Origin of the sequence: Actinoallomurus sp. NPDC052308, assembly GCF_040679195.1 — a bacterium.
GTDB classification, from domain to species: domain Bacteria; phylum Actinomycetota; class Actinomycetes; order Streptosporangiales; family Streptosporangiaceae; genus Actinoallomurus; species Actinoallomurus liliacearum.
Genome location: NZ_JBFAUM010000022.1, coordinates 55,181 through 112,602 on the forward strand (window position 1 = coordinate 55,181; position 57,422 = coordinate 112,602).

At 72.0% G+C, this 57,422-nt stretch carries 48 protein-coding genes and 1 riboswitch (2 of these 49 running past the window's edge); of the genes, 21 read left to right on the forward strand and 27 right to left on the reverse strand.

Annotated features, from left to right (window positions below; translation table 11 throughout):
* The 4 genes from AB0L00_RS34770 to AB0L00_RS34785 all read right to left on the reverse strand — a co-directional run.
* Positions 1-74: the 5' portion of a helix-turn-helix domain-containing protein gene (locus AB0L00_RS34770; RefSeq protein WP_364441476.1), read on the reverse strand. It extends 562 nt beyond the left edge of the window; 74 of the gene's 636 nt are visible here — the first part of the coding sequence; its start codon is at positions 72-74; its stop codon lies beyond the left edge, outside the window.
* A gap of 64 nt (positions 75-138) precedes the next feature.
* Complete coding sequence (locus tag AB0L00_RS34775; RefSeq protein WP_364441477.1) at positions 139-588, reverse strand: hypothetical protein; 450 nt, start codon at positions 586-588, stop codon at positions 139-141.
* A gap of 98 nt (positions 589-686) precedes the next feature.
* On the reverse strand, positions 687-1,907 hold the full coding sequence (locus AB0L00_RS34780; protein ID WP_364441479.1) for a divalent metal cation transporter: 1,221 nt from the start codon (positions 1,905-1,907) through the stop codon (positions 687-689).
* Between the two features lie 110 nt (positions 1,908-2,017).
* The gene (locus AB0L00_RS34785) at positions 2,018-3,385 is read right to left on the reverse strand and encodes a CBS domain-containing protein (protein ID WP_364441480.1); all 1,368 of its coding nucleotides are present in this window, start codon (positions 3,383-3,385) and stop codon (positions 2,018-2,020) included.
* Positions 3,386-3,704: 319 nt separating this feature from the next.
* A riboswitch (M-box (ykoK) riboswitch) is annotated at positions 3,705-3,875 on the reverse strand.
* Between the two features lie 110 nt (positions 3,876-3,985).
* Here AB0L00_RS34785 and AB0L00_RS34790 point away from each other — a divergent pair.
* Positions 3,986-4,141, forward strand: a complete 156-nt coding sequence (locus tag AB0L00_RS34790; protein ID WP_364441482.1) for a hypothetical protein — start codon at positions 3,986-3,988, stop codon at positions 4,139-4,141.
* Positions 4,142-4,162: 21 nt separating this feature from the next.
* Here the strand turns inward: AB0L00_RS34790 and AB0L00_RS34795 are convergent, their stop codons facing one another.
* Positions 4,163-4,918 carry an MgtC/SapB family protein gene (locus AB0L00_RS34795; protein WP_364441483.1) on the reverse strand — a complete coding sequence of 252 codons (756 nt, stop codon included), beginning with the start codon at positions 4,916-4,918 and terminating at the stop codon, positions 4,163-4,165.
* Between the two features lie 174 nt (positions 4,919-5,092).
* On the opposite strand from AB0L00_RS34795, the gene AB0L00_RS34800 reads away from it, so the two are divergent.
* From AB0L00_RS34800 to AB0L00_RS34815, 4 genes are read left to right on the forward strand one after another with little or no spacing between them, the layout of a single operon-like run.
* The gene (locus AB0L00_RS34800) at positions 5,093-5,671 is read left to right on the forward strand and encodes a hypothetical protein (RefSeq protein ID WP_364441484.1); all 579 of its coding nucleotides are present in this window, start codon (positions 5,093-5,095) and stop codon (positions 5,669-5,671) included.
* Between the two features lie 24 nt (positions 5,672-5,695).
* Positions 5,696-7,771, forward strand: coding sequence for a flotillin family protein (locus tag AB0L00_RS34805; protein WP_364441485.1), 2,076 nt, complete (start codon positions 5,696-5,698; stop codon positions 7,769-7,771).
* Positions 7,772-7,802: 31 nt separating this feature from the next.
* A complete protein-coding gene (locus AB0L00_RS34810; RefSeq protein WP_364441486.1) occupies positions 7,803-12,752 on the forward strand; it encodes a DNA repair ATPase in 4,950 nt (1,649 codons plus the stop codon).
* Between the two features lie 18 nt (positions 12,753-12,770).
* The gene (locus AB0L00_RS34815; protein ID WP_364441487.1) at positions 12,771-13,472 is read left to right on the forward strand and encodes a class I SAM-dependent methyltransferase; all 702 of its coding nucleotides are present in this window, start codon (positions 12,771-12,773) and stop codon (positions 13,470-13,472) included.
* A gap of 21 nt (positions 13,473-13,493) precedes the next feature.
* Here the strand turns inward: AB0L00_RS34815 and AB0L00_RS34820 are convergent, their stop codons facing one another.
* From AB0L00_RS34820 to AB0L00_RS34850, 7 genes are all read right to left on the reverse strand, one after another.
* Complete coding sequence (locus tag AB0L00_RS34820) at positions 13,494-13,856, reverse strand: hypothetical protein (RefSeq protein WP_364441488.1); 363 nt, start codon at positions 13,854-13,856, stop codon at positions 13,494-13,496.
* Positions 13,857-13,859: 3 nt separating this feature from the next.
* The gene (locus AB0L00_RS34825; protein ID WP_364441489.1) at positions 13,860-14,348 is read right to left on the reverse strand and encodes an SPW repeat protein; all 489 of its coding nucleotides are present in this window, start codon (positions 14,346-14,348) and stop codon (positions 13,860-13,862) included.
* Between the two features lie 321 nt (positions 14,349-14,669).
* The gene (locus AB0L00_RS34830; RefSeq protein ID WP_364441491.1) at positions 14,670-18,875 is read right to left on the reverse strand and encodes a glycoside hydrolase family 38 C-terminal domain-containing protein; all 4,206 of its coding nucleotides are present in this window, start codon (positions 18,873-18,875) and stop codon (positions 14,670-14,672) included.
* A gap of 17 nt (positions 18,876-18,892) precedes the next feature.
* Complete coding sequence (locus AB0L00_RS34835) at positions 18,893-19,735, reverse strand: carbohydrate ABC transporter permease (protein WP_364441493.1); 843 nt, start codon at positions 19,733-19,735, stop codon at positions 18,893-18,895.
* A 1-nt stretch (position 19,736) separates the two neighbouring features.
* Positions 19,737-20,657 (reverse strand): sugar ABC transporter permease, encoded by a 921-nt coding sequence (locus AB0L00_RS34840; protein ID WP_345349843.1) that lies wholly within the window; start codon positions 20,655-20,657, stop codon positions 19,737-19,739.
* A gap of 40 nt (positions 20,658-20,697) precedes the next feature.
* Entirely contained in the window at positions 20,698-22,044 is a 1,347-nt protein-coding gene (locus tag AB0L00_RS34845) for an extracellular solute-binding protein (protein ID WP_364441494.1), read from the reverse strand.
* A gap of 188 nt (positions 22,045-22,232) precedes the next feature.
* A complete protein-coding gene (locus AB0L00_RS34850; protein ID WP_364441496.1) occupies positions 22,233-23,672 on the reverse strand; it encodes an extracellular solute-binding protein in 1,440 nt (479 codons plus the stop codon).
* A gap of 142 nt (positions 23,673-23,814) precedes the next feature.
* Between AB0L00_RS34850 and AB0L00_RS34855 the strand changes: the two genes are divergently transcribed.
* From AB0L00_RS34855 to AB0L00_RS34885, 7 genes are all read left to right on the forward strand, one after another.
* Positions 23,815-25,011 (forward strand): aminotransferase class I/II-fold pyridoxal phosphate-dependent enzyme, encoded by a 1,197-nt coding sequence (locus tag AB0L00_RS34855; RefSeq protein ID WP_364441497.1) that lies wholly within the window; start codon positions 23,815-23,817, stop codon positions 25,009-25,011.
* Between the two features lie 138 nt (positions 25,012-25,149).
* Positions 25,150-26,694, forward strand: coding sequence for a phytoene desaturase family protein (crtI, locus tag AB0L00_RS34860; protein WP_364441498.1), 1,545 nt, complete (start codon positions 25,150-25,152; stop codon positions 26,692-26,694).
* Positions 26,691-27,686 carry a phytoene/squalene synthase family protein gene (locus tag AB0L00_RS34865; RefSeq protein WP_364441500.1) on the forward strand — a complete coding sequence of 332 codons (996 nt, stop codon included), beginning with the start codon at positions 26,691-26,693 and terminating at the stop codon, positions 27,684-27,686. Before crtI ends, AB0L00_RS34865 begins: the two co-directional genes overlap by 4 nt.
* Position 27,687: 1 nt before the next feature.
* The gene (locus AB0L00_RS34870) at positions 27,688-28,029 is read left to right on the forward strand and encodes a lycopene cyclase domain-containing protein (RefSeq protein WP_364441502.1); all 342 of its coding nucleotides are present in this window, start codon (positions 27,688-27,690) and stop codon (positions 28,027-28,029) included.
* 64 nt (positions 28,030-28,093) lie between these two features.
* Positions 28,094-28,417, forward strand: a complete 324-nt coding sequence (locus AB0L00_RS34875; RefSeq protein ID WP_364441505.1) for a lycopene cyclase domain-containing protein — start codon at positions 28,094-28,096, stop codon at positions 28,415-28,417.
* A complete protein-coding gene (locus AB0L00_RS34880; RefSeq protein WP_364441506.1) occupies positions 28,414-29,130 on the forward strand; it encodes a class I SAM-dependent methyltransferase in 717 nt (238 codons plus the stop codon). Before AB0L00_RS34875 ends, AB0L00_RS34880 begins: the two co-directional genes overlap by 4 nt.
* A complete protein-coding gene (locus AB0L00_RS34885; RefSeq protein WP_364441507.1) occupies positions 29,127-30,680 on the forward strand; it encodes an FAD-dependent oxidoreductase in 1,554 nt (517 codons plus the stop codon). The genes AB0L00_RS34880 and AB0L00_RS34885 overlap by 4 nt, the downstream gene beginning before the upstream one ends.
* On the opposite strand, the gene AB0L00_RS34890 is transcribed toward AB0L00_RS34885, so the two are convergent.
* Entirely contained in the window at positions 30,660-31,667 is a 1,008-nt protein-coding gene (locus AB0L00_RS34890) for a DUF5914 domain-containing protein (RefSeq protein WP_364441508.1), read from the reverse strand. The two genes, AB0L00_RS34885 and AB0L00_RS34890, sit on opposite strands and share 21 nt — an antisense overlap.
* Before the next feature lie 217 nt (positions 31,668-31,884).
* Between AB0L00_RS34890 and AB0L00_RS34895 the strand changes: the two genes are divergently transcribed.
* Entirely contained in the window at positions 31,885-32,178 is a 294-nt protein-coding gene (locus AB0L00_RS34895) for a WhiB family transcriptional regulator (protein WP_364441510.1), read from the forward strand.
* Between the two features lie 39 nt (positions 32,179-32,217).
* Here AB0L00_RS34895 and AB0L00_RS34900 read toward each other — a convergent pair whose 3' ends face one another.
* Entirely contained in the window at positions 32,218-32,655 is a 438-nt protein-coding gene (locus tag AB0L00_RS34900; protein ID WP_364441512.1) for a DoxX family protein, read from the reverse strand.
* Positions 32,656-32,876: 221 nt separating this feature from the next.
* Here AB0L00_RS34900 and AB0L00_RS34905 point away from each other — a divergent pair, with 221 nt between their 5' ends.
* Complete coding sequence (locus tag AB0L00_RS34905; RefSeq protein WP_364441513.1) at positions 32,877-33,212, forward strand: YciI family protein; 336 nt, start codon at positions 32,877-32,879, stop codon at positions 33,210-33,212.
* A 136-nt stretch (positions 33,213-33,348) separates the two neighbouring features.
* Entirely contained in the window at positions 33,349-34,629 is a 1,281-nt protein-coding gene (locus AB0L00_RS34910; RefSeq protein WP_364441514.1) for an RNA polymerase sigma factor, read from the forward strand.
* Positions 34,630-34,655: 26 nt separating this feature from the next.
* Here the strand turns inward: AB0L00_RS34910 and AB0L00_RS34915 are convergent, their stop codons facing one another.
* From AB0L00_RS34915 to AB0L00_RS34945, 7 genes are all read right to left on the reverse strand, one after another.
* A complete protein-coding gene (locus tag AB0L00_RS34915) occupies positions 34,656-37,196 on the reverse strand; it encodes an ATP-dependent Clp protease ATP-binding subunit (protein ID WP_364441515.1) in 2,541 nt (846 codons plus the stop codon).
* A gap of 100 nt (positions 37,197-37,296) precedes the next feature.
* Positions 37,297-37,560 (reverse strand): hypothetical protein, encoded by a 264-nt coding sequence (locus tag AB0L00_RS34920; protein WP_364441516.1) that lies wholly within the window; start codon positions 37,558-37,560, stop codon positions 37,297-37,299.
* Positions 37,547-39,586: a xanthine dehydrogenase family protein molybdopterin-binding subunit gene (locus tag AB0L00_RS34925; protein WP_364441518.1), complete on the reverse strand. Its 2,040-nt coding sequence runs from the start codon at positions 39,584-39,586 to the stop codon at positions 37,547-37,549. The genes AB0L00_RS34920 and AB0L00_RS34925 overlap by 14 nt, the downstream gene beginning before the upstream one ends.
* Positions 39,583-40,554, reverse strand: coding sequence for a xanthine dehydrogenase family protein subunit M (locus AB0L00_RS34930; protein WP_364441520.1), 972 nt, complete (start codon positions 40,552-40,554; stop codon positions 39,583-39,585). The genes AB0L00_RS34925 and AB0L00_RS34930 overlap by 4 nt, the downstream gene beginning before the upstream one ends.
* Positions 40,551-41,042: a 2Fe-2S iron-sulfur cluster-binding protein gene (locus AB0L00_RS34935; RefSeq protein WP_364441521.1), complete on the reverse strand. Its 492-nt coding sequence runs from the start codon at positions 41,040-41,042 to the stop codon at positions 40,551-40,553. The genes AB0L00_RS34930 and AB0L00_RS34935 overlap by 4 nt, the downstream gene beginning before the upstream one ends.
* A gap of 29 nt (positions 41,043-41,071) precedes the next feature.
* Positions 41,072-42,583 (reverse strand): MFS transporter, encoded by a 1,512-nt coding sequence (locus tag AB0L00_RS34940; RefSeq protein ID WP_364441522.1) that lies wholly within the window; start codon positions 42,581-42,583, stop codon positions 41,072-41,074.
* Positions 42,584-42,678: 95 nt separating this feature from the next.
* A complete protein-coding gene (locus AB0L00_RS34945; protein ID WP_364441523.1) occupies positions 42,679-43,368 on the reverse strand; it encodes a hypothetical protein in 690 nt (229 codons plus the stop codon).
* A gap of 511 nt (positions 43,369-43,879) precedes the next feature.
* Between AB0L00_RS34945 and AB0L00_RS34950 the strand changes: the two genes are divergently transcribed.
* Complete coding sequence (locus AB0L00_RS34950; protein ID WP_364441524.1) at positions 43,880-44,572, forward strand: TetR/AcrR family transcriptional regulator; 693 nt, start codon at positions 43,880-43,882, stop codon at positions 44,570-44,572.
* Here the strand turns inward: AB0L00_RS34950 and AB0L00_RS34955 are convergent.
* Complete coding sequence (locus tag AB0L00_RS34955) at positions 44,521-45,183, reverse strand: TetR/AcrR family transcriptional regulator (RefSeq protein ID WP_364441525.1); 663 nt, start codon at positions 45,181-45,183, stop codon at positions 44,521-44,523. The genes AB0L00_RS34950 and AB0L00_RS34955 overlap by 52 nt on opposite strands.
* A gap of 232 nt (positions 45,184-45,415) precedes the next feature.
* On the opposite strand from AB0L00_RS34955, the gene AB0L00_RS34960 reads away from it, so the two are divergent.
* The 3 genes from AB0L00_RS34960 (at position 45,416) to AB0L00_RS34970 (ending at position 49,952) form a co-directional block, all read left to right on the forward strand.
* Positions 45,416-47,164, forward strand: coding sequence for a hypothetical protein (locus AB0L00_RS34960; RefSeq protein ID WP_364441526.1), 1,749 nt, complete (start codon positions 45,416-45,418; stop codon positions 47,162-47,164).
* Positions 47,165-47,297: 133 nt separating this feature from the next.
* Positions 47,298-47,891 (forward strand): hypothetical protein, encoded by a 594-nt coding sequence (locus AB0L00_RS34965; RefSeq protein WP_345349915.1) that lies wholly within the window; start codon positions 47,298-47,300, stop codon positions 47,889-47,891.
* Between the two features lie 165 nt (positions 47,892-48,056).
* Positions 48,057-49,952: a hypothetical protein gene (locus tag AB0L00_RS34970; protein ID WP_364441527.1), complete on the forward strand. Its 1,896-nt coding sequence runs from the start codon at positions 48,057-48,059 to the stop codon at positions 49,950-49,952.
* A gap of 159 nt (positions 49,953-50,111) precedes the next feature.
* Here AB0L00_RS34970 and AB0L00_RS34975 read toward each other — a convergent pair whose 3' ends face one another.
* Together AB0L00_RS34975 and AB0L00_RS34980 are read right to left on the reverse strand one after the other, a co-directional pair.
* Entirely contained in the window at positions 50,112-51,149 is a 1,038-nt protein-coding gene (locus AB0L00_RS34975; RefSeq protein WP_364441528.1) for a zinc-binding dehydrogenase, read from the reverse strand.
* A gap of 134 nt (positions 51,150-51,283) precedes the next feature.
* Complete coding sequence (locus AB0L00_RS34980) at positions 51,284-54,493, reverse strand: cytochrome P450 (protein WP_364441529.1); 3,210 nt, start codon at positions 54,491-54,493, stop codon at positions 51,284-51,286.
* A 246-nt stretch (positions 54,494-54,739) separates the two neighbouring features.
* Here AB0L00_RS34980 and AB0L00_RS34985 point away from each other — a divergent pair, with 246 nt between their 5' ends.
* Together AB0L00_RS34985 and AB0L00_RS34990 are read left to right on the forward strand one after the other, a co-directional pair.
* Positions 54,740-55,357: a TetR family transcriptional regulator gene (locus AB0L00_RS34985; protein WP_364441530.1), complete on the forward strand. Its 618-nt coding sequence runs from the start codon at positions 54,740-54,742 to the stop codon at positions 55,355-55,357.
* A gap of 67 nt (positions 55,358-55,424) precedes the next feature.
* Positions 55,425-55,901, forward strand: a complete 477-nt coding sequence (locus AB0L00_RS34990; RefSeq protein WP_364441532.1) for a hypothetical protein — start codon at positions 55,425-55,427, stop codon at positions 55,899-55,901.
* Positions 55,902-56,110: 209 nt separating this feature from the next.
* Here the strand turns inward: AB0L00_RS34990 and AB0L00_RS34995 are convergent, their stop codons facing one another.
* From AB0L00_RS34995 to AB0L00_RS35005, 3 genes are all read right to left on the reverse strand, one after another.
* The gene (locus AB0L00_RS34995; RefSeq protein ID WP_364441558.1) at positions 56,111-56,653 is read right to left on the reverse strand and encodes an OmpA family protein; all 543 of its coding nucleotides are present in this window, start codon (positions 56,651-56,653) and stop codon (positions 56,111-56,113) included.
* Positions 56,654-56,658: 5 nt separating this feature from the next.
* On the reverse strand, positions 56,659-57,240 hold the full coding sequence (locus tag AB0L00_RS35000; protein ID WP_364441534.1) for a hypothetical protein: 582 nt from the start codon (positions 57,238-57,240) through the stop codon (positions 56,659-56,661).
* Positions 57,241-57,372: 132 nt separating this feature from the next.
* Positions 57,373-57,422, reverse strand: the final stretch of a protein-coding gene (locus AB0L00_RS35005; protein WP_345349936.1) for a MarR family transcriptional regulator. It continues 451 nt past the right edge of the window; the window shows 50 of its 501 coding nt (coding positions 452-501); the start codon falls outside the window, past its right edge; the stop codon is at positions 57,373-57,375.

Sequence of the window (57,422 nt, forward strand, 5' to 3'; positions counted from 1 at the left end):
AGGGCCGCCTCCAGGATCCGGCGGCGGGACTGCTCGCGCAGCTCCTGGTTGGCGTGGGCCGAACGTGGCGACAAGCGGACCCCCGGACATCGATGACGGACACACCATTGTCCCGCCCGTCGCCGCACGGTGCGCCGGTCAGTGCCGTACCCGTCCGTTGATCGCGCCGACCAGGTTGGTGACGCCGCCCTTGTCCGCCGACTCGAGTGCGAGATCCGTGCCGTCGGCGAAGGTGATCACGAAGTTGTGGACCTTGACCGTCACCTGGGCCCGGCCGGACTCGGTGACCCGGGCGCCGGCGAGCTGCGCGATGGGGATCTCGGCGACCAGGTCCTTCGCCCGGCCGAGCATCGACTGCTCGAACAGCAGGAGCCTCCGGTCGGTCACCGCGACGTTCATCTTCGGGGGCAGCCCGCCGTCGGCGGCGACATCGACGAAACGGATGCCGACGACGTTCTGCAGGGCGGCGTAGTACCCCTCGCGCTTCAGGGTGCCCGGCAGGTTCGCCATGCAGCTGGCGACGAGCCTCTCGTCGGGACCAAGGATCTTCGACGCGGCCTTCTTGACGGCCCAGTCACGCGCGGCCATGCGCGGCTCCTCTCCTAGCCAGAGTGTTGACTGTACAGCCAACCAGTCATAACCATCGATCGAGTGGGTCCTGTGTGTCCTACGTCACGCGCCCGGGATCATCCGATGCCGAACCAGCCGAGCACGGTGATGACCAGCGCTGCCGCCGCCATGAGCGCCACAACGGCGACGCAGACGGTGGCGACGAGGCGGTAGACGGGTCCGTTGGCGGCGGCTCCGAGCAGCCGCTTGCGGCCGGCGAGGATCAGGACGTAGGTGAGCAGGATCGGGGTGATGATGCCGTTCAGGAGTTGGGCGTTGATGAGCAGGTGGATGAGGTTTCCGGGGATGAGGGCGATGGCGGCGCCGATGAATATCTGCGCGGTGAACAGGCCGAGGAACAGGGGGGCCTCGCGGAAGCGGCGGCCGACGCTGCGTTCGACCCCGGCGGCCTCGCTGATGGCGTAGGCGGTGGACAGCGGGACGACGGCGGCGGCCAGTGCGGAGGCGCCGAGCAGGCCGAGGGCGAAGAGCTGTTCGGCGAAGCGGCCGGCGACCGGCGTCAGTGCGTGTGCGGCCTGGGCGGCGGTGTCCAGCGGGGCGCGGGTGTGGACGGCGGCGGCGGTCGCGATGATGATGAACATGCTGATCAGGTCGGCGAAGATCGCGCCACCGACGGTGTCGATGCGTTCGGCCCGGTAGTCGGCGGGGCCGATGCCTTTGTCGGCGACGGCTCCGGCGACGTAGAACTGCATGTACGGGGTGATGGTGGTGCCGATCAGGGCGACCGTCAGCAGCAGGAAGGCCTTGGTACCGAGCAGGTGCGGCCAGATCGTCTGGCTCGCGGCCTTCCCGATCTCGGGATGGGCCAGGGCGGCGGCGATCGGGTAGGACAGGAACGCCAGCGACAGGATCAGGAACAACCGTTCGGCGTAGCGGTAGGAGCCGAAGACCACCAGGGCCCAGATCACGACGGCGGCGATCGGGACCGAGACGTACCGGCTGACCCCGACCAGGTCCAGGGCGGCGGCGATGCCGGCGAACTCGGAGACGACCAGGCCCAGGTTGGCGGCCAGGAACGCCAGGAGCGCGAACGCGGTGACCCGGATGGAGAACTGCTCGCGGATCAGTGAGCCCAGTCCTTCGCCGGTGTGGGCGCCGAGCCGGGCGCACATCTCCTGCACGACCACGAGGCCGACCGTGACGAGCACCATGACGAACAAAGTGCGGTAGCCGAACTGGGCGCCGGCCGAGGCGTAGGTGGCGATTCCGCCGGCGTCGTTGCCGGCGTTGGCGGCGATCAGTCCGGGCCCGGCGAATGCCAGCGCCGTGATCAGCATCCGCCGCGGGCTCCTGCGGCGCGGGTCCCCCCGCGCCGGGATGGCCCGGCCGGTACCGGAAGGCGGCTGAAGGCCGGGGCCGGCCGCGGGGGGTGAGGTGTGCCGGGCGGTCATGACAGCACTCGCGGGAAGTGGAACCGGCTCCGGTCGGGGAGCAGCATGTCGACCACGTCATCGGCCAGAATCCGCCCGAGGGGGCGTTCCTCGTCATCGACGACCAGCACCGACAGGCGGCGCGATTCGGCAAGCCGGGTCGCGACCTCGGCCGGGCTCGCCTCGGGCCGGACGGTGATCGGCCAGGGCGGGCCGACCAGCTCGCCCAGCGTGCGGCCCGGCTCGGCGAGCAGCAGCTCGCCGAGCGTGACATCGTCCAGCAGGCGCCCGTTCTCGTCGACCACCGCGACGGCGTCGATGTCGGCGATGTGCACGCCTTCGGCCGCCAGCATGTCCCGGACCTGTGCGACGGTCCGCTCGGGCCGCACCCGGATCATGGTGGTGGTCATCAACCCGCCCGCGCAGTCCTCCTGCCGGGCGAGCAACGCGCGCACCGTCGACCTGGTCTGCTCAGGGAGCCGGTCGAGCAGGTGCGAGCGCCGCTCGGCGTCCAGGTCGCGGAGGGCTTCGGCGGCCTCGTCGGGTTCCATCCGCGCCACCAGCCCGGCGGCCTGGCCGGGGTCGGCCTCGGTCAGCAGTTCTTCGAGCTGGTCGGGGCGCATCTCCTCCAGGGCGTCGGCGGCGTTGTCCGGGCCGACCAGATCGAGCAGTTCGCGGCGCTCGGTGCGGCCCAGGTCCTCCAGGAGGTCGGCCAGTTCGGCGGGGTGCAGGCGGCGCAGTTCCGCGCGGGGGGCGGCCAGCCGGGCTCCGCCCCGGCCCGCCGCGCTGCCGAACGCCTGCACGTCCGACCAGTCGATCACCTGCTCGGGGACGGCGCGGCTGAGCCAGCGGGCGCGGCCGCGCCAGCGGGCGGGGCCCAGGCGGCGTGCCAGGGCGCCGAGCCCGGTGTCCATGCCCACCAGCCGCAAGCGGCCCTCGACCGGTGTCAGGTACAGGTCGGACGGGCGCACCACCCGTACGCCCTCGATATCGACGAGCTGGTGGTCCAGTACGTGGGTCGCCAGGGCGACCTCGCCGGGACGTTCCTCGAACTCCCGCAGGTCGAGACGTGCGCTGCGCAACGTGACGGCCTGCGGCTTCACCCGGTCCACGGCCTCGTACGGCACCCAGGACCGGCGTCGGCCGACCTGGACGACCAGGCCGGTCACCGCCGGATACGTCTCACGGCCGTTCCAGCGGGCGACCAGATCGACCAGCCGGCCGATCTGCTGGCCGGCCTGGTTGACCACCGGCCGGCCCACCAGCCCGGCCAGCGAGATCAGCGCCTGGCGCACCGAACACGTCCGGGTCAGGCGGCCGTTGCGCTGCCCGTAGCGCTGCCGTACCGCCCGCGGCACCGCGGCGAGAAGGCCCTGGCGCCCCATCACCGGCCCCCGAACCCGGCGAGCCGGCGACCGGCGACGGCCGATTCCTGCTTGATCATGACGGACGACCCCCCCTCCATGGCCCCGTCGCGGGGCCATCAAGGGCGCGCGGCAACCACTCTTCTCACCCAGCGGCGATGACCGGTCGGCTGGAAGTGCTACCGCGCACCGGAACGAATGCGGGACACGCCACGATGGGGCTGATTTCGCCCCGGACTACTGCCGGACATGTCCTCACCTCCGCCCGGTCCAGGCCGCGCCCATCCACGCGCCGCCGCATCCATGACGGGGTGCCGCCCGTAAGGCCGCCTTGCGCACCCCTTCGCGTCTCGTAAGAGCTTTGGCACTGCCCGGCGTATCCCCACATCGAGGGAAGCCACTTGGCCTGTCCCCTTAAGCCGGGGAGAGGTGTCCTGACCCTGGGCGTCTCTCGACGTCGTGGGGTCAGCGGCCTGTATCCGGACAGACGCCTCACCTAACGAGGTGCCTGCTTGAACACCCCAAAGCGTAAGTCGCCGCCTGCAAGCGCGACAACCTGTCCCATACATCGTTAGCCCAGCGATAACCCTGTCTATACGCAGGCGGCGTGACGATGAGGTCATGACCATCCCGACGGCGGCGATCGCGCCGGCCGCCGTCACGGTTCACTTCCCGCACTACGGCCACCAGGCCGCCACCATCGGGGTCAGCATCCTGGCCATCGTGCTCATCGTGGCCGTGATCGCCGCCATCCGCACCAACCGGCGACGCCGCTGACCGCGGCCTCGTTCGGTGCCCCTACGCCAACCCGGCCGCCGGATCGTCGACGGTGTGCCAGTGCACCGCCTGGATGCCCGGCTCCAGCGACAGCCGGGCGATGAGTTGTTCGAGCCGGGCCGGCGCATCCCCGGGGGCGCGTACGTCGGCCGACAGTTGCACCGTCGCGGTCGCGGCCTCGTCCGCGGGGGGCCGGTCGGGCGCCGCCTCGGGGCGCCTGGTGTGCAGGCCGCACAAGATGACCTGGTCGCCGGTGGTGTGCTGGACCAGCAACGCCCGGATATGGGCTTCGGTGGTGGCGTCGCAGGTCACGTGCAGCTGATAGGGGCGCAGGTCCTCCTCCTCGCCCGGCACGTCATGGTCGATCAACCGGCCGAGCGGCCGCCCGAGGGTGTGGACGGCCAGGATCGTGACGGTGGCGATCGCGGCGAACCCGAGGTGCCCGGCGGCGGCCAGCACCCCCACGGCGGCCGAGCACCACAACGTCGCCGCCGTGTTCAGGCCGCGGACGTTGAACCCGTCCCGCAAGATCACGCCACCACCGAGGAAACCGATACCGGAGACGACGTAGGAGGCGACCCGGGTCGGGCCGCCGGCATCACCGGCGGCGACCGAGTACAGCACGAACAAGGTCGATCCCACGGCGACCAGCGCGTTGGTCCGCAATCCGGCCATCCGCGCCCGCCACTGCCGCTCCGCGCCGATCAGGGCCCCACACCCCAGTCCCACGGCCAGACGCGCACCGAACTCCGCGCCCGACAAGGCGTGCACCACCATCCGCCCACCCCCGATTCCTGTGTGCCGTATGTCACGTGGCTTCGGCGCGGAAATGCGGTACGGTTCTCTCCGCGACGAACGTATTTCGCCGCATAAGCGGAGATTTCCGTTTATAGGTGCGCCGGGAAGCCTGGTCGGCAATGCTGATAGGGCTATGCCCACGGGGAGGCGCCGGTGACCGAATTCATCCACGCGGCGCTCGCCTTTCCGGCCGTCGTTCTCGGTGTCCTCTTGGCCGTGGTCCTCGCCTACTGGCTGCTGGTCGTCCTCGGAGTGCTGGACGCGGCCGCGACCATGGTCACGGCGGTGGCGCTGTCGCTTTTCACGGCGCTCGCGTGGTTCGCCGGGGTGGCCGGCACCGTGCTGCTGCGCCGCGACCACCTGACCGGGACGGTCCCGGCGATCGGGCTGCTCGCCGCCGCGCTCATCGCGTCGTTCCTGGTCACCCGGCTGCTGATGCGGCCCCTGCGGTACATGATCCCTGAGGAGGCCCTCCCCTCGCGGCGGGACTTCGTGGGCCGGATGTGCGTCATTCGCACCAGCCGGGTCGACCTGACGTTCGGCCAGGCGGAGGTGCGCGCCGCCGATGGCTCGGCCGCCGTAATCCAGGTTCGCCAGCAAGGGAACCAGTCGGGCGAGGAGATCCTCAAAGCAGGCAGTACCGCACTGATCTTCGACTACGACGCCGACGGCGAGTTCTTCTGGGTGATGCCGTATGACGCCGAGCTCGATCCGCACCGTCGAATCAACTGAATTCCCCCGCGAGAAGGACCACTGATGGACTCCATCGGCATCGCGATCGCCGTGCTCGTCGGCGCGATTCTGATCGTCGCTCTGGGCACCTGGTACCTGTTCAGCCGCCTCTTCCGGAAGGTCGAACAGGGCCGGGTCCTCATCATCTCCAAGATCAAGAAGGTGGACGTCACGTTCACCGGGGCGATCGTGCTGCCCGTGCTGCACAAGGCCGAGGTGATGGACATCTCGGTGAAGACGATCGAGATCGAGCGCAGCGGCCGCGACGGCCTGATCTGCCGTGACAACATCCGCGCCGACATCAAGATCACATTCTTCGTCCGGGTCAACAAGACCGTCGAGGACGTCATCCAGGTGGCGCAGGCGATCGGCACGCAGCGGGCCAGCCACGAGGAGACGCTGCAGACGCTGTTCAACGCGAAGTTCTCCGAGGCGCTGAAGACGGTCGGCAAGCAGCTCGACTTCGTGGACCTGTACACGCACCGGCACGAGTTCCGCGACCAGATCGTGGCGCTCATCGGCACCGACCTGAACGGCTACCACCTCGAGGACGCGGCCATCGACCACCTCGAGCAGACGTCGCTGGAGAGCCTCAACCCGACCAACATCCTCGACGCCCAGGGCATCCGGAAGATCACCGAGCTGACCGCCCTCGAGCACGTGCGCACCAACGAGTACCAGCGCAACGAGGAGAAGGAGATCACCCGCCAGAACGTCGACGCGCGGGAGGCCATCCTCGAGCTCGAACGTCGCCAGGCCGAGGCGGAGGTCAAGAAGAAGCGGGAGATCGAGACCGTACGGGCGCGCGAGGAGGCCGAGATCGCCAGGGTCCAGGCCGAGGAGCGGCTGACCTCGCAGACGGCGCACATCCGCACCGACGAGCAACTGGGCATCCAGCAGGAGAACCGCAACCGCGAGATCGCCGTCGCGGAGAAGAACAAGGAACGCGTCATCGCCGTCGAGAACGAGCGGATCGAGAAGGACCGCATGCTCGAGGTGATCGCCCGCGAACGGGAGACCGAGCTGTCCCGCATCGCCAAGGACAAGGAGGTCGAGGCGGAGAAGCGGGAGATCGCCGAGGTCGTCCGCGAGCGGATCGCGGTGGAGAAGACCGTCGCCGAGCAGGAAGAGATCATCAAGAGGCTGCGGGTCGTCGAGGAGGCCGAGCGCACGCGCCAGGCCCTGGTCATCCAGGCCGAGGCCGAGGCCCAGGAGAACCTGGTCAAGGGCATCAAGGCCGCGGAGGCCGCCGAGGAGGCCGCCAAGTTCAAGGCCCGCGAGGAACTGCTGCTCGCCGAGGCCCGGCAGAAGACCTCCGAGCTCGACGCGCAGGCCAAGATCCGGCTCGCCGAGGGCGTCCAGGCGGAGGCCGCCGCCGAGGGCCTGGCCGAGGTCCAGGTCCGCGAGCGCGACGCGGAGGCGATCGAGAAGGTCGGCCGCGCCGAGGCCGCCGTCAACCGGGAGAAGGCCCTGGCCGAGGCGGAGGCGATCGAGAAGGCCGGTCGCGCGACGGCCGTCGCGAACCGCGAGCAGGCCCTCGCCGACGCGGACGGGATCCGCGAGAAGCTCAAGGCCGAGGCCGAGGGCCTGACCGACAAGGCCGCCGGCATGGCCGCGATGGACGACGCGACCCGCGGGCACGAGGAGTACCGCCTGCGGCTGGCGGCCGAGAAGGAGGTCCGGCTCGCCGGCCTCAACGTGCAGCGCGAGGTCGTCGAGGCCCAGGCGTCCGTGCTGGCCGCCGGTCTGGAGAAGGCCGACATCGACATCGTCGGCGGCGACAGCGACTTCTTCGACCGGGTCGTGGGCGCGATCAGCGTCGGCAAGGGCGTCGACGGGTTCGTCGAGCACTCCGACGTGGCTCAGCGGCTCGCCGGCCCGTGGCTGAACGGCTCGCGCAGCCTGCCCGAGGACCTGGCCCGGATCGTCGGCTCGATCAAGACCGACGACGTGAAGAACCTGACCCTGTCCGCCCTGCTCATGCAGCGGATCAAGGCCGGGGGCGCCGACGGCGACAAGGCGCGTGAGCTGCTCGACCAGGCCGAGCGCCTCGGTGTCGCGGACGCGGCGATCTCCAACATGGCAGTGGTCGAGAGCTGAGCCGGATCACCACGAGGACCAGAGGAATCGCGTGACCGAGGGCGGGGAGACGCCTGCCGGGCCGAGCCTGGACGCGGGCACCTACGAGGTGCTCCGCGCCCGGCTCGGCGAGCAGGCCAAGGAGCTGGTCCGGCGGGCCGAGGCGCTGAACGCCCGGCGGCTGGAGGTGTTCGGCGGCACAGAGCTGCGGCTGGTCGGCACCGAGCGGATCCGCACGGAGCACAACTGCGTGCCGCGCGACATCGTCGCGGTCGGCGGGCTGATGCTGTTCGGCTTCAACGTGTTCATCGGGTTGCGGCCGGAGACGACCGTCGGCGACGTGTTCGCCCTCTACCGGTTCGTCCGGGACGGGGACGAGTTCCGGTTCGAGGCCACCGACGGCGCCGAGGGCGCGCCGGGACTGCTGCGCGACCCGCGCTTCGAGCGCGACTTCGCGGAGCTGTACCGCTACTACCGCGACACGCGGCTGCTGCAGCTCCGGCGGGTCGACGCCAAGCTGCTCGCGGTCTTCCAGACCGGCCTGACCGTCGAGCACGACAACCGCGTGCTGCGCTGGACGGTCGGCACCGACGGGACGGCCACGTACCAGGACAACCTGGGCGAGCCGGACCACGTCTTCCCGCCCCCGTACGACTTCGAGTGGGTCGAGACCACCCGCGACGACCACGTCCTCGGCCGCCACCCGCACATCTCCATCGAGGACGAGGTCTTCGTCGAGACGGTCGGCGGCGACCTCACCGTCAAGGTCGAGAACAACACCGAGACCGGCGAGGGCATCTACCGCGAGCCGGTCGCCGAGCCGCTGCAGAGCCTGGCCGACGCGGAGGTCCAGTACGCCCGGGTCGGCGCGCTGATCCTCCTGCGGATCCGCCCGTACAAGGAGGAGGACTGGCGCTACCTCGTCTTCAACACCCACGCGAAGACGGTCGCGCGCCTCGACGGCATCGGGCAGGCCTGCCGGCGGCTGCCCGAGGAGCACGGCGTCATCTTCCCCGGCGGCTACTACCTGGTGACCGGGGCGGCGAAGACGTTCGACACGGACGTCGACCGGCTGGAGTACGAGCGGATGATCCGCTCCACCAACGGCGAGGACGTCCTGTACGTCTTCCACGCCCGCGAGGCCGGCCGGTACCTCCTGCTGCCGTACAACGTGATCCGCAAGGAGGTCGCCACCCCGATCTCCTGCCACGGCTACTCGCTGTTCGACGACGGCACGCTCGTCGTCTTCCGCGCCGACACCGACGAGCCGACCCGCGTGCACGCGATGCAGGTGTGGCAGACGCCGTACCTGTCGGACGCGTACGCCGCGGCGCAGCCCGCCGGCACCGGGCCGCTGGAGCGGGTCGGCAACGCCGACCTGGTCCGGGGCATCTCCGACTGCCTGTCGGTGGCCCGCATGGTCGAGGAGACGACCCCGTCGGCCGGAGTGTTCGAGGCGCTGATCGCCGGGTGCGAGCGCGCCTTCGACAAGTACCACTGGCTCCCCGACCCCGAGCTCGGCGACCTGCGCGTCCCGCTCGCCGACGTACGGGCGACGGCGGGGCAGGTCCTGGAGGAGTTCGAGACGGTCCAGCGGCTCACCGCCCAGGCCGCCGCCGCGCTCGCCGAGACCGACGAGAAGATCACCACGCTGATCCGGCTCACCCGGGGGGACTCCCCGGACAGCGCGGACGGCTGGGTCACCCGGCTGACGGAGCTGCGCCGCGCGCAAGGCCGCCTCGTCACGCTCCGCGACATACGGTACGCCGACCTCGCCCGGATCGACGACCTGGCCGACCGGCTGAGCGACGAACTGGGCTCGACCGGCCGGCGCGCCGTCGAGTTCCTGCGCGAGTCCCAGGCGTTCACCGCCTACCACGAGGAGATCGACCGGCTGCTCGCCGCCATCGAGGGGATCGGCGCCACCGCCGAGGCCGTCCCGCTCCGCGAGCGGCTCGCCGAGGTCTACGAGGGCCTGGAGGTCGTCACCGACGTCGTCGGCACCCTCGACATCGGCGACGCGACCGTGCGCACCTCGATCCTGGAGCGGGTCGGCGAGGTGCTGGCCGGGATCAACCGGGCGCAGGCGACCCTCGACGCCCGCCGCCGGGAGCTTCTCGACGCCGAGGGCCGGGCGGCGTTCGCCGCCGAGTTCGCGCTGCTCGGCCAGGCCGTCACCGGCGCGCTGGCGATGGCCGACACGCCCGACGCCTGCGACGACCAGCTCGGCCGCGTCATGCTCCAGCTGGAGAACCTGGAGTCGCGGTTCGCCGAGTTCGACGACTTCGTCACCGAACTCGCCGCCAGGCGCGAAGAGGTCTACGAGGCGTTCTCCGCGCGCAAGCAGACCCTGCTGGACGAGCGCGCCCGCCGCGCCGACCGCCTCGCCGAGTCCGCGACCCGGATCCTCACCGGCGTACGCCGCCGGGCCGCCGCCCTCGGCTCGCTCGACGAGATCAACGCCTACTTCGCCGCCGACCCGATGGTGGAGAAGGTCCGCGCCGTCGTCGGGCAACTGCGCGCCGCCGGGGACGCCGTACGCGCCGAGGAGCTCGACGGCTCGCTCAAGACCGCCCGTCAGGAGGCGGGCCGGGCGCTGCGCGACCGCGCGGACCTGTACGAGGACGGCGGCGAGAGCATCCGGCTCGGCACGCACCGGTTCGCGGTCAACACCCAGCCGGTCGACCTGACCCTCGTCCCGCATCAGGGCGGCATGGCGTACGCCGTGACCGCGACCGACTACCGGTCGCCGGTCCGCGACCCGGCGTTCGCGGCGACCCGGCCGTACTGGGAGCAGACCCTCGTCTCCGAGACCCCCGAGATCTACCGCGGGGAGTACCTAGCGGCGGAGGTGCTGGCGGAGACGCCCATGGACGTGCTGCGCCGCGCGGCCGAGGACGGCGGGCTGCCCGCCCTGGTCCGCACCGCCGCCGAGGCCCGCTACGACGAGGGGTACGAGCGCGGCGTGCACGACCACGACGCCGCGCTCATCCTGGCGGCCCTGCTGCGGCTGCACGCGGACGCCGGACTGCTGCGCTACCCGCCGGCCGCCCGCGCCGCCGCCCAGCTCTTCTGGGCGCACGGCGCCGACGAGGCGGCGCGCCGGTCGTGGCGGACCCGCGCCGCGTCGCTGGCCCGCGCCCGCGCGGCGTTCGGCGAGTCGCCGGCGGCCGGGGCGCTGCGCGCCGAGCTGACCGCCGCCGCCCTCGCCTTCCTCACCGGGAACGGCCTGCACGGACCCGGCGCGGCCGTCCGGATCCTCCCGCCCGAGGACACGGGCGACCTCATCGGGGAGTACCTCTTCGAGGAGCTCGCCGCCGAGTCGGCGGGCTTCGTCACCGGCGCCGGGGCCCGCTCGCTGCTCGACGGGTTCCGTACCGCGCTCGGCGGGTCTCCGGGGTACCGCGACGACCTGGCCGCCCTGGAGGAGGGCGATCTGGCCGCCCGGCACCAGCTCATCGAGGCGTGGCTCGGCTCGTACCTCGCCACCACCGGCGGCGCGGCCGACGACCTCGCCGAGGCGGTCGCGATCGAGCTGTGCGGCCCGCTCGACCGCTACGACACGTCCGCGCCGCTGACCGCGACCGTCGAGGGACTGCTCGGCGCGCATCCCCGGATCGGCGGCCGCCGCCTGGAGCTGCGCCTGGACGAGAGCGTCGCCCGGACCCGCCGGTTCCGCGCCGAACGCGTGCCCGCCTACCGTGCGTACCAGCGGCTCCGCGGCGAGCTGGTCGCCGCCGAACGCGAGCGGCTGCGGCTGGAGGAGTACCGGCCGCGCGTGCTCAGCTCCTTCGTGCGCAACCGGCTGCTGGACGAGGTGTACCTGCCGCTCATCGGCGACAACCTCGCCAAGCAGCTCGGGGCCGCCGGCGACGCCAAGCGCACCGACCAGATGGGCCTGCTGCTGCTCATCTCCCCGCCCGGCTACGGCAAGACGACGCTCATGGAGTACGTCGCGGGCCGGCTCGGCCTGATGTTCGTCAAGGTCAACGGCCCGGCGCTCGGCCCGTCGGTCACCTCGCTCGACCCGGCGGACGCCCCGGACGCGACCGCCCGCCAGGAGGTCGAGAAGATCAACTTTGCCCTGGAGCTGGGCAACAACGTGCTGCTGTACCTCGATGACATCCAGCACACCTCACCGGAGCTGCTGCAGAAGTTCATCTCGTTGTGCGACGCGCAGCGCCGCATCGAGGGCGTCTGGGACGGCCGCACCCGCACGTACGACCTGCGCGGGAAGCGCTTCGCGGTCTGCATGGCGGGCAACCCCTACACCGAGTCCGGGCAGCGTTTCCGCATCCCCGACATGCTGGCCAACCGCGCCGACGTGTGGAACCTCGGCGACGTGCTGTCCGGCCGGGAGGACCTGTTCGCGCTCAGCTACCTGGAGAACTCCCTCACCTCCAACCCCGTGCTCGCGCCGCTGTCCACCCGGGACCGGGCCGACGTCGAGCTGTTCGTACGGCTCGCGCAGGGCGACACGACCGTGTCCCCGGACCGGCTCGCGCACCCGTACTCCGGCCCGGAGGTCGAGCAGATCACCGCGGTGCTGCGCCGGCTGCTGCGGGTCCGGGAGGTCATCCTGGCCGCCAACCGCGCCTACATCGCCTCGGCGGCCCAGGCGGACGCCTCCCGGACCGAGCCGCCGTTCCAGCTCCAGGGCTCGTACCGGAACATGAACAAGCTCGCGGAGCGGATCGTTCCGGTGATGAACGAGGCCGAGCTCGAGGCGGTCATCGACGACCACTACCTCGGCGAGGCCCAGACGCTCGCCTCCGGGGCCGAGGCCAACCTGCTCAAGCTGGCCGAGTTGCGCGGCACGCTCACCGCCGAACGGGCCGACCGCTGGGCGGCGGTCAAGGCGGCCTACCAGCGAGGCCAGGCGCTCGGCGGTGCCGAGGACGACCCGATGACGCGGGCGGTCGGCGCCCTCGGCCTGCTCGCCGACCGCGTCGCCGCCGTGGAGTCCGCCATCACCCGGGCGATTGACGGACCGGCTCGATGATCATGAATACTGGGCCCCATGGTGCGGTTCGCTGACTTCGACACCCGCGGCTACCGGATGGTGGACGTACGGACCGGCTACGGGCAGTGGGTGGGCACGTACGAGGAGACGGTCGAGGACGTCATGGACCTCGCGCTGCTCGACCGGCTCACCGAGCCCTCCTGGGAGACGGTGCGGCGCGCCGTCGACCTGGGATGCGGCACCGGCCGGACGGCCGCCTGGCTGCGGCGGCACGGCGTGACCGCCATCGACGGGGTCGACCTCACCCCCGAGATGCTCGCGGTCGCGCGGTCGAAGGGCGGCCACGACCGGCTGTTCGAGGCCGACGTGACGGCGACCGGGCTCGACGGCGGCGCGTACGACCTGGTCATCGCGTCGCTCATCGACGAGCACCTGGCCGACCTGACGCCGTTCTACGCCGAGGCCTGGCGCCTGGCGGAGCCGGGCGCGCTGTGCGTGATCGTGGCCTTCCACCCGCACTTCATCATGGCATCGGGGATGCCGACCCACTTCACGAGCGCGTCGGGCGAGCCGATCGCGATCACCACGCACGTCCACCTGCTGAGCGACCACGTCATGGCCGGTGTCACGTCCGGCTGGCGTCTCGTCGAGATGCGGGAGGGCGTCATCGACGACCGGTGGCTCGCGGTCAAGCCCAAGTGGGAGCGCTACCGCAACCACCCGATCTCCGCCGTCCTGGTCTGGCGCAAAGACGCCTGACTGGGCCTCCCACGCCCCGGCTCAGGACTCGTCGGGATTCTCCAGCCGGAAGAAGTTGCTCGGTGAGCCGTCCGCCTTGTGCTCCTGGTAGATGAAGTTGAGGTCGCGTTCGTCGAAGGTCTCGAACCAGTCGTCCCAGGAGATCTCCTGCAGGTCCTGCCCTCCGTAACCGGGGAAGTCGAGCAGCAGGCGCCCCGGCCTGCCCTCGTACTCACTCCCGGGCGGCGTCGCAGGGTGGGCGCCCCGTTCCTCGGCCCAGTGACGGATCACGTCGTGGTCGGTGGTCACCAGGCTCCTCCCCGGGCGTTCCTCGTGCTGCTCGGGTGAGGTGATCTTCTGCTCGTACTTGTGCTCGCCCTTGATCGGGTGATCTGACTCAGGCATCGCTCACATCATCCCGCGTCGCGGCGTCGGCCTGCCGGGCTGCATCGACATCTCATGGTGCCGCCGGTGCGACATCATCCCGAGCGCGGCCGCGCCGAGGCCGAACAGGGTGATCAGGGCGCCGGTGAGGACGTTGTTGACGATCGTCGACGTCGTGGCGCTGGACCCTCTGATCACCCACGGCGCGATGATCGTCCAGATACCGATGAGGGGCACGACCCAGGCGACGCCGTGGGTGCGCCCGTACGCCGACGTGAAGCCGAGCGCCAGGAGTGTGACCGCGATACCGGTGATCAGGTTGTTCACGGTCAGTGTGGTGGTACGGCCGTGGAAGTTGACCACCCACGGTGAGATGCACAGGTACAGGCCGCTCAGGAAGGTCAGGCCATCGAGCGTGTGGGCGGACGTCGTCTCGGCGACGCGGTCATACCGTGCGCGAAGCGCAGCTATGTCGGGATGTTCCTCGATGCCGGGCATAGGGCGCGCGGACATGTGACCCACCACCTTTCTTTTGAGCGAATCAGTCGCTATTTCGGCTTTTTCCCGCTGGCACAACGGCAACTCCGTTTGAACGCAACGGTTTCGTCAAATCGGGTGATCTTTGCCTGTTGACCGCAGAGCCCGCGGACCTGGAGCCGGTGCCGGCGATCGGGCAACGGCACGAATGCTCGGTGATCTCGACCGGGAACCGGGACAAGCCGCCCAGAAGTACCGCTGGCCGTTTTCCTTTACCGAGCGATCCGCCCAGCCGAGTGGCGGTGGACGAGTGCGGGGGGATGCGGGGCCGGGAGGCGCGGCCCCGCATCCCTCGGATCAGAGCGTGATCTCGACGGGGATCGTTTCGGTGTAGTGGAGGCGGCCGAAGTACGTCACGCGGACCAGGGCCCACCAGGCGCCCGGCCGGGCGGTGCGGGCCGCGTGGAGGTGGAACGGGACGACGGTCTCGGCGCCCGGCGCCACCTCGAAGCCCGCCGTCCACGGGGTGATCAGAACGTCGGCGCCCGGGCCCCAGGTGCCGTACGGGCTGATCAGCTGCGCCTCACCGCGGATCGGCGCGGCGGCGGAGTTGCGCAGCCGTACGGCGATCTCGCCGTCGTCGCCCGGCCGGAGCAGGGCAGCGGACGAGGTCGTCTCGACGTGCAGCGGTTCGCCCGCCGGGGCCGCGCCGACCTGGACGGTGACGACGTCCTCGATGAGCTGTCCGAGGTCGTCGCGGATGCGGGCGCCCACGAAGTAGGTGCCCGCCGTGTCCGGCGCGTCGACGGTCAGCTCGTACTCGGCGAACTCGCCGGGCGCGAGCCGGTAGTCCAGGGCCGGGCCGGTGACGGTGAGCCCGTCCGGCACGTCCAGCTCGACGCGTCCGGCCGCCTCCCGGCCCGAGGCGGCGACGGTGAGGCGGATCCGCCCGGGACCGTCGAGCCGTTGCGGGGACAGGTGCACCGCGACCGGGAGGTTGCCGACGGGGGCGGGGCCCTTGTTGTGCAACCAGTAGCGGCCGAACACCGGCTGGGCCGGTTCCGCGGCCGGGCCGAGCGCGACGGTCCCGGTCGCCGTGCCGGGGGCCGGGCGCAGGCGGACGGTGGCGACATCGGCGGCGCCCAGGGGGATCTCGGCCGTTCCGTCCACCGGGGCCGCCTGGCCGCCGGACTCCAACAGGTCGGTGCGGGACGCGTCCGTGACGCCGGTGAACAGGCCGATCCGCGCCGTCGCCGGGCGGCCGGCGGATTCGTACACGCGGACGGTGACCCCGTCGGCGGGGTCGGCGTCGCCGGGCAACGCCGCGGCGAGGGGATCGCCCACCGGCTTGAGCGCGGACAGCAGCACGTTCGCCGGCTCGACCGTCACCAGGCCGTCGCGGGGCGCGGGCACGCCGGAGTGGGCGGCCGTGGGCCTCGCCAGGACTTCGTGGTTGTACTCCTGACCGGCGCGGACGAAGCCGGCGGCCCGCCAGTCGCCCGCCCCTGAGGTCAGGGAGTAGCCGAAGGTGTGGTTCCAGTGCTGCCACGACAGGCTCGACCCGTCGGGCGCCGTGCGCAGCGGGCCGTCGACCCACACCCCGCTGGGCCACGTGCTGCAGGAGCGCATCAGGTTGAGGTACACCCGGCCCTCCGGCGTCGTGACGGTGCCCGGCAGGCCGGCGTTGAGCAGCGCGACCGACCGGCCGGCGTACGGCGCGTCGGACCCGTCCAGTCCGGCCGGTCGCCGAACGTCTATCGTCGCGTCGCCGAGGTCGGCGCACAGGCCGGCGACGTCACCGGCGACGATCAGCACGGGCAGGTCCCGTACGCCGCGTACGTCCGCGTCCGGGACCCAGATCTCGGCGAGCGGGCGGGCGGCGGGCACGAACACCCGGCCGTGCTCGGCCAGCGCCGCGGCGTAGGCCGGATCGGCGGCGGCCAGGACCTCGGCGGCGAAGGCGTTCTCCTCCGGGCCGCCGAGGACGATCCGGGCGTCGGGGAGGTTGGAGTCGACGTCGAGCGCGCCGTAGCGGGGGCCGTCCGGGCGGCCGAACGTCGCGGTCACGCCCTGCGCGGCCAGCGCGGTCAGCACCGCACGGGCGGGCTCGCCCTCGTCGGTGCCGATCACCTCGGCCACCCCGACGGCGTGCTCCTCCTGGGAGCCGTCGTCGCCGGTCAGCGCGACGCGTACGGTCGCGCTCAGCGCGGTCCAGGTGTGGGCCGGGTTGTCCAGCGTCCACAGGCTCTCGGCGGTGTCCGCGTCGGGGAACCCGAAGGGCCGGCCGATCGCGGCGAAGCCCACCTCGGCGACGGGCCGGCCGCCGGGGACGTCCAGGTCGAAGCCCACGCGCAGCAGGTGGTCCTGGCCGATCGAGCCGCCGACGTGGGTGCGGAAGTCCACCCGGTCGACGCCGTCCCACAGCAGGACCTCACCGGTGATCGTCAGCCCGTCGAGGGTCGTCTCGGTGACGATCCGGCGGCCGACCGGGCACTCCTCGACCCGCACGGAGGCGGGGCGGGCGCCGGTGCCGTGTCCGGGGCCGGCCGGCAGCAGGTGCCACGGGCCCTCGCCCCACGTCGGGTGCGTGGGGTGCTCCTCCTGGAGGTACAGCTCGCCGCCCAGGCCGCCCGGCCGGATCAGCTCGTCGCCGGTCCGCAGGTCTCGGATCGAGGTGAGGGCGCCGCCGCGGGCCGGATCGGCGGTCACCGCGAACGCCGCGTTGCTCGCCTCGGCGCCGTCGGCCGGCGTCCAGCCCGGAGGCAGGTCGTCGGCGTCGACGACGTGGTAGACGCGGTAGCCCAGCGAGGGCACCGCGCGGGCGAGGAAGGTCAGCGTGACCTCCTCGACACCCCCGCCCGCCGCGGTCCGTACGCCCTCGGCGAGGCAGGGGACCGGCTCTCCCGCGTCGTCGACGAGGCGCAGGCCGGGGCGCGGCTCCTCGAACGTGAGCCGGACGGTGGTGATGCCGTCGCGCGCCCAGGACAGGGTGTTCGCCACGATCACCGGCCGGCCCGGGCCCGTCGTGTCGGCCCGTGCCGCGAGGTGGTCGAGGGCGGCCGTGCGGACGGTGTCGCCCAGCTCGTACGCCTCCCGCCACCCGGCGAGCAGGTCGACGTACACCTGGTCGGATTCGCTGCCGGTGATCGCGTCGTGGTGGGCGCCGTACGCGAGCAGCCGCCAGGCCTTGTCGACGGCCTCCGCCGGGTAGGACGCGCCGGTCAGCGCGGCGAGCGTGGCGAGGCGTTCGGCGTCGAGCACCGCGACCTCGGCGACCCGCTGCGCCTGCTTCGTGTCGATGTAGGAGACGTCCTTGCCGGTGTAGACCGGGTTCATGTCGCGGGTCTGCGGCACCGGCACGGCACGGCGTTCGCCCAGCTCCTCGCGTACGGCGGCGAAGAACTCCTTGGGCAGGCCGACGACGAAGCGCGGCCAGACGTAGCGCTTGTTCCAGTCCCGGTGCACCTCGGTGCTCCACCGGGACGGGATCACGTGGTCGCCGCCCACCGGCAGCAGGACGTTGCGGGTGGCCGCGACCGGGCGCAGCTCACTGAACTGGCCGTACGCCAGCTCCGTGGCCTCCTCGAGCGTGCGGGCCTGCTCCTCCATCACCCAGCCCGCGCTGTAGTGGTTGGCCATGTACGCGGTCAGCAGGCCCCGCCCGCTCGGGGAGATCCACTCGAACTCGGCGGGGAACTGCATCCGCTCGTTGTCGCCGACGTGGCGGTTCGGGCCCCACATGTGGAACGGGCCGCGCGCCCAGGCCGAGGAGGTGAGCCCGGCGTCGGCCATCAGCCCCGGATAGGCCGGGTCGTGCCCGAACACGTCGAGCATCCACGCCGAGCGCGGGTCGCCGCCGACCACGTCGCGCTGGTACCCGATGCCGTAGACGGCGTTGCGGATGGTGGACTCGGGGTGGGTGAGGTTTGTGTTCGGCTCGTTGTAGTTGCCGCCGACGATCTCGATCCGGTCCTCGTCGAGGAACCGCCGCAGGTCCGCGCGGTCCTCCGGGTGGACGTCCCAGTAGGGCTTGAGGTAGTCGACCTCGGCCAGCACGAACTTGTAGTCCTCGTCGCGCCGGGCCGCGTCCAGGTGGGCGCGGACCAGGTCCAGCGCCGTCCGGACGGTCGACGGCCGGCGTTCCTCGGCGGCGGGCAGGTCGTAGTAGGTCGCGGTGAACCCGGCCTGGCTGTTCCACCACACCGGGTCGTAGTGGAAGTGGGAGACCATCCACATGGTCCAGCCGGTGACCGCGGCGACGATCTCGCCGTCGAGGGTCGCGCGGTCCGCGCCCGGCGTCTCGGCGACGGCGGTGACGCGGCGGACGGCGCCCTCGGTGACGGGCTCGGCGAGGCGTACCCCGACCTCGGCGACCAGGGTCTCGCCGGGGTCCAGGCGGGTGACGACGGTGGGCTCGGGGGTGCTCACGGCCGGGCCGGTGAGCGAGACCCGGATCTCGGTCAGGGGGGAGTCGGCCCCGGTCAGCGTCACACGGACGATCTGTCGGGGATGCGACGTCGAGCCGGCGAACAGGTCGGTCGACTCGATGGCGGCGATGCGCATGAAGGCTTCCCTCCGGCTCAGCCCTTGACGGCGCCCTGCATCGCGAACGCGTTGCCCAGCGTGCGCTGGGCGACGGTGTAGAGCAGGACGACGGGCAGCGAGTACAGGATCGAGAACGCGGCCAGCAGGCCGTACGAGGCCATGCCGTTGAGACCGAAGTACTGGTAGATGGCGACCGAGGCGGGCTGCTTGCCCGGATCGATCAGCAGGATGAACGGGACGAAGAAGTTTCCCCAGGTCAGCGTGAAGGTGAACGTGAACACCACGGTCGTTCCCGGGACCATGAGCGGCAACACGATCCGCACCAGGGCCCGCAGACCGTTCGCGCCGTCCACCCAGGCCGCCTCCTCCAGGGAGATCGGCACCTCGTCCATGAAGTTCTTCATCATCCAGATCGCCATCGGCAGCCCGGTGGCGGTGAGGAACAGGATGGTGGCGGGGATCGAGTCGAGCAGGTCGAGCTGGACGAACAGCCCGTACACCGGAACCATGATCGCCGTGACCGGCAGCCCGGTCGCGAACAGCAGGCCCAGCAGGACCGGCCGGCCGAACCTGCGGCCGTAGCGCGACAGCGGGTACGCGGCCGGCGCGGCGAGCAGCAGCGTGAGCAGCGCCGAGCCCAGCGACAGTACGAGGCTGTTGGCCAGCGAGCGCAGGTTGTCCCCGGTGAGGACGTCGACGAAGTTGCGCAGCGTCGGCGCGTCGGGGATGGACGTGTCCGTCGTCGGAGTGCTGGAGACCGAGGCCAGGAACAGCCAGCCGAACGGCGCGAGGAAGGCCAGCGCCACGAGGGCCAGCACGACGTAGGCGGCGACCGCGGCGGTGCGCCGTCCGGGCGCGGTGGGGGAGGCGAGCGCCATGTCACACCTCCTTCCGCATGGCCCGCAGGTACACCAGTGAGAACACGGCGCCCACGGCCAGCAGCACGATCGCCAGCGCGGCGCCGTAGCCCAGGTGGTAGAACTTGAACGCCTGCTGGTACATGAAGATCGGCAGCGTCTGGCTCTTGGTCCCGGGTCCGCCGCCCGTCATGACGAAGATCAACGTGAACACCGCCAGCGTCTGCAGCGTGATCGTCATCAGGTTGGTCAGCATGGACCGCCGGATCAGCGGCAGCGTGATGTGCCGCAGCCGCGCCCAGCCGGACGCGCCGTCCACCGCGGCGGCCTCGATCAGCTCGTCCGGCACGTTCGACAGCGCGGCCGAGTAGACGAGCATCGAGAACGCCGTGCCGCGCCACACGTTCGCGATCGTCACCGCCGCGAGGGGGTTGCTGAACAGCCAGCTCCCGCCGTGCAGGCCGACCGCGCGCAGGATGGCGTTGAACGTGCCGTGGTCGGACAGGAACGCGTACCACATGAATCCCGCGACCAGCTCCGGCAGCACCCACGCGCCCACCACGATGCCGCCCACCACGGCGCGGACGATCCGGTGCCGGCCGTTCATGAGCAGGGCGAGCGCGAGGCCGCCGAGATTCTGCCCGATGACGGCCGAGCCGAGGACGAAGACGACCGTCAGCCACAGGGACTTGGCGAACGCCGGGTCGGCGAACATCTCCCGGTAGTTGCGCAGCCCGACCAGGTGCGGGCTGCTGGCGCCCGCGCCGGTCAGCGCGATGTCGGTGAACGACGCGTAGACGCACCACAGGATCGGCCCGACGAAGAACAGCGCGAGCAGGCCGAAGGCGGGCACCAGCGGCAGCGCCCGGCCGACGGCCCGCCGCCCGCGCCGGGCGGGCGGGCGGCGGGTGACGGTGCGCTCGGGCAGGCCCACGGCCACCATCAGGGCGTCGTCCCTTCGACGAGGAAGCGCGTACGGGCCATCAGGACCTCGCCTCCACCTTGTCCGGCCCGGCGATCTGCTTGACCTGGCCGGCGAAGTCGTTCATCGCCGACTGGGGCGAGGACTGGCCGGTCACCACCGCCTCGCTGGCGGCCTGCAGCTGGTTGGAGATCTGCGGGTAGACGTTGTACGCGGGCCGGTACTGCGTGACGGACACCAGGTCGGTGAAGAACCGCTGGGTCGGGTTGCCCTCGAGGTACTTCGGGTCCGCGACGACGTCCTTGCGCACCGACACCTGCGTCGCCTTGATGTAGAAGAACAGCGAGTTCTCCTTGTTCAGGGCGAGCTGCACGAGCTTCCAGGCGGCCGACGGGTTCTTGGTGCGGGCGCCGACCGACAGCAGCCAGCCGCCGGACAGCGACACCTTGCCGGGCGCCTGGCCGTTCTGCGTGGGCATGGCCGCCGTGCCGAGCGTGCTGGACCACTGCGGCCAGGCGTTCGCCCCGCCGGGGATCCACGCCTGCGGCAGCCAGGAGCCGTCGAGGGCGATGGCGAGCTTGCCCTGCGGCAGCTCCTGCCCGCCGACGTTGTCGCTCCAGTGCGGGTCGAGCGCCTGCTGCTGCGTGGGGCCCAGCCCGGAGGAGTAGACCGTCTTGAGGAAGTCGAAGGCCGCGCCCATGCCCTTACTCGGCACGACCCACTTCTTGGCCTGGTCGTCGTACAGCTTGTCGTCGGTGCCGTACAGCAGCATCTCGAAGCCCTGCATGGAGGACGCCTCGCCGACGCCCTTGCCCGCGTAGACGTTGAGCGGGATCACGCCGGGGACCTTGGCCTTGATCTGCCGCGCGGCGGCGAGGATGTCGTTCCAGGTCTTCGGCTGCCAGTTCGCCGGGAGCCCGGCCTTGGCGAAGATCTGCTTGTTGAACCAGAGACCGCGGGTGTCGGTGCCCATCGGAACGCCGTACGTGTGGCCGTCGGCCGCCTTGCCCGCGACCTTGGCCGCGTCGACGAACTGCGACCAGTCCGGCCAGGACTGGAGGTTGGCGTCGAGCGGCATGAGGAAGCGCGCCTCGGCGTCGGAGTTCACGAAGAAGGTGTCCTCGTAGGCGACGTCGGGGGCGGTCTTCGGGGACCGCCGCATGAGGTTGAGCTTCGTGTAGTAGGAGTTCTCGTCCGCCTCGATCGGGATGAGCTTGAGCTTGATACCGGGGTTCTGCTGCTCGAAGACGGGCTTGATCTTCTTGAACAGCTCGTCCGCGCCGATGAAGTTGCCGAACTTCTGGTACGCGACCTTGATCGTTTTGCTGTCCGAGGATCCTCCGCCGCAGGCGCTCGCCGACGCCGCGACCATGACCGCCGTCATCACCAGTGCCGATTTACGACGCATGTGCGCTCCCTCCGAAGGGATTTGCCACTGTGCTGTGGCAAATGTGGAAGCTGGAGCGTTCCACGTCAAGAGGTACGAGCGAATGGGTTACGAACGCGTTACGTGAACGGCGTCGGACTCACGCCGGACGGCGGGCTCCGCGGCGAGGCGTCCGATTCGGGCCCGTGCCGCGCGGTCAGGCGTCCGGTTCAGGCGCGGACGACGGGCAGGCCGGTGATCGCGCTGATCCGGTCGGCGGCCAGCGCGACGCCCGCCGCCGGGCTCCACCGCCGGGTCAGCACGCCTTCCAGCAGCGCCTGGAGCTGCGCGGAGACCAGGGCGTAAACCGAAGCCGACGGCCGTACGACCGCGTGATCGAGCAGCGCCGCCGTCTGGGCGTGGAACGGCGACACCGGCGCCATGGCGTCCAGCACGCTGCGGCGCGGCGGGAGCTGACCGGTCTCCGCGCACACTTCCGCCAGACGGTCCGGCGCCGTGGCCGCGCGCAGCAGCCGCATCGCCAGGTGGGGGTTCCGCGCCTGGCGGGGGATGCAGTAGACCATCCCGCCGCACAGGATCGCCGGCGGCCCGTGCGGGCCCGCGGGCAGCGGGACGAACCCGAACCGCTCGCCGACCTCGGGCAGCGCGGTGCCGGTCTCCTCGGCGATCAGCTCGGCGTGGTAGCTCGCGCCCACGAACAGGTCCGCGCGCCCGGCCGCCAGCAGCCGGGCCGCCCTGTGCCGGTCGTAGGTCACCACCTCGGCCGGCAGCACGCCGTCGTCGACGAGTCGCCGCAGGAACCGCAGCGTCTCCACGGCGGCGGGGGAGTCGAGCGTCACCGCGTCGGCGGTGAAGATCGTCGCGCCGTTCGCGGCGAGCAGTCCGACCAGCGCGTACGTGGCGGTCTCCGTCGCGGCCGGGCCGCCGGGCATGACCAGGGCGTGCCGGTCGCGGGGCAGGCCGGCCGCGAGCGTGCGCCCCAGGGCGCGCAGCTCGCGCCAGGTGGCCGGCGGGGCGATCCCGGCGGCCGCCAGGGCCTCGCGGCGATACCACAGGCCGGTGACGTCCGCCTGGGCCTGGACGGCGACGATGTCGTCGCCGTCCAGGCGGTACGCGTCGGCGAACGGCGGCAGGAAGTCGGCGTCGTGCTCGGCCGCGACCCACTCGGGGTCCAGCTCGCCGATCGGCGTGAGCATGTGCGACTCGGCGAACTCCGCCACCCATACGGAGTCGACGAGCGCCAGGTCCGGGCCCCGGCCCTCGGCGATCGCCCGGCGGAACATCGTCCGCAGCTCGCTCAGCGGCGCCGATGTGATCGACAGCCGCAGGTCCTTGCCGGCCGCCTCCCGCAGTTGGCCGGCCCAGGCCTGGTCGCAGGTCATCACCGAGACCTCCGGAGCCGCGCGCAGCGCCCGCATCCACTCCGGGTTCACGAACGTGCCGCGCCGCCGGTGCCGTACCACGACCCCCTCGGCCGCCAGCTCCGACAGCGCCCGCGCGACCGGCGTACGGCTCAGGCCGTACGCCGCGCACAGGGCGTGCTCGGTGGGCAGCCTGCCGTCCATGCCGTAGTGACCGCTCTCGATGTCGGCGAGAAGGCGCCGCTTCAGGCGGTAGTAGGCGGGCAGTGGCTGCTGCGCGATGTCCATGGACGTCCTCGGTCGGTGATCAGGCCCAGCATATTTGTCGTCCACAGACGACAAATACCTGTGCGCGGCCGTTCTGACCATGGGCCGCGGGCGGCCGAAGGGCGCGATGACCGCTGGATCGTCTGTGGCCGAAGATGGGGCCATGAACTCACCGCAGGACAAAACGCACGCCGAGACCAGGACCGTTCACCCGCCCGTCGTCGAGGTGGAGGGGAGTCGCCCGGTCGGCGTGCCGATCTACCAGGGTCACCTGTTCGCCTTCGACGATGCGGACGCGATGGCGGAGGCGTTCGGCGGTCCCGAGGGCGCGTTCTTCTACAGTCGGCTCGGCAACCCGACCGTACGGGTGCTGGAAGAGGCGGTCACCGACCTCGAGGGCGGGGCCGCGGGACTCGCCGCGGCCTCCGGGATGGGCGCCATCAACGCGGTGCTGCTCGCGCTGCTCGGCTCGGGCGACCACGTCATCGCCCAGGGCTGCCTCTACGGCGCCACGATCGCGATGCTAGACGACCTCGCCGCGCGCTGGGGCGTCGAGGTGACGTACGTTTCCGGTTCCGACCCCGAGCAGGTCCGCGCGGCGCTGCGTCCGAACACGCGCGTGCTCTACCTGGAGACGATCGCGAACCCGACCACCCAGGTCGTCGACCTGCCCGCGCTGATCGCCGTGGCGAAGGACGCGGGCGTGCTCAGCGTGGTCGACAACACGTTCGCGAGCCCGATCCTGTGCCGTCCGATCTCCCACGGCGCGGACGTCGTGGTCCACTCGGCCACCAAGTACCTCGGCGGGCACTCGGACGTGCTCGGCGGCGTGGCGGTGTTCGCCACCGAGGAACTGCACCGGAAGGTCTGGCACTACGCGGCCGAACTCGGCGCCTCCGCCGACCCGTTCGTGTCGTGGCTGACCGTACGGGGGATGCAGACCCTGGCCCTGCGGATGCGGCGGCACTGCGACAACGCCCTCGACCTGGCCGGCCGGCTCGCGGGCCATCCCGCCGTGGCGTCCGTCCGGTACCCGGGCCTGCCGGACCACCCGGATCACGAGGTCGCGGTCCGCCTGATGCCCGAGGGCCAGGGTGGCGTGCTGGCCTTCGACCTGGCCGGCGGGCGTGAGGCCGGGCGGATCTTCGCGGGAGCGGTGCGGCTGGCGGCCCTCACCCCCTCGTTCGGCGGCGTGAAGACGTACGTCCTGCACCCGGCGAGCACCTCGCACCGGCAGCTCGGCGACGAGCAGCTCCGGACGGCGGGCATCGGCCCCGGCACGATCCGGGTCGCGGTCGGCATCGAGCACCCCGACGACCTGTGGGCGGACCTCGAGCAGGCCCTCGCCAAGGCCGGTTAGGCACGGCCGCCGCCGGTCGCGACCCGGGCGGTCCGGCATCGAGCGGATCTTCGGGTCAATCCCCGCGTCGCCGCCCTGAACTGCGGGAATGACGGTCTGCCGGTGCTTCGGCGGCGGATACGCGGGTACCCGAGGGGCATGCGCACTGTCGGGGGGAGCACCGACCGGATCGTGGTGATCGGCGCGGGGTTGTCCGGGCTGTCCGCCGCACTGCACCTGGCAGGGCAGGGCCGTGAGGTCATCGTCGTCGAGCGCTGCGACGGACCCGGCGGCCGGGTCGGCCGCCGCGACGTCGGCGGCTACCTGACGGACACCGGGCCCAGTTGGCTGACCATGCCCGGCATCATCGAGGACACCCTCGCGACGGTCGGCGCGTCGATGGACGACCGGCTGCCGATGGTGCGGCTCGACCCCGCCTACCGGGCCCACTTCGCCGACGGGACCGTACTCGACGTCCACGCCGACGAGGACGCGATGGCCGAGGAGATCCGGATCTTCGCGGGGCCGAGGGAGGAGGCCGCCTTCCGGCGGCTCCGGCACTGGCTCGTCCAGTTGTACGAGGCGGAGTTCGAGCGGTTCATCGCCGCCAACGTCGACTCGCCGCTCCGGATGCTGGGGCCGAGACTGGCGCACCTGACGCTGATGGGCGGCTTCATCCGGTGGGACCGCCTGGTCGCCCGGTACATCCGCGACGAACGGCTGCAGCGGATCTTCACGTATCCGACGCTGTTCGGCGGCCTGGCGCCCCACCGGGCCCTCGCGATCTACGCCGTGGTCGCCTACATGGACATCGTCGGCGGCGTCTTCTTCCCGTACGGCGGGATGCGCGCCCTGCCCGACGCGTTGGCGGGCGCGGCGGCGGACGCCGGCGTCTCCTTCCGCTACGCCACGACCGTCGTCTCGCTGGAGCGCCGGGGCGGCCGCGTCGTCGCGGTCCGCACCGAGGAGGGCGAACGGATCGCCTGCGACGCGATCGTGATCAGTTGCGAGTTGCCGACGGCCTACCGGTTGCTGGGCGGCCCCCCGCATCGCGTCCTGTCGCTGCGACCCGCGTCCTCGGTGATCACGCTGCACATGGCCGCGGCGAGCACGTGGGCGGGGACCCTGCACCACAATCTGCTCTTCGGGCAGGCGTGGGAGAGCGGCTACGACGATCTGACCAGCGGCCGCCGGCTGATGCGCGACCCGTCGCTCCTGCTGACCCGGCCGACCGCCACGGACCGCTCCCTCGCCCCGCCCGGGCTGCAGTTGCTGTCCCTCCTGGTCCCGGTTCCGAACCTGGTCGACCTGCCCGTCGACTGGAACGACCTCGGACCCGAGTACGCCCGTCGGATGCTCGACATCGTGGCGGGCCGGCTCGGCGTCGCGCCGAGCACCGTCGACCTGCTCCACCTGACCACGCCGGCCGACTGGCAAGGGCAGGGCCTGGTCGCCGGCACGCCCTTCAGCCTGGCGCACTCGCTGCCGCAGACGGGGCCGTTCCGGCCCGCCAACCTCCCGCGCTCGGCGGACAACGCGGTGCTGGCCGGCTGCGGCACCGTGCCCGGCGTCGGCGTCCCCGCGGCCCTGCTGTCCGGCCGGCTCGCGGCCGATCGCATCACCGGCGTCCCCCGGGGGCGGCGCGGCCTGATCGCCGGCCCGAGGGGCCGCCTCGTCGCCCCCTCCGCGGGCGGACGGCGATGACGGGCCGGATCCGGCACCGGGCGGCGCCGGAGACGGCGGCCGCGCGCCGGGAGCTGGACGCCGCCGGGATCACCGATCCGTTGCTGCGCGCCTCGTACGGCCGGTGCCGGGCGCTCAACGCACGACACGGGCGGACGTACTTCCTGGCGACGCGGCTGCTGCCGCCGCCCCGGCGGCCGGCGGTGCACGCCCTGTACGGGTTCGCCCGGCACACGGACGACCTGGTCGACGAACCCGGGCCGGAGCGCGGACCCGACCGGATCGCCGCGCTGCTGGACGACGTCGCCGCCGCGCTCACCGCGGGGCTGCGAGCCGGCCGGAGCGACCATCCGGTGCTCGCCGCCGTCGTGGACACCGCGGGCCGGTTCGCCATCTCCGGCGCGCTGTTCACGGCGTTCCTGCGCTCCATGCGGATGGACCTCACCGTCACCGGCTACCCGACCCGGGCGGCCCTGCGCGACTACATGTACGGGTCGGCCGAGGTCATCGGCCTGCAGATGCTGCCCGTGCTCGGCACCGTCTGCGATCCGGCCGAGGCCGTACCGCACGCCACGGCCCTCGGGCGGGCGTTCCAACTGACCAACTTCCTGCGCGACGTCGGCGAGGACCTCGACCGGGGCCGGGTGTACCTGCCCGCCGACGAGCTGGCGGCCTTCGGTGTCGACCGCGAGCTGCTCGCCTGGTGCCGGCGGACCGGCCGCGTCGATCCGCGCGTCCGGCGCGCGCTGGCGGACCAGATCGGCCGCACCCGGGCGATCTACCGGCTGGCCCGCCCGGGGATCGCTCTGCTGGACCCGGCCGCGCGGCCCTGTATCGCCACCGCCTACGCGCTGTACTCCCGCATCCTCGACCGGATCGAGGACCGCGGCCACGACGTCTTCGCCGGCCGGGCCACCGTCGGGACCGGGCGGCGGCTGACCTACGCGGGATCCGCGGTGGGCCGCGTCCTCTGGACCCGTGCGGTGCACGCGCCTCCCGCCCGGAGGCGGTGAGGTGGACCACCTGCGCTATCTGCTGCTGCTGGCCGGCTGCCTGGCGGTGACCCTGCCCCTGGAGCTGTCCGGCAGCCGGGTCTACCGGCGCCCGGCCCGGCTGGCGCGGGCCGTGCTGCCCGTCGCGGCGGTCTTCCTCGCCTGGGACGCGGTCGCGATCGCGGCCGGCGTCTGGTGGTACGACCCGCGCTACCTCGTCGGCGTCACGCTGCCGCTGTCGGTGCCGCTGGAGGAGGCGCTGTTCTTCGTCGTCGTGCCCGTCTGCGCGGTGCTCACCCTGGAGACCGTACGGCGGCTGCTCCTCCGGGTCCCGGTCCGCGCACGGACGGAGCGGCGCCGATGACCGAGCGAAGCGAGGGAATCGACGGCACAACCCCTCTGGTCACTCCTCCGACGAAGGAGGTTCCATGACCGAGTTGGGGTACACGGTGCCGGCGCTCCTGTCGGTCCCCGCCGTCGTCGCCCTCGAACGCTGGTGGCTGCGTACCGGCCTCTTCCGTCGCCCGGCCTACTGGCTGACGATGCTGATCGTCTTCGGCTTCCAGGTCGTCGTCGACGGAAGTCTGACGCGGCTGCCGGCACCCGTCGTCGGGTACGACCCGCGCGGGATCACCGGGCTGCGCTTCCCCTTCGACATCCCCGTCGAGGACTTCCTGTTCGGGTTCGCCCTCGTCACCGCCACCCTGCTCGCCTGGGAGCGCCGGCGGCCGGACGAGACGGCCGGCCGATGACCGGCGGGCGGCTGCCGCGGAGCGGCGTCCCCGCGGCCTTCGACCGCCACGCGGCGGCGTACGACCGGCTCGTCGGCGCGAACCCCGGGTACCACGCCGACCTGCGCCGCGCCGCCCGCGCGTTCGCCCTGCCGGCGGACGGAGCGGGGGCGCGGCTCCTCGACGTCGGCTGCGGCACCGGGGCCTCCACCGCCGCGCTCCTCGCGACCGCTCCCCGGGCCGAGATCGTCGGTGTCGACGCCTCACCCGGGATGCTCGCCCGAGCCCGCGCCAAGCCGTGGCCCGCCACCGTACGGTTCGTCGAGAGCCCGGCCCAGGACCTGGCCGCCGAGGATCTCGGCGGGCCGTTCGACGGCGTCTTCGCGGCCTACCTCCTCCGCAACCTCCCCGCCCGCGACGCGGCGCCGGCGGCGCTGCGCTCCCTGCTGCGTCCCGGAGGAGTCCTCGTCGTCCATGACTACGCGCTGCGCGACGGGCCGCTCGCGCGGCTGGTGTGGCACGCCGTCTGCTGGGGCGTGATCATCCCGGCCGGCCGCCTGCTGGCGGGGGACGCGGGCCTGTACCGCTATCTGTGGCGCAGCGCGCTGGACTTCGACTCCCCGGAAGGGCTCGCCGACCGGCTCCGCCACGCGGGATTCACCGGCGTCCGGGTCCGTACGGCCGGCGGCTGGCAGCGCGGCATCGTGCACACCTTCCGCGCGGAGGCGCCGTGAGCGACAGCGGGGATCGCAGGCGGGTGCACCATCCGCCGCCGCCCGGACGCCCGCACGCGGACGGGCTCGCGGAGCGGCCGCGCGTCGTCGTGGTCGGGGGCGGCATCGCCGGGCTGACCGCCGCGACCGCGCTCGCCGAGCGCGGCGTCACCGTCGAGCTGTACGAACGCGAGAACCACCTCGGCGGGCGGGCCGGCGGCTGGACCGAGACGCTGCCCGACGGCACCCGGGTCGGCATGAGCCGGGGCTTTCACGCGTTCTTCCGCCAGTACTACAACCTCCGCGCCCTGCTGCGCCGGACCGATCCGCACCTCGACCGGCTGACGGCGCTGCCGGACTACCCGCTCGTCGACGGAGCGGGGCGCACCGACACGTTCCGCGGCCTGCCCACCGCCCCGCCCTGGAACGCCGTCGCCTTCGCCCTCCGCAGCCCGACCTTCAGGGCCCGAGACCTGCTGCGCCTGAACGCCCGCGCGGCACTCCCGCTCATGAACGTCACCGTGCCCGGCACGTACCGGCGGCTCGATCACCTGGACGCCGCCGCGTTCCTGGCCCGGTTGCGCTTCCCGGCCGCCGCCCGGCACCTGGCGTTCGACGTGTTCTCGCGCAGCTTCTTCGCCCCGCCGGAGCGGCTGTCCGCCGCCGAGCTGGCGGTCATGTTCCACCTGTACTTCCTCGGCTCGGCCGAGGGCCTGCTGTTCGACGTCCCCCGCCGCCCGCTCGCGGACCTGTGGGCGGCGGCGGGCCGTCACCTGGCGCACCTGGGCGCGGAGATCCACACCGGCACCCCGGTCGACGCCGTCCGTCCCCGGCCGAACGGCTTCGCCGTGGAGACCCGGCGCCGCAGCCGCCACGCGGACGCGGTCGTCCTGGCCCTCGACGTCCCCGGCCTGCGCGCTCTCGTCGCCGCGTCACCCGGGCTCGGCGACCCGGAGTGGCGGGGCCGCGTCGCCGCCCAGGCCACCGCGCCGCCGTACCTCGTCCGCCGCCTGTGGCTCGACCGGCCCGTCGCGGCGGACCGGCCGGCGTTCCTGGCGACCGGCGGGCTCCCGCCGCTGGACAACATCAGCGTGCTGAACCACTACGACGAGGAGGCCGCGTCCTGGGCCCGCGCGACCGGCGGGTCGGTCGTCGAGCTGCACGCGTACGCGGTGACCGCGGCACGCGAGGCGGCCGCCGCGCGCCTGCTGCGCCGCCTGTACCGGATCTATCCGGAGACCGAAGGCGCCCGGGTCGTCGGCGACGTGACCGAGTGGCGGCAGGACTGCCCGCTCTTCGCGCCCGGCACGTTCTCCCGGCGGCCGACCGTGGACGGACCGGTGCCGGGGCTGGTCCTGGCCGGCGACGGCATCCGCGTCGACCTGCCCGTCGCGCTGATGGAACGCGCCGCCACCACCGGCTGGCACGCCGCGAACCGGCTGCTGTCCCGCTGGGGCCTGACGGGACATCCGCTGACCACCGTCCCGCTGCGCGGCCGCGTGGCCGTGCTCCGCCGCCTCGCCGACCTGGCCCCGCGTGCCGGCCGCGGGTCAGGAGGTTCCGGTGCGTAGGGCGTAGCGGCGTTCGGCGTAGGCCAGGTCGTCGCGCCACAGCCGCGTCGCCGCGCGGCGCATCATCGGTCGCACCACCGGTGCCGCCAGCCGCGCGACCGCGAACCCAGGGCGCTCCGAGGTGGCGATCGTCGCCTCGATCACCGCGGTGCGCGGGCGGCCGTCCCGGCCGGGCCCGAGCGGAGTCGCGTGCGTCTCGACCACGCTGCCGACGCCTTCACCCTCGACGATGCGCATCACCACCGTACGAGGCTCCGGGCAGGTGAACTCCGCCAGCACCGGAACGCCCAGGCGCGGCCCAGCCCGGTAGGTGACCTCGACCAGGAAGCGGTCCTCCGCATCCCCGGCGCCGACCGCCGGGGCGTGCGTCACGCGCAGCCGGGTGAAGGAGTAGGGGTGGAACCAGGCGCCGTGCCACGGGTCGAGCCGGTTGGCGACCACGTCCTCCGGCTCGCACACGCCGACCGCCCGGATCACCGCGTGCAGGCTGCGCGCCGCCCGGGGCCGGGCGGGCAGCACCGGCAGGGGCGACGGCTCCTCACCGGCCTGGTCGAGCCGGACCCACGTCAGGACGCCGTCGTCGTGGCAGGGCAGCGGCCGCCACCCCGCCCCGCCGTCCGGTGGGAGCCGCAGCCCGTGCCACCGGCACACCAGGTCGCCGCAGACGATCCGGCCGCGGGCCAGCGGCGCGCCCAGGTGCGGACACGCGCCGGGCCCGGCCACCACCGCTCCGGCGCCGTCGCGCCAGGCGACCAGTTCCCTGCCGAGGACGCGGAATCCCCGTGGCCGGTCCGCTCGCACGTCACGGCTGGCCGCGACGGCGAACCAGTTTCCGGAGGGGCGCGCCCGCGCCCGCTTCAGCGCCGCCTTGATCACCGCCGCGTCGGCCTGGCCGACGGTCGGCTCCTGCTCGGCCCAGCGGGTCTTCGGTCGCGACCGCACCGGCCACCGCGCCGGCCGTCGTCCCTGGTCATCGCGGCCCGCCACCCGTCCTCCTCCGGCCGAGTCGTCCCCGGCCGTACCTGCCCGCGCGGTACCGGGTCCAACCTGGCACTTACCACTCAGTGATAGATGCCTTACTCCAGGTGTCGCCGTGTGTGAGTCCGGATGGGGCGGGAAAGGGGGCGGTCTCAGCCAGGCGGCGGCCACGACCGCCGACGAATCTTCATGTTCCGAAACCGCCCAAACACTGTTGGGACCCCTCATGCTTTTCGACGTCACGTGGATGAACCGCGCAGAGTGCCAGAAGGTCGACCCGGAGCTCTTCTTCCCGATCGGGAACGGGAGACTGACTCCGCACCAGGTCGCCGAGGCGCGGGCGGTCTGCGGACGGTGCCCGGTGAGCTCGGACTGCCTGCGCTACTCCCTGGAGACCGCCCAGGGCCACGGCGTCTGGGGCGGCGCCGACGAGGAGGAGCGCCGGACCATGCGCTCCCGCGCCCAGCGGCGAGGGCCGGTCGGCGCGGCCCGGCAGGGGCACGGCCGACCGGCCCGGTGAGGGTGGCTCCCACCGACTCGTCGTGCGGGGCCGTCTTCTTCAGCGCCTGAACAGGGCGGCCGGGGAGGCGGCCTGCGCCATGCGCCCCCGGGCGATCACCGCGAACAGCACGCCGAACACCGCCGGGAGCGCCGCGAAGGCGGGCACCAGGACGAACACCTGCGTGATGATCGCGCCGATCATCAGGCCGATCAGACCGAGCGCGGCCCAGGCGGCGAGCCGGGGGAGGAGCAGGCCGATCGCGCCGGCGGCCTCGACCACGCCGGTGACGTACCGGAACCACTGACCCCAGCCGATCTTCGCGAACGTCTCCACCGCGTCCCGCTGGCCCGCGAACTTGGGCGCGGCCGAGGCGATCAGCAGGAACGCGGCCAGCAGGATCTGGATCGTCCACAGCGTGATGCTCAGGGCGCGCCCGCCGGTCGTGCGCGAAGCGGCGATCGTACGGGCGGTGGCGGTGGTGTCGGTGGCGAGCATGGCGTCTTCCTTCCGGTGAACTGTGACGGCGTCTTCCCGGCCGCTGCTCACGCGTCGAACGGCGACCCGCCGGATCGACACCTGACTCAAAGATTTTTCGGAGAACAATCTGTTCTGGACGTGTCGATCCGGCCGGGGACCGTTCGACGCGTTGGCAGAGGCGCCCAAGAGGGCGGCCGGTTCGTCCGGCGCCACCTCCGGAGAAGAAGGAGATCACGACGATGCGGTTCCTCATGATGACCAAGGACCAGTCGGCGGGCGGGCCGCCGGACGAGAAGCTCATGGTCGAGATGGGCAAGTTCATCGACGAGATGACCCGTGCGGGCGTACTGCTGGCGACCGGCGGGCTGAACCCCGAGGGCGTCTACATCAAGTCCGAGGGCGGAAAGATCACCGTGACCGACGGGCCCTTCACCGAGGCGAAGGAGGCGGTCGTCGGCTTCGCGCTCATCGAGGTCCGCTCGAAGGAGGAGGCCATCGAGCTGTCCAAGCGGTTCTGGCAGATCGTCGGTGACGGCGAGGGCGAGATCCGCGAGATCTTCGGCCCGCCGCAGTAACCCCGGAAGCCTCTGGAAGAAGGAGACACGGCCCCGGCGACCGCGAGTCGCCGGGGCCGTGTCGGTTCACGTCCGCGCGTCGTACGGCGTCGCGTCGGGTTGCGCGCGGCCGGACCCCGGTGCTCTGATCGGCTGCGTGACGACATCGGATGTGCACCGGACGATCGACGCGATCTGGCGGCTGGAGTCGGCGCGGATCATCGCCGGCCTCACCCGGATGATGCGTGACGTCGGCGTCGCCGAGGAGCTCGCGCAGGACGCGCTCGTCGCCGCCCTCGAACAGTGGCCGGAGGACGGCGTCCCGGACAACCCGGGCGCCTGGCTCATGGCCACCGCCAAGCACCGGGCGATCGACCGCATCCGCAGGGAGAAGCGGTTCGAGCTGAAGCAGCAGGAGATCGGCCGTGATCTCGAGACGCGTCAGGACCCGACCGACGCCGAGCTGGAGGCCGCGCTCGAGGAGGACCTGGGCGACGACCTGCTGCGCCTCATGTTCATCTCGTGCCATCCGGTGCTGTCCACGGAGGCGCGGGTGGCGCTCACGCTCCGGCTGCTGGGCGGGCTGACCACCGATGAGATCGCGCGCGCGTTCCTCGTCCCCGAGGCGACCGTCGCCCAGCGGATCGTCCGGGCCAAACGGACGCTCGCCAAGAAGAAGGTCCCGTTCGAGGTGCCTCCGGAGGCCGAGCGGGCCGCTCGCCTGTCCTCCGTCCTGGAGGTCCTCTACCTCGTGTTCAACGAGGGGTACTCCGCGACGGCCGGAGACGACTGGACGCGTCCGGCGCTCTGCCAGGAGGCCCTGCGGCTCGGCCGGGTCCTCGCCGAGCTGACGCCCCAGGAGGCGGAGGTCCACGGCCTCGTCGCGCTGATGGAGATCCAGGCCTCTCGCCTGCGCGCGCGGGTGGGCCCGTCCGGGGAGCCGATCCAGCTCCTCGACCAGGACCGCGCCCGGTGGGACCACCTGCTCATCCGCCGCGGGTTCGCGGCGCTGCTGCGGGCCGAGAAGGCCGGCGGGGGGATCGGCCCGTACATGCTGCAGGCCGCGATCGCCGCCTGCCACGCCCAGGCGCCGACCGCGGAGGACACCGACTGGGCGCGCATCGCCACCCTCTACGAGGCGCTCGGGACGGTCACGCCGTCCCCCGTCGTCGAGCTGAACCGCGCGGTCGCGGTCGCCATGGCGTACGGCCCGGAGCAGGGCCTCGGCATCGTCGACGGGCTCGCCGAGGAGCCGGCCCTGCGCGACTACCACCTGCTGCCGAGCGTGCGGGGTGACCTCCTGGCCCGGCTCGGCCGGTCGGCGGAGGCCCGCGCGGAGTTCGAGCGCGCCGCGTCGCTGACCCGCAACGACCGGGAGCGCACGCTGCTCCTGGACCGGGCCGCCGCCTGCGACGAAACGGCCACGGCGGCCGACTGACCGCCTCCAACGCCGGATACGCCGGCTCAGGCCGGTCGGTGGGCCGGGGCGCTCGTCGGGTCGCCGCTCGCGTTCCGCACCGAGAACTCGAGCCGGTCGTCGTGGACGGTCACCCGGACGTCGTCGCCGGGGCCCAGCCGGCCGCCCAGCAGCATGCTGGACAGGCGGTTGTCGATCTCTCGCTGGATCGTGCGCCGCAGCGGCCGCGCGCCGAACTCCGGCTGGTGGCCCCGGCGCGCGAGCCAGTCCACCGCCTCCTTGGTGAACTCGATCGACAGGTTCTGCGCGCGCAGGCGGCGCCGGGTCTCGTCCAGCAGCAGGTCCGTGATCCGCCGCAGTTGCTCGGCGTCGAGGCGGCGGAAGACGATGATCTCGTCGACGCGGTTCAGGAACTCCGGGCGGAACGCCTCGCGCAGCCGCCGCATGACCCGGTCGCGCAGCGACGTGTCCTCCGTGCCGCCCGCGTCGGAGAAGCCGGTGGCCAGCCCGCCGGTGCCGATCACGTCGGAGCCGAGGTTGCTGGTCATGATGATGACGGTGTTGCGGAAGTCGACCGTACGGCCCTGGGCGTCGGTGAGGCGCCCGTCGTCGAGCAGTTGCAGCAGGACGTTGAAGAGGTCCGGGTGCGCCTTCTCGATCTCGTCCAGCAGCACCACCGAGTACGGGCGGCGGCGTACGGCCTCGGTGAGCTGGCCGGCCTCCTCGTAACCGACGTAGCCGGGCGGCGCGCCGGTGAGCCGGCTGACCATGTGGCGCTCCTGGAACTCGCTCATGTCGAAGCGCACCATCCGGTCCTGGCTGCCGAACAGGGCCTCGGCCAGCGCGCGGGCCAGCTCCGTCTTGCCGACGCCGGTCGGCCCCAGGAACAGGAAGCTGCCGATGGGCCGGTTCGGGTCGCCGAGACCCGCGCGGGAGCGGCGGACCGCCTCGGCGACCGCGGCGACCGCCTCGTCCTGGCCGACGACCCGCTGGTGCAGGTGCTCCTCGAGGCGGAGCAGGCGTTCGCGTTCCTCCACGGTGAGCTGGGCGACCGGGATGCCGGTGATCCGCGAGACGACCTCGGCGATGTCCTCGGCGGTGACCTCGGGCACCGTCGCGGCCTCATCGTCCTCGCCGGTCGTGGCGGCGACGCGATCCTCGAGCTCGACGATCTGGTCGCGGAGGGCGGCGGCCTTCTCGTACTTCTCGTCCGCGACGGCCTGGTCCTTCTCCCGGCGGCGATGGTCCAGCTCCTCCTCGAGGCGCCGTACGTCGCGGCCGGGGGTCGTCGTGCGCAGCCGGACACGGGCGCCGGCCTGGTCGATGAGGTCGATCGCCTTGTCCGGCAGGAACCGGTCGGTGAGGTACCGGCCGGCCAGGTCGACCGCCGCGGTCAGCGCCTCGTCGGTGAACCGCACCTGGTGGTGGGCCTCGTAGCGGTCCCGCAGCCCGCAGAGGATCTCGACGGAGTCCTCGGGGCTCGGCTCGGGCACGAGGATCGGCTGGAAGCGGCGTTCGAGCGCGGCATCCTTCTCGATGTTCTTGCGGTACTCGTCCACGGTCGTCGCGCCGATGACGTGCAGCTCGCCGCGCGCCAGGGCGGGCTTGAGCATGTTCCCGGCGCTCATGCCGCCCTCGGCGCCACCGGCCGTCACCATCGTGTGGATCTCGTCGATGAACACGAGGATCTCGCCGGCGTGCGTGCTGATCTCCTCGACGACTTTCTTCAGCCGCTCCTCGAAGTCGCCGCGGAAGCGGGTCCCGGCCACCAGCCCGGCCAGGTCGAGCTGGATCAGGCGCTTGCCGCGCAACGTCTCCGGCACCTCGCCCTCGACGACGCGCTCGGCGATGCCCTCGACGATCGCGGTCTTGCCCACCCCGGGATCGCCGATCAAAACCGGGTTGTTCTTCGTACGCCGGGACAGCACCTCGATGGTCTGCTCGATCTCCTCGTCGCGGCCCACGACGGGGTCGACCTTGCCCTCGGCGGCCATCGCGCTGAGGTCGCGTCCGAACTGGTCCAGGGTGGGCGTGTCGGACGGCGGATGCGCGGCGGGGCCGCCGGGCGTGCTCCCGATCGCCGACCGCAGGGACTCCGGCGTGATCCGCGCGGCCAGGAGCAGGCGGCCGGCCGCCGACTCGGGATTGGCCGCGAGCGCGAACAGGATGTGCTCCGGGCCGATGTAGGAGGACTCCAGGGCACGGGAGATCTGGTGGGCGTCCAGCAGCGCCCGCTTGGCGGAGGGCGTGAGCCGCGCGGACAGGTCCTCGCGGGCCGGGCCGCGCCGGACGTGCTCCGCGGCCTGCCGGGCGAGCGTCTCCGGGTCGGCGCCGGCACGGTCCAGCAGGTGCCGGGTCACGTCCTGACGGGTCGTCGCCCACAGCAGGTGGTCGGTGTCCAGGTCGGGGCCGCCCCACTCGGCCGCCTTGACGGCGGCGTCGCGGACGAGCTCCCGGGCGCCCTCGGTCATGAACCGCGCGATGTTGACGCGGTTCGTGGGCCGCCGGGGCGCACCCGCCCCGAAGAATCGGGCCAGGAACTCCTCGAACTGGTCCGACTCTCCGTTCTCGTTCCGTCCTTCGGACATCTCACCCTCCTCACCAGGCGTACCCCGGCGTGCGCTTTCCCCTGCTCGCGCGACCCCTACCCGAGGCGGGGATCCAAAACGTGCACCCGTCGGCCGACGGTCAGCGGTAGTCCTCGTCGACATCGGCGCGGGCGGTGGCCTGCTGTTCGAGGACGTCGGCCTCGTTGGCGTCGAGCGGAAGCTCCTCGCCGGGCGGCGGCTCCGTGGAGCCCTCCTCCTCTTCCCCGGCGGTATCGAGGCGCTGCTCGATGAAGTCGGCCTCGGGCTCCTCGATGCCCGGTGTCTCGTCCGGTATCGGATCGGAGTGGACGACCTCCTCCGGGTTCGCCGGCTGGCCCCGGTTCGGAAGATCACGTTCGGTCATGGAGGCTCCTCACGAGCTTGGCGGGAGTGATGGGCAGGTCACGGACGCGCCGGCCCGTGGCGTGGAAGACGGCGTTGGCGATGGCCGCGGCGGTACCGACGATGCCGATCTCCCCGATGCCCTTCGCGCCCATCGGATTGAGGTATGGATCGTCCTCGTCGATCCAGGCGACCTCGATGTCGGGCACGTCGGCGCAGGCGGCGACGTGGTACTGCGCGAGGTCGTCGGTGAGGAAGTCGCCGAACCGCTCGTCGACGACGGTCTCCTCCAGCAGCGCCATGCCGAGGCCCATGGTCATGCCGCCGATCAACTGCGAGCGGGCGAGGTCCAGGTCGATGATCCGCCCGGCGGCGAAGACGCCGAGCAGGCGCGGGACGCGTACCTCACCGGTGTCCGTGTCGACCCGGACCTCGGCGAACTGCGCGCCGAACGCGTGCCGGGCCAGCTCCGAGTCGCTCTCGACGTCCTCGGTGGTGTCGGCGGTCCCGTGCTCGCCGTTCTTCAGCAGCGCCTCGCAGGCCTTGACGACGGCCGACCCCCAGGAGGCGGTGCCCATCGACCCGCCCGCCACCGGGGCCCGCGGCAGGGCGCTGTCGCCGACCTCGACGCGCACCCGGTCCGGCGACACGCCGAGGGTGTGCGCCGCGATGCGGGTCAGGGCGGTACGGGCGCCGGTGCCGATGTCGGCGGCGGCGATCCGGACCGCGAACCCGCCGTTCTCGATGGTGACGCTCGCCTCGGCCGGGCGGCGCTTGGAGGGATAGGTGGAGGCGGCGACGCCGGTGCCGACGAGCCACCGGCCGTCCCTGCGGACGCCCGGTTCCCGGTCCTCGGGATCCCAGCCGAAGCGGCGGGCGCCCTCGCGCAGGCACGCGACCAGGTTCCGGGAGCTGAACGGCAGCCCGCTCTCGGGCTCGGTGTCCGGCTCGTTGACGACGCGCAGCTCGATGGGGTCCATCCCGGCGGCGTGCGCGAGTTCGTCCACGGCCGACTCGAGCGCGTACATGCCGGGGCACTCCCCGGGCGCGCGCATCCACGACGGCGTCGGCACGTCGAGCCGGACCAGCCGGTGCGTCGTGCGCATCGCGGGCGTCGCGTACATGACCCTCGTCGGCGTCGCGGTCTGCTCGGCGAACTCGGTGACCGTGGAGGTCTGCTCGATCACGTCGTGCGCCACGGCGGTGAGCCGCCCCGCGCCGTCGGCGCCCAGCCGCAGCCGCTGGATCGTCGGCGTTCGGTATCCGGTGACGTCGAACATCTGCTGGCGCGTCACCGCGATCTTGACGGGCCGGCGTACGGCCCGGGCGGCGAGCGCGGCCAGGATCGCGGGCGGCCGGGTGGTGCCCTTGCTGCCGAACCCGCCGCCGACGTGCGGGGCGACCACCCGGACCCGCTCGGCGGGCAGGCCGAGGACCGCCGCGATCGTGTCCCGGTCGGCGGACGCGCCCTGGGTGGAGTCGTACACCGTCAGTTCGCCGTCGTCGTCCCAGACGGCGAGGGCGGCGTGCGGCTCGATCGGGTTGTTGTGCAGGGCGGGCGTCGTGTAGGTCGCGTCGACCGTGACCGCCGCGTTCGCCAGCCCGGCGGCCAGGTCGCCGTACCCGGTGTCGGTCGGCAGGGCCGGGTTGACCTTCTCCGGGCGGTACCGGGCCGGGTGGTCCGGGCGCAGCCGCACGTCGTGCGGCTCGGCGTCGTACTCGATCCGCAGCGCCTCCCCGGCGGCGCGGGCGATCTCCAGCGTCTCGGCCACCACCAGGGCGACGATCTGCCCGTGGTAGGCGACCGTACGGTCCTGGAAGAACCGCAGCTGCGGCTCGGCGTCCTCGGCGAGATCCGGGGGATCGTCGCTGGACAGCACGGCCAGCACGCCGGGCGTCGCCAGCGCCGCCGCGGCGTCGACCGACCGGATCCGCCCCCGCGCGATGGTCGACTGGACGGCGTGGGCGTACGCGACGTCCGGGGCGGTGTACTCGTACGCGTACGTCGCCCGTCCGGTCACCTTCTCCAGGCCCTCGACGCGATTCATGGGACGAGCTCCAGAAGTGTGCGGACGATGAGGTTGCGGGCCAGCGGCACCTTGTAGCCGTTGTGCGGCAACGGCCGGGCTTGGTCGAGCTCCGCGTCGGCGGCCCGTACGAACTCCTCCTCGCGGGCCGGCGCGCCGCGCAGCGCCTCCTCGGCGCGGCGGGCCCGCCAGGGCGCGTGGGCGACGCCGCCGAGCGCGATTCGGCAGTCGCGCACGGTTCCATCCTCGGCCATGTCGAGCACCGCGGCGATGGAGACCAGCGCGAAGGCGAACGACGCGCGCTCGCGCACCTTGTGGAAGTGCGAGCCCCCGGGCGGGGGCGGCGGCAGCTCCACCGCCGTGATCAGGTCGCCGGGCTCCAGCACGGTGTCGCGGTGCGGCTCGTCGCCCGGCAGCCGGTGCAGCCCCGGCATGGGGATCGTCCGGTCGCCGCCCGGCCCCGTGACGAGGACCCGCGCCTCGAGGGCCGTGAGGGCCACCGCCAGGTCCGACGGATGGGTGGCCACGCACTGGTCCGAGTACCCGAGGATGGCCAGGTTGCGGTGGTCGCCGTCGATCGCCGGGCAGCCCGAGCCCGGGTCGCGCTTGTTGCACGGCTTGGAAACGTCCTGGAAGTACGGGCACCGGGTCCGCTGCAGCAGGTTGCCGGCGACGGTGGCCATGTTGCGGACCTGACCGGACGCCCCGGCCAGCACGGACCGCGTCAGCATCGGGTAGCGCGCGCGGACGGCGGGGTGCAGCGCGAGGTCGGTGTTGCGCACCGCGCCGCCCACGCGCAGGCCGCCGTCGGCCTCCTCGATCCGGTCGTACGGGAGGCGGCTGACGTCGACGAGCCGGTCCGGCCGGGCGACGCCGAGTCGCATGAGGTCGACGAGGTTGGTGCCGCCGCCGAGGTACATGGTGCCGGGCCGGTAGGCGCCGACCGCCTCGGTCGCGTCATGGGCCAGTGCGTACTCGAACGGCTTCACCCGGCCACGTCCTGGATCGCGGCGACGATGTTGACGTAGGCGCCGCACCGGCACAGGTTGCCGCTCATGCGCTCGCGGATCTCCTCGGGGGTGAGCGGGGGATCGGCGGTGAGGTCCGCGGTGATCACGCTCGGCCCCGTCTCGGCGGGCAGCCCGGCCGCGGAGCAGAGCTGGCCGGGCGTGCAGTACCCGCACTGGAACGCGTCCCGGGCGAGGAACGCGGCCTGCAGCGGGTGCAGGCCGTCCCCGTCGGCCAGCCCCTCGACCGTCGTGATCTCGGCGCCGTCCTGCGCGACGGCCAGGGCGAGGCAGGCGTTGGCCCGCCGCCCGTCGATCAGCACCGTGCAGGCGCCGCACTGCCCGTGATCGCAGCCCTTCTTCGTGCCGGTGAGGCCGAGGTGTTCGCGCAGCAGATCCAGCAGCGAGACGCGGTTGTCGACGACCACGGAGCGCGGTTCGCCGTTCACTCGGAGGTAGATCTCCGTCATGCGCGCTGCCCTACCCGGGACTTTCCTCGCTAACCGCGCGTGACCGGGTGGCCGTGCGCGTGGTCGCGGTCCGCGTGGTGACGTGCGTGGCGGCCCGGGTGGTGCACCGCACGCCGCCCCGTGAGCAGGTCGGCGAACGCGGCGAGCAGCGCGGCGACCACGAAGGCCAGGATGACGAACAGCCCGTGCTGGAACGCCACCGCCCAGCCGCCGCGCGTGCCGCGCACCGCCGCGAAGAACACCGCCCCGACCGCCGCGATGCCGACCGCCGTGCCGATCCGCTGGCCGGTCTGCAGGACGCCCGCGGCGCTGCCGCCGCCTTCGGGCGGCACCTCCGAGAGAGTGATCGTCTGGTTGGGCGCGATCACCAGGCCGCTGCCGAGCCCCGCCACGAGGAACGGCGCCGCGGTGGCCAGGGCCACCTGCCGGCCGGAGTCGAAGTGCACGGCGAGGAGCACGCCCGCAAGCCCGACCCCGACGAGCACGAGACCGACCGCCACGAGCGGCCGGCCGAACCGCGAGACGATCCGGCCGCCGACGGCGGCCGCGGCGCCGGACCCGACCGCGAACGGCGTGATCGCCAGCCCGGCCTCGAGCGCGCTGTAGCGCAGGCCGTTCTGCAGGTACAGCGTGAAGATGAAGAAGACGGCGGTGAACCCCGCGAAGTACAGCAGCGCGATCGTCGAGCCCAGCGCGTACGAGCGGCGACGGAACAGGCCGAGGTCGATCATCGGCTCGCGGTGCCGCCGCTCCCACCACAGGAAGGCCGCCAGCAGTACGGCGGCGGCGGGCACCAGCAGCCATTTGCCGCTGCCGTGCCACTGCTCCTCCTGGACGAACGGGAGCAGCAGGGCCACCACGCCGATGCCCAGGAGCAGGACGCCGATCGGGTCCAGGCTCTGCGGACGGTTCGCCCGGCTCGGCGCCGGCAGCAGCCGCCAGGCGAGCGGCAGCGCGATCAGCCCGACCGGGACGTTGACGTAGAACACCCACCGCCAGCCCTCCTGCGCCCCGGCGAGCGCGATGATCGCGCCGCCGAGGATGGGGCCCGCCGCGGTGGCGATGCCGATCGTGGCCCCGAGGGCCCCGAACGCCCGGCCCCGATCCGGCCCCCGGAACATCACCTGGATCAGGCCCGCGATCTGCGGGTTCAGCATGCCGCCCGCCACACCCTGGACGAGTCGGGCGGCGACCAGCCAGGCGATGTTCTGCGCGATGCCGGCGGCGGCGCTGGCCAGGGTGAACACGACCAGGCCGGCCATGAAGACCGCCCGGCGGCTGCGCGCGTCGCCGAGCCGCCCGGAGGGGACCAGGATGAGCCCGAACGTCAGGGCGTACCCGCTGAGGATCCACTGCAGTCCGTCCGGAGACGCGTGCAGGCCGGTGCGGATGGACGGCAGCGCGACGTTGACGATGCTGACGTCGAGGAGGGTCATGAAGGCCGCGACGAGGCAGATCGACAGCGCCTGCCAGCGGTGTCGCACGGAACGCTCGGTGTCGTCAGGGCGTTCAGGGTGATCGGGGGAGGCTTCCGTCCGCATGAGGCTGCTGTGCTCCGGACAGATCCGTCCAAACCCCTACATGGTCGCCGGGTGAGGGCCGGGCGGAGAACCGGCCCTCACTCGTCCGCCTTTCGTCAGCCGAATGAGACCGAGTAACTGTTGGCCGTGAAATTCAGGCCGCCGCTCGAGGACGTTATCTCGAACCCGAACTGCACGTTTCCGACCGTGATGTCGCCGAACCAGCCGGCGCTTCTGATCCAGTTGAGCACGGCGCGGACGTCGACGCTCCCGGACGAGGTATTGCCCGAGCGGACGAACGAGAAGACCTGGTTGGAGCCGTTGCTGCCCTTGTAGACGCTCCACGTGTGCCCGCCGACGGACACGCTCGTCTGGTAGGAGCCGAGCGGCCCGACGGCACCGGTCTTGTTCATCCACAGCATGATCTCGTAGGCGTTGTCGCTCGACCAGACGTCGTAGGCCGACTCGTACGCCCCGGCCCCGGGCACCGTGACGTTGAAGCCGCTCTTCAGCGAGCTCAACGAGCTCAGTGACCTGCCGACGTACTTCGTGACGTTGGGATAGGACTTCACGCCGCCGGTGTTCGGGTGGTTCGCCCAGACGCCCCAGTTGCTGTAGGAGCTGGCCCAGATGGTCTGCGGGCCGGCGCCGCCGCCCCAGACGTCGTTGTAGAGGGTGTACCCGCCGTTGGACCAGGTGGCCCACTGGTCGGAGGACGACCAGGTCGCGGCCCGGGCCGTGCCGGACCACAATGCGCACACCAGTGTCAGGGCCAATGCGGGCACCGAGAATCGTGCCGTTTTCATTCGATGACCTCTCTGTCGAATAAGTGTCGAAGCGCTTCGACGTTAATTCGACGGGAACGGGGAAGAGGAAACCGCGGTGCCCCACACGATAGAAGCCGGATTGCGGCCGTGCAACGGCTGCTTTACAGGCGTGTTATCGCGCTGTTTCGAATAGTGTGACGGCGCCTTCGTCTCGGAGATCGATCGCGTCGGCGTGCAGGCCGTCGGTGACGTCCCGACCGCGACAGGGGCGCTCCGGCCGCGCGATGGTATGCGGTGCGCCCGAGAATGGACGAAACCGCGTGTCCCGACCGGGCCGGGCCGGGACCTCGTGCGTTCCCGTGGCGCGGAAGGTAGCCTTTCGGCTTCGAGGCCCCCAAGTAGTGTGAGCCGGACGGTAGGTGACGACCGGCTTCCCCGGTTCACGGAGAAACGCGCGGATTTCATGGCGAGGCAGTCCGAACGGCCGGCGGCGACCGGTCAAGCGCCACCCCTTTCGGCGGCGACCGGTCCGGCTCCGGCCCTCCCGGCGGTGACCGGCGCGGAGCCGGCCATCCCCGGATCACGCTCCGCCCGGGAGCCCGGCCGGGCCATCAAGCCGGGGCGGCACGGGCTGCCGCCGGAGACCGTCGCCGACATCCAGCGGGACCGGCTCATCGACGGTTTCGTCCAGGTGGTCGCCGAACACGGCTACCCGCGTACGACGATCAGCAAGATCACCGAAGCCGCCGGGGTGACGAAGAAGACGTTCTACGTCCACTTCACCGAGATGGACGACTGCTGCCTCGCGGCGTACCAGCGAGGCACCGGCATCCTCCTCGACCGGATGGCGCACGCGTACCACGCCGCGCCCTCCTGGCCGGAGGGCATCCGGGGCGGATTGCGGGCCATGCTGGAGCTGCTGGCCGCCGAGCCCCGGTTCGCCCGGTTCGCCCTGGTCGAGGTCAACGCGGCCGGCCCCCGGCTGCGCAAGGCGCGGATCGAGCACCTCGCGCGCTTCCGTAAGTTCTTCACCGACCCGGCGTACGACCTTCCGTCCCTGCCCACGGTCGTCATCGACGCCATCATCGGCGGGATCTATGGAGCGGTCTACGCGGCGGTGGAGGCGGGGGAGGGCGACCGCCTGCCGGAGATGCTGCCGTCTCTGGTCTACTTCGCGTCACTGCCCCTCGGTCACGAGGAGGCGGCGGCCCAGCTGGACGCTGACGATCGGCCCTCGCGGTAGAACGCCAGCAGGAAGTCGGTGAGCGGGTCCGCCAGGTCGGGGAGTTCGGCGGTCCGGTCGCTCTCCACGTGGTTGTAGACCATCGTGTAGACCCCGCCGATGATGGCGTTCCGGATCTCGTCCGGGATCCGCGGGATGCCGGGTCCGCCGAGGAACGACCGGAACCTCGCCAGGAACGCCAGCCGCGCCCGGCGCACCCGCGGGCCCGCCATGCTCGCGTCGATGACGGACATCCGGGCGAACGCCGGGTCGGCGGCCGCCAGCTCGAGGGCCGCCCGTAACCCGGCGCGGACCGCCGCGGGCCATGACGACTCCGCCCGGTAGGCGGTCTCGGTCCGGGCCAGCAGGACGCGCGTGCCGCGCTCGTACGCCGCCAGGAAGCACTCCTCGAGGTCGGCGAAGTGGGCGTGGAAGTCGCCGGCGGGCAGTCCGGCCGTGGCCGTCACCTCTTCGGCCGTCGTCCGCGCGAATCCGCGCTCGGCCACCACGGCGACGAGCGCGTCCATCAGCCGTGCCCGCCGGTCCGCGTCCGCCGGCCGTGTTCGGCGCGGCGTGGCGGTGTCCGCATTCGGTCCGCCCGAGCGTTCGCGCTCCGAGGCTCCGTCGCGCATGGGTGACCTCCCGTCGGTGGCCCCGTCATCAGGCTGTCTACCGCCTGCCGGTGCACGCGTAAATGGCGGCCGGGCCCCCGGTTCGGTGCGGCGGCGGCCGGATCCGGCCGTTGGCCCGGCCGTGGTTGACATGAGACACCGTACGGTTTCTATTTGCAGGAAGCTCGTTTGTTACCGACAAGTTTCGTACCGCAAATCGTCCTCGGGGGATGAGTCCCAAGGAGGCGGTGGCATGCGCCATCGTGGATCCAGAGCGGGAGCGGTCCTGCTGGCCGCACTCGCCGTGGCACTCCCGTACCTTCCCGCGGAGGCCGCCGCGGGAACGGTCACCGAGTTCTCGGCGAGCATCCCCGACAGCACCCCGCTGGGCCTGACGGCCGGGCCGGCCGGCAGCGTGTGGTTCACCGAGCACGCGCAGGGCCTCGGTCGCGTCGACGCCCTCGGCGCGGTGAAGGAGTTCCCCGTCCCGGCGAACTCACAGCACCACGTGGCCGTTCCCGAAGGGGCCGCGACCGCGTCGGACGGCACGGTGTGGGTCACCGACGCGTCCACGGTCGTGCCGCGCGTCGGGAAGGTCAACTCCACGACCGGCGCGGTGACCGCGTACGAGGTGCCGACCACCGGCGACGTGAGCTTCGCGGGCGGCCAGCTCACCGACATCACGGCCGGTCCGGACGGCGCCATGTGGTTCGCCGGCGGTCCGTCCAGCGCGGTCGGCCGGATCACCTCCTCCGGCGCCGTCACCGCGTACGCCACCGTCGGCCTGTCGCCGTACGCGATCACCACGGGCCCCGACAAGGCGCTGTGGTTCACCGACACGAACGGCGGGTCGATCGGCCGACTCGATCCGGCGACGGGGAACGTCACCACCTACTCGCCCGACTCGGCGGGGTCGGGCAACCCGGCGGCCGGCGGGATCACGGCCGGCCCGGACGGCGCGGTCTGGTTCACCGAGCCCGGCGTCGGCAAGATCGGCCGGATCGTCCCCGGCACGGGTGCCATCACCGAGTACGCGGTGCCGACCGCGAACTCCGCTCCTGAGGGCATCACCGCCGGCCCGGACGGCAACCTGTGGTTCACCGAGGCCGCGGCCGGCAACGTCGGCAAGATCGTGCCCGCGTCCAAGAAGATCTCCGAGTTCCCGCTGCCGAACGCTCTGGCGGCGCCCATGCGCATCGTCAAGGGGTCCGGAAGCACGCTGTGGTTCACCGAGGCGGGCACGGGCGCCGTCGGCCGGCTGAACCCCTCAACGCCGCCCTCCGGCTCGCCGCACGCCGCCGCCCCGCCGCTCGTCAACGGCATCAATCCCCGCGTCGCCGCGTCCTTCCAGGGGCGCTGCCCGACCTCCGCGATCATCTGCCAGACCCAGATCACGACGGGCGGCAGCGTGAAGATCGGTGGCTTCAGCCAGACGATGCCGCCCGGCGCGCTGCGCGTCACCGGCTACGTCACCTCGCTGGGCTCCGGCTCGGCGACCCTGCAGCCGCCGCTGACCGGCTCGGAGCTGGAGTCCGTCCCGGTCGACGTGCCGGGAGGCATCATCGGCACCCTGCCGCTCATCGGCCCGATCCTCGGCATGACCCCGGCGGCGATGCTGCCGTTCAACAAGCTCACGATCACCCAGTCGCTGGCCGGACCGGTGACCGTCGGATTCGGCCCCAGCGGCCTGCAGGCCACCGCGACGCTGAACATCCAGCTCAACAACCAGTTGCTCGGCACGAGCTGCGTCATCGGGCCGATCACCGCGAGCCTGGCGCCGGCCGACCAGTCCGGTGGCTCGACGCACGACCCGCAGCTCGGCTGGCAGCCCCTGAACGTCGAGATCAAGGACGACACCCTGTCCGTGCCCAAGGCCCACGGCTGCGGCCTCGGCGGAATCCTCGACGGGGTCATCAACTCGACCATGGGCCTGCCGTCGGCCTCCGGAAACAGCCTCGACCTGCCCGCGATTCTCAGCGTCGGCGCGGGGGCGCATTCCTGAGCCGCTTCCCAAGCCACGGAAGGAGGTCGTCACCCCCCGCACCGCACCGTCCCGCTGTCCCGACAACCCGCCACCACCCGCAACACCCGAGACCGGTGACGCCGGTCCCGGCCCCCTCACGAGAGGTACGCACATGATCTCCAGAACGGCGAAGCTCGCCGCGACCGTCACCGGGGCGGGTGCCCTGGTCGCCATGATGGGCGGCGTCGCCTACGCGGCGGGCGTCAGCCCGACCAACACCGCGATCACCGCCACCAGCAGCAGCGTGAAGTTCGCCGGCACCCTGTCCGGTCTGTCCTTCTCGGTGACCTGCACCGGCTCGACCATCAAGTTCACGACCCCGGCGTCGGGCTACGGCCCGGTCAACATCAGCCCGGACCCGACCTTCACCGGCTGCACCGACAACTTCGGCGGCACGGCCACGATCACGGCGAACCACACGAACGGCAGCTGGACGCTGCTGGCCATCGCCAGCCCGACGTCGGTCAAGATCACGATTCCCAAGGCGGGTGTGACGGTCTCGACGACGACGCTGCCCGGCTGCGTCGTGACGGGCGCCCCGACCGCCGCGGCGCCGATCACGGCGAGCTACAACAACACGACCGGCAAGGCGACGTTCACCAACGCGAGCGTGCCGTTCTCCGGGAACGCCGCCTGCGGCACGATCAGCCCGACCGGCACCGCGACCGGCGTCTACACCACGAGCCCGACGGTCACGATCACCTGACGTACGCGACCGAGGGACCAGCACGAGCAGGGGCCGCCTCCGGGCGGCCCCTGTCACTCCCGTACCGCCTGGTGACCGGAACCGGACGGGCGGCACTGATCGGCTTGACGTGAAACACCCGTGGGTTTCTAGTGGCCCACTATGAAGATCCTAGGAGGCGATGGCATGCGCCATCGTGGTGTGCGCGCGGGGGTCCTCGCGTCGGCGGCCCTGCTCGGCGCGGTCGGCCTCAGCCCGGCCTCGCCCGCCGGTGCCGCCGCCGGCGTGACCGAGGTCGGACTGCCCGTGCCCGACGTCACCCCGGCGGGCCTGGCCGCGGGCCCGAACGGCAGCGTCTGGTTCGCCGAGAACGCCGGTGGAGTCGGAAAGATCGACTCGGCCGGCAAGGTCACGGAGTACGCCCTGCCCGCAAACTCACAGAAGACGCGGGGCGCGGCCGACGGGATGACCGCCGGGCCGGGCGGCCGGCTGTGGTTCACCGACTCCTCCGTCGACGTCCCCCGGGTCGGCTATGTCGATCCGGCGACCGGGAAGACGACCCTGTTCGAGGTGCCCACCACCGGCGACGTCAACTTCGCGGGCGGCAGGCTGACCGACATCGTCGCCGGTCCCGGCGGCGCGATGTGGTTCGGCGGGGGCGCGGCGCCGGCCATCGGCCGGATCACCTCCTCGGGCACCGTCACCGTGTACGCCACCGCCGGCGCGGCCGTGTACGGCCTCGCAGCGGGCCCGGACGGCGCGGTCTGGTACACCGGCACCGACGGATCCATCGGCCGGCTCGACCCGGCGACCGGCGCGGTCACCACCTATAACCCGCCGTCCGCGGGCAGCGGCTCGCCGTCCCTCGGCGGGATCGTCACGGGCCCCGACGGCGCCCTGTGGTTCACCGAGCCCGGCGTCGGGATGATCGGCCGGCTCGACCCGGCGACCGGCGGCATCGACGAGTACCCGGTGAACACCGCCGACTCGGCGCCCATCGGCATCACCGTGGGCCCGGACAAGCAGATCTGGTTCACCGAGGCCGCCGCCAGCAACATCGGCAGCGTCGACCCCGGCTCCGGTGCCGTCACCGAGTACCCGCTGCCCGCCACGCTGTCCGCGCCGATGCGGATCGCGTCCGGTCCGGGCAACCGGCTGTGGTTCACCGAGTCCGGCAAGGGGGCCGTCGGCAGCCTCGATCCGGCCGCGCCGCCGACCGGATCGCCGCACCCCGCCGTCCCGGCGGTGGCGCACGGCAGCATGCCCCAGGTCGCCGCGAAGTTCCAGGCCCAGTGCCCGCAGAACCACGCCTGCCAGACCCAGGTCACCTCCGGCGGCAGCGTGAAGATCGGCAGCTTCGCCCTGACCCTGCCGCCGAACGCGATCCGCGTCACCGGCTACATCTCCTCCCTCGGCCCGGGCAGCGTCCTCAACCCACCGGTCATGGGGGACCAGTTCGTGTCGCAGCCGGTCGAGGTGCCCGGCGGCCTGATCGGACAGCTGCCGCTGGTCGGCCCGGTGCTGGGCAAGACCCCGGCGGCGTTGCTGCCGGTCAACCGGCTCACCGTGACGCAGACGCTGGCCGCGCCGATCACCGTCCAGCTCGGTCCGGGCGGCATCGAGGCGACCGCGAAGCTGAACGTCCACCTCAACAACCCGTTGCTCGGCTCCAACTGCGTCATCGGCCCGATCACCGCGAGCCTGACCCCGACGATCCTCGTCCCGGGCGGGGCCGGCGACCCGGACCTGGGCTGGACGCCCTACCCCGTGCAGATCAACAACAAGATCGCGGTGCCCGCAGCCAAGGGGTGCGGCCCCGCCTCGATCCTCGACGGCGTCATCAACCAGATGATGGGCCTGCCGTCGAGCTCGGCGAACAACTCCATGAACCTGACCGGCGTCATGAGCCTGGGCGTCGGCGTCAACCCGGCGGACACCCCGGCGGTGCGGTCCACCGCGTCCCCGTCGGTGCTGTCGAAGCTCGTCGCGGGACTGCGCCCGCAGCCGAAGGCCAAGAAGGCCGCCGCGAAGCGCGTCAAGGCCCCGAAGAAGGTGACGGTCAAGCTGAAGGCCCGGCACTGACGGTCCGCTCGTGGGACGCCGGGCCGCAGGACCGGCGCCCCACCGGCTCCGGGGCGCCGGCCGGGCCGCTGCGGAGCCCGGCGGCTCCTTTCGAACTCCGGCCCGGCCAGATCGGTTACCTTGATCCCGAGATGGCTTCAATGTCCGATTGGACAGGTGTCAGGGGACGAGGATGAGACGGATCGGGTCGCCGCTCTTGTTCTCCAGCCGGTCGACCGCGTCGGCGGCGTCGGCCAGCGGGATGTGGTCGGTGATGGAGGGAGCCAGGTCGAGGCGTCCGCTCGCGGTCAGCCGGACGAGTTCGGTGACGGACTCGGGGTGGCCGCCGTAGTGACCGCGCACCTGCTTGCACAGGTAGTTGAAGGTCAGGCCTTCGGTGATGGTGAGCGGCTTGGGCGTGATGCCGACCAGGATGAGGGCGCCGCCCAGGCCGAGCACGGCGGCGGCCTGCTCGCGGACCGCCGGCACGCCGGCGCAGTCGAAGGCGAAGTCCAGGCCTCGCCCGGCGGTGGCCGCGCGGATCTGCTCGGCGAAGTCCGGGCCGGCCGGGTCCAGGGCCAGGTCGGCGCCGAAGGCCAGAGCGCGCTCCCGCGCGCTGGGCAGCGGGTCGACGGCGATGATCGGCGCGGCGCCGACCAGGCGGGCGAGGCGCACGTTGTGCGCGCCTACTCCGCCCACGCCCCAGACGCCCACGGACTGGGCGGGGCGGACGCCTGCGGTGGCGACGACGGCGGAGTAGGGGGTGGAGACCGCGTCGGGAATGATCGCGGCCTGGTCGAAGGGGAGCTGGTCAGGGATGGGGATGAGGGTGTCCTCGCGGGCGATGGCGTACTCGGCCCAACCGCCGTCGTAGTCGATTCCCCGGGTACGGACCTGGTTGCACGGACGGCGGCGCGCGCAGTCATGGCACTGGTCGCAGCTCTGCCCGGCCTCCAGGGTTACGCGGGCGCCGACGGTCAAACCCCGCTTGAGGCCGGGGCCGAGCGTGTGGATCACGCCGGAGACCTCATGGCCCACGGTGATCACGCCAGAGGTGGCGAACAGCGGGAGAAGGGTGCCGTCGATGAGGTGGACGTCCGACAGGCACACGCCTGCGGCCTTGACCTGGATGAGTACCTCGCCCGGGCCGGGCACGGGAATGGGAACCTCCTCCACGACGAATCTCCTGCCATCGAGGTGGAAACGTCCGGCGAGCATGGTGTCCATGGTGACGCGCTTTCTGTGAGTGGTGATCTTCGGTGGTTCGCCGGCGGGGAGGCCGGGCATCCCTCGCCGGCGGGCTGGAGGGGCGCGGGACCCGGGCGGTGCGCCACGGTCCCGGCGTGTGTGGATCAGGCGAAGACGTCCTGCTGGTAGCGGCCGTCGGCCTCGAGCCGGGCGAGCCACTGCTGGGCGGCCTCGTCGTCGCCGCCGGTGTGGCCGCGGTAGACGGAGGCGAGGGCTTCGCGGACGGCCGGGGCCATGTAACGGCCGTCCCCGCAGACGTAGACGCACGCGCCGTCTTCGATGGCCTGCCACACGGTGTCAGAGACAGCGGTGACGGCGTCCTGGACGAAACGGTGCGGGTAGCCCGTGACGGCGGAGAAGGCGGTGTGGATCTGGGCGATCCCCGCCCGCTCCCAATCCTGCATCTCCTGCCGGTAGAAGTAATCGTGCTCGGGGTGGCGGCAGCCGACGAACACCTGCGAAAGGCCGACCGGTGTGCCGTTGGCGTGCCGCCAGGCGCGTTCTTCCAAGAAGCCGCGCAGCGGCGCGATCCCGGTGCCGGGGCCGATGAGGATCATCTGCGTGCTCGGGTCGGCGGGTGGGCCGAACGCCGGCGAGGGGACGCGCACGTAGCCGTAGACCACGTCACCGGGCTCAAGTCCCGCGAGGTAGGAGGAGCACACACCGCGGTAGCGGCCGTCACCGGACAAGGCCGCCCCTTCGAGGAGACCGACGGTCAGGCGCACGTGGCGCGGGTTGGCCAGCGGGCACGAGGAGATCGAGTAGAAGCGGGGACGGATGGGCCCCATCATCTCCAGAAAGACCCCCAGGGGCAGGCCGACCGCGGGGAAGCGCTCCAGGAGGCCCAGCACCGAGACGCGCTTGTCCAGGATCTCGGTCTGATATCGCTGTTCGGCTTCTCCGGTGTCGGCGATGTAGGCCTGGAGCTGCGGACGGGTCCAGGGGCAATCGGTGTATTCGGCGAGCCTCTGTATCTGGCTTCGGGTCGCCACGTCCTGCAGTTCCAGGAACTCGGTGAACAGGAGGCCGGCGGTGGCGGGCGTGCCCACCGGCAGGTGCGTCCTGCCGCCGCCGGGTTGGTCGAGCCGGAGCACTTGGTCGTGGTCGATGCCGAAGCGGGCCAGCGCACGGTCGACCAGCCGCGACTCGTTCTTGGCGAAGACCGCCAGGTGGTTGCCGGTTTCGTAGGTGACGCCCTCGGGCAGTTCGATGGTGATCGACTTCGCGGACGAGCGCGGCGGCTCAATGCCGAAGTCCCACAGCCCGGTCGGGTCGGCCACGAGCTCTTCGTTGGCGATCACGGTCAGGGGGTAGGCCTGCTCGGAGACGATCGCGGGGCGCACATCGGCCTCGGTGAGCAGCTGCACCCGGTAGCGCGGTGCGCCGTCGTCGGAGGTGTCGGCAGCGTACTCCTCGGCCAGCGTCGCCCATAGGGCGTCCATCCAGCGGGTGGCCATGCCGTCGAAGTCGCCGGCGGCATCGGCGATGCCGCGTTCGACCACCGGCGTGGCGCCGGCGGCCAGCAATGCGGCCTCGACCCGTCTGGGGAAGGCCTGGTAGGTCGCCACCCACTGAGTGTTGCCGGCGCCCAGCAGCGCGAACCGCACGTTCGACAGCGAGCCCTCCGGCAGCCCGGCGGCGATCAGATCGTCGAAACGCTGGGCATTGTCGGGTGCCTTGCCGTTGTAGCTGGCGGCGACGACGACGAGCAGGCCCTCGGTGGGCAGGTCGTCGCCCAGGTCGTCCAGGCTCATCAACGTGGTGCCGAACCCGGAACGCTCACCGCGGTCGGCGATCGTGCGCGCCAGGTCCTCGCAACTGCCCAGGCTGGAGCCGTAAGCGACGGTCAGGCTCACCCCGACACCGCTGACCGCGGCCTCCTGCCGCGTGTCGTCACTCTGCAGGTCCGCGGCGCCGAACACGGCCCGCTCATGCTCTTTGCGGGTCCGCACGACCAGCTCAAAGTCGCCGGGCTTACGCGTCAGCGCCTCCCGCACGTCCATCTTGTAGTCGGTGGTGTCGGAGAACTTGAACTTCTGCAGCACCAGCGCGAGGGCCAGGCGGGCCTCGGTCAGCGCGAACTGCCGGCCGATGCAGGCGCGCCGGCCGTTGCCGAACGGCTTGTAGGCGTGCGGGTGGTGCTGGGCCCGGTTCTCGGGAAGCCACCGGTCGATGTCGAACTCGTCCGGACGGTCCCATGCCTTGGGGTGGGTGTGCAGCGGACCCATCAGCAGGTTCGTCTTCGTCCCCTGCGTCAGCTCGTACTGGCCGCCGATGACGGTGTCCGCCAGCGGCGCCTTCATGATCTGCGGAATGGGAGCCCACAGACGCAGGGTCTCCTCCAGGATCCGCGGAATGACGTCCAGCTTCATGATCGTGTCGTAATTCGGGACCGTGTCGCCGGGCAGCATCCGGTCCACCTCGGCGTAGGCCTGGGCCAGCACGTGCGGGTTGCGCATCAGCGAGTACGTGGCGAACGACAGCAGACCACTGGTGGTCTCGTGACCCGCGATAAGGAAGGTCAGCACCTGGTCGCGGACGTTGTCGTCGTCCAGCGGCTTGCCGGTCTCCGGGTCGGTCGCCTGCAGCATCAGGCCCAGCAGGTCGTCCTCACCGCTGCCCCTGCCCTGACGCCGCTCTTTGATCACACTCTCGACCAGCTCCTGCATCAGCTGGATGTTCCGGTGGTACTGGTTCGCGTCGTCCTTGCGCTGGGCGGTCATCATCGGCAGCTCCTGAGAGCGCCGCATCGACTCGATCAGCGCCTCCAACAGTGCATAGAGGAAGGGGTGTAGCTCTTCCTTGCTGAAGGAGTCGAACCGGTAGCCGAACCCCGACAGAGCGATCGTGTCCAAGGTGAGGCGGGTGTAGTCGTCGGTGATCCTGACCGGCTGACCCTGGCGGCGCTCCCACTTGCCCACCAGGTTCTGGGCGATCTCGAGCATCTGCCCGAAGTAGCCCTTCATGGCTCGCTGGCTGAAGGCCGGCATGAGGATCCGGTGCGCCATGCCCCAGACCTCCTCATCGTCGGCGGCCGTGAACAGGCCCGCGCCGGCGTAGTCCCGGACATGGCTCAGCGGCGGGAAGATCGGCTTGCCGAAACGGGTCTCGTCGCAGACCTCGGTGATCAGGTCCGGGTCGAAGACGAAGACGTTCTCCTGGCCGGCGATGTCCACGCTGAAGATGCCCTCGGGGAATTGCTTGGACAGCTCCCCGAAGTACGCGACCGGGTTGGTGTCGGGGATCTGGGGCGCGTGGCCGAGGATCGGGATCCCGCGCGGGGACCGGGCAGGTCGCAGGTCGTTCGCGGTCATGGCGTGCTCCTTTGTGCCGAAGAGGCATGGGCAAGGGCGCCGGTCGATGCTGCGGCGCACCACAGAAACATACGTCGTATGGAAATAACCATACGATGTATGGAAGTAGTCGGCAACCCGGATCGCGCCGACCCTCGTCCCGTGACGGCCCGGCGATCGAGCCGTACGCTGTACGGAACTGATACCGTACGAGGTATGGAAAAGGTCAGGCGTCCCCCGCGGGGAACCAGGAAGAGAGACGTGCCTTTGACCGAGGCCGGGATCTACGCCGCCGCTCTGCGACTCATCGACGCGGACGGGGTCGAGGCGCTCACCATGCGCAAGCTCGCAAGCGAGCTGGATGCGAACCCGATGTCGCTGTACCACCACGTGCCGAACAAGGACGCCTTGTTGCGCGGCGTGGCGAGGATGGTCGGCGCCCGGTTCCGCACCGTGACGCTAGAGGACGCTCCCTGGCAGGAACGCATCCGCCTGCTCGCCACCGATTTCCGGACGCTGGCGCACCGCCATCCGAAACTCATGGCCTACTCGTTCGGCCAGCCGGACTTCCTCCAGCCCGAAGACCCGTTCTGGGCCGGGCTGACCGCGATCCTGGACGCCGCAGGGATGCCCCGGTCCGAGATCCCGCAGACGGCCGCTCTCCTGTGCGCGGCCGTCATCGGCGTGCTCACCGCCGAACTCAACGGTGCGCTTCACCGGTGGTCGCATCTCACGCCGACCGACCTCACTGTCGGCGAAGACGAGCCCACGGACGCGGGCCCTGATGAGGACCGCATGTTCCGCCTATTGCTGGACACGATCATCACGGGCCTGGAAATCCAGCTCACCGCGGCTCGTGACGGCGGCCAGGGCGCCGGCCATTGAGTCCGCTGTACTGAGCGGCCAACGTATCGCCACTATGAGGCACAGACCGACGAGAAGGGACCCTGCCATGGCCGAGACACCGGCCGGCCTCGAAACGCCGGTCGGCGCCGAATCACTGCTCAGCGCCGAACTGGCGGCCGTGCGCGGCGAACTGGCGCGCGTCGACGCCAAGTGCGCGACCCTGACGACGCTCACCATGGCCGGCCTCGCGTTCATAGCGACCAAGGTGGGTCACGGCCCAGACCTGGCCCGTGTCCTGCTGAGCGTGGCCGGACTGATGCTCGCAGCCGCCACTCTCACATTGCTCAGTGTCATCAGTCCGCACATCGGCTACATCCGGCTGTACGCCCGGCTCGGCCCGACGGGCGTACGGGAGCTACTCGCCGACCAGGCCGCCGTCGCCAAGCACCATGAGAACAGCTTGATCAGCCTGTCCCGAGTCGTCAGTCGCAAATACCTGGGGCTGCTCATCGCGGTGACGGAGACCGGCACCGCAGTCGCTCTGATAGCGGTGGCCACCTTCCTCGCCGGAGTGCTGTTCTGACGGAGGGCGGCGACCCGAACCGCTCACGCCTCAGTCGGTGACCTCTTCCGCGCGGGAGTGAACAACGGGTAAAAATCGACGAGTACGGCAGGTTCAGTAAGAAGGGCACGGGCTACCACCAGGTTCCCGGACCGGCCAACACCACCCGCCCCCCATAACGAGCAAACTCTGACCTCAGGAGGCGGCGGGAGTTTCAACTCGATGTCGGGTCACTTCTGGTAGGAGATCTCGACGCGGCGGTTCTCGGCCCGGCCGACGGGGTCGTCCTTGCCGTCCGGCGTCCGGTTCGGCGCCACCGGCCGGGCCTCGCCGTACCCGGTCGCGGTGATCGTCATATGCACCTGCCGGGCGAGCTCGGCCCGCACCGCCTCCGCCCGCTGCCTCGACAGTGTGAGGTTGGCGGCGGGGGAGCCGATGGCGTCGGTGAACCCCGCGACCCGCACCGGGCCGTGGATCCGCCCGGCGATCTCGGCGATCCGGCGCCGGGCGAGGTCGGTGAGCGTGGCCTTGCCGAAGTCGAACAGGACGTCCGCGGCGATCCGTACGGTGACCTCGTCGCCGACCGTCTCGTCCTCTTCGAGCGGGATCACCGCGTTGCCGAGGTCGATGTCGCGCACGCCGCCCGCCACGTCGATGGTGCGGACGGCCTCCTGGAGGTTCGCGTCCGGGACGTCGCCGGCGGTCGCCGCGCCGGGAAGGAACAGCAGGGCGGGCACGAGCGCCGCGCCCACCAGGAGAGAGCCGCGCCGCATCCCGGTCACCGCGTGATCGGAACGTCGTGGAAGATCGGCCAGTTGCCGATCTGCACGTCGATCCGGTCGACGCCCTGCGGCGGCGCGGCGAACGTGAACGACAGCTGCCCGGGCTGGTCGTTCGCGATGTTCGTCGTGACGTAGTCGGTCTGCAGCTCGTGTCCGGAGCCGTCCTTGACCACCAGGTAGCGCTTGAGGTTCACGGTGTCGATCAGGAAGACGCCGAGCGAGGTCTCGCCGTTGAGACGGTAGGGCGTGATCCGCTGGGTCGCGCCGTTCGGCACGTGCGGGGTCATGCTGATCGAGAGGTCGGCGAGCCGGCCACCGGTCTTGAGCCCGAGGACGGCGATGTCCACGGTCGCGCCGGAGGCGATCGGGGAGGGGAACGTCGCCTTCGCGACGGGCTTGTCCGCGGACGCGACCGTCACCCCGCCCTGGACGGCACCGCCGCCGGTCGCCGCGCCGCCGCCCTTGCGCCCTGAGTCGCCCTTGCTCCCGGAGTCGCCCTTGCCCAGGCAGCCGGACAGCCCGGCGACGATCAGCGCCGTCGCCGCGGCGGCCGACGCGGTCCGCCGAACAACTCTCACCGATCCTCCCTGGAAGACGGAGACGTCACCCGTCCGATCCGCGACACTCGATCGGCTCGCGACGGCGGGAGGGCTTTACCTTCGCTTGAACGTACCAGCTCGACCGGGAGCAAGATCGACGAACGCGCGCGTTCACCGGATGGACGTGTCACCGAGGGACTCGAGCAGGCCGCGCAGCAGGA

Excerpts from the sequence above, each read along its gene's own strand:
- AB0L00_RS34775 (WP_364441477.1), bottom strand. The coding sequence starts at position 588 with ATGGCCGCGCGTGACTGGGCCGTCAAGAAGGCCGCGTCGAAGATCCTT.
- AB0L00_RS34780 (WP_364441479.1), bottom strand. The coding sequence starts at position 1,907 with ATGCTGATCACGGCGCTGGCATTCGCCGGGCCCGGACTGATCGCCGCC.
- AB0L00_RS34785 (WP_364441480.1), bottom strand. The coding sequence starts at position 3,385 with ATGGGGCGCCAGGGCCTTCTCGCCGCGGTGCCGCGGGCGGTACGGCAG.
- AB0L00_RS34790 (WP_364441482.1), top strand. The coding sequence starts at position 3,986 with ATGACCATCCCGACGGCGGCGATCGCGCCGGCCGCCGTCACGGTTCAC.
- AB0L00_RS34795 (WP_364441483.1), bottom strand. The coding sequence starts at position 4,918 with ATGGTGGTGCACGCCTTGTCGGGCGCGGAGTTCGGTGCGCGTCTGGCC.
- AB0L00_RS34805 (WP_364441485.1), top strand. The coding sequence starts at position 5,696 with ATGGACTCCATCGGCATCGCGATCGCCGTGCTCGTCGGCGCGATTCTG.
- AB0L00_RS34815 (WP_364441487.1), top strand. The coding sequence starts at position 12,771 with ATGGTGCGGTTCGCTGACTTCGACACCCGCGGCTACCGGATGGTGGAC.
- AB0L00_RS34820 (WP_364441488.1), bottom strand. The coding sequence starts at position 13,856 with ATGCCTGAGTCAGATCACCCGATCAAGGGCGAGCACAAGTACGAGCAG.
- AB0L00_RS34825 (WP_364441489.1), bottom strand. The coding sequence starts at position 14,348 with ATGTCCGCGCGCCCTATGCCCGGCATCGAGGAACATCCCGACATAGCT.
- AB0L00_RS34830 (WP_364441491.1), bottom strand. The coding sequence starts at position 18,875 with ATGCGCATCGCCGCCATCGAGTCGACCGACCTGTTCGCCGGCTCGACG.
- AB0L00_RS34835 (WP_364441493.1), bottom strand. The coding sequence starts at position 19,735 with ATGGCGCTCGCCTCCCCCACCGCGCCCGGACGGCGCACCGCCGCGGTC.
- AB0L00_RS34840 (WP_345349843.1), bottom strand. The coding sequence starts at position 20,657 with ATGGTGGCCGTGGGCCTGCCCGAGCGCACCGTCACCCGCCGCCCGCCC.
- AB0L00_RS34845 (WP_364441494.1), bottom strand. The coding sequence starts at position 22,044 with ATGCGTCGTAAATCGGCACTGGTGATGACGGCGGTCATGGTCGCGGCG.
- AB0L00_RS34850 (WP_364441496.1), bottom strand. The coding sequence starts at position 23,672 with ATGGACATCGCGCAGCAGCCACTGCCCGCCTACTACCGCCTGAAGCGG.
- AB0L00_RS34855 (WP_364441497.1), top strand. The coding sequence starts at position 23,815 with ATGAACTCACCGCAGGACAAAACGCACGCCGAGACCAGGACCGTTCAC.
- crtI (WP_364441498.1), top strand. The coding sequence starts at position 25,150 with ATGCGCACTGTCGGGGGGAGCACCGACCGGATCGTGGTGATCGGCGCG.
- AB0L00_RS34865 (WP_364441500.1), top strand. The coding sequence starts at position 26,691 with ATGACGGGCCGGATCCGGCACCGGGCGGCGCCGGAGACGGCGGCCGCG.
- AB0L00_RS34875 (WP_364441505.1), top strand. The coding sequence starts at position 28,094 with ATGACCGAGTTGGGGTACACGGTGCCGGCGCTCCTGTCGGTCCCCGCC.
- AB0L00_RS34880 (WP_364441506.1), top strand. The coding sequence starts at position 28,414 with ATGACCGGCGGGCGGCTGCCGCGGAGCGGCGTCCCCGCGGCCTTCGAC.
- AB0L00_RS34895 (WP_364441510.1), top strand. The coding sequence starts at position 31,885 with ATGCTTTTCGACGTCACGTGGATGAACCGCGCAGAGTGCCAGAAGGTC.
- AB0L00_RS34900 (WP_364441512.1), bottom strand. The coding sequence starts at position 32,655 with ATGCTCGCCACCGACACCACCGCCACCGCCCGTACGATCGCCGCTTCG.
- AB0L00_RS34905 (WP_364441513.1), top strand. The coding sequence starts at position 32,877 with ATGCGGTTCCTCATGATGACCAAGGACCAGTCGGCGGGCGGGCCGCCG.
- AB0L00_RS34915 (WP_364441515.1), bottom strand. The coding sequence starts at position 37,196 with ATGTCCGAAGGACGGAACGAGAACGGAGAGTCGGACCAGTTCGAGGAG.
- AB0L00_RS34920 (WP_364441516.1), bottom strand. The coding sequence starts at position 37,560 with ATGACCGAACGTGATCTTCCGAACCGGGGCCAGCCGGCGAACCCGGAG.
- AB0L00_RS34925 (WP_364441518.1), bottom strand. The coding sequence starts at position 39,586 with ATGAATCGCGTCGAGGGCCTGGAGAAGGTGACCGGACGGGCGACGTAC.
- AB0L00_RS34935 (WP_364441521.1), bottom strand. The coding sequence starts at position 41,042 with ATGACGGAGATCTACCTCCGAGTGAACGGCGAACCGCGCTCCGTGGTC.
- AB0L00_RS34940 (WP_364441522.1), bottom strand. The coding sequence starts at position 42,583 with ATGCGGACGGAAGCCTCCCCCGATCACCCTGAACGCCCTGACGACACC.
- AB0L00_RS34945 (WP_364441523.1), bottom strand. The coding sequence starts at position 43,368 with ATGAAAACGGCACGATTCTCGGTGCCCGCATTGGCCCTGACACTGGTG.
- AB0L00_RS34955 (WP_364441525.1), bottom strand. The coding sequence starts at position 45,183 with ATGCGCGACGGAGCCTCGGAGCGCGAACGCTCGGGCGGACCGAATGCG.
- AB0L00_RS34960 (WP_364441526.1), top strand. The coding sequence starts at position 45,416 with ATGCGCCATCGTGGATCCAGAGCGGGAGCGGTCCTGCTGGCCGCACTC.
- AB0L00_RS34965 (WP_345349915.1), top strand. The coding sequence starts at position 47,298 with ATGATCTCCAGAACGGCGAAGCTCGCCGCGACCGTCACCGGGGCGGGT.
- AB0L00_RS34970 (WP_364441527.1), top strand. The coding sequence starts at position 48,057 with ATGCGCCATCGTGGTGTGCGCGCGGGGGTCCTCGCGTCGGCGGCCCTG.
- AB0L00_RS34975 (WP_364441528.1), bottom strand. The coding sequence starts at position 51,149 with ATGCTCGCCGGACGTTTCCACCTCGATGGCAGGAGATTCGTCGTGGAG.
- AB0L00_RS34980 (WP_364441529.1), bottom strand. The coding sequence starts at position 54,493 with ATGACCGCGAACGACCTGCGACCTGCCCGGTCCCCGCGCGGGATCCCG.
- AB0L00_RS34990 (WP_364441532.1), top strand. The coding sequence starts at position 55,425 with ATGGCCGAGACACCGGCCGGCCTCGAAACGCCGGTCGGCGCCGAATCA.
- AB0L00_RS34995 (WP_364441558.1), bottom strand. The coding sequence starts at position 56,653 with ATGCGGCGCGGCTCTCTCCTGGTGGGCGCGGCGCTCGTGCCCGCCCTG.